This is a genomic window from Pantoea sp. X-Soil-OKNW-713 (assembly GCF_059730685.1).
This window is the reverse complement of sequence record NZ_AP035999.1, coordinates 1-56289: the sequence shown is the minus strand read 5'-3', so window position 1 is coordinate 56289 and position 56289 is coordinate 1. Positions and strand designations below refer to the sequence as shown.

Genomic DNA, 56289 nt, shown 5'->3' with positions numbered 1-56289 from the left:
GCGGCAGTTTCCGCATCAACGATTCCTTGATAATTTTTCTGACGAAAGTGAAGCTGGAATGCCCGAATCAGATTGCGGTAGCCACTTTCTGTCCCTGTCACCGCTGTGTCATAGCCATATTTACTCAGTTTAGCAATGATGTCTGCTTTGGCCGGAAGCGCACTCAAGAACTGCGTCTGGTAACGTAATTGCGTCGCATCATCGTACCATGCGCCAATACCGGCATCATAAAGCGCTTTCCACGGGAATGCGGCCCCCGGATCGCTTTTTCTCCCGGGTGAAATGTCGCTATGTCCAATAATATGGGTAGGGACTATATCGGGATAACGCAGGAGGATATTCGCGGCAAGTTGCTTAATCGCTTCGGTCTGAACCGGATTATAAGGTGGGAATATCTGTACGCCATTATTATCCTGCGCTAAATTAACAATCTCAATGCCTATTGAGGTATCATTTAAATTACTGCGCCCTGCCCATGTACTGATTCCGGCATGCCATGCACGTTCATTTTCATCGACCAGATTAAAAATACGCATATCCTTAAAGCCCGCAGCAATATAGCTTTTATCCAGGGGATCAGGGACGAGATAATGCGCACTGACGGAAGAACCGGTCAGGGCGTTGATTGACGCTTTAAAATCAATGGCTGTGTAATGAAAAACCAGGAAGCGAACCCGCCGGTTAAACCCTTTGACCGAGCGATAACTATTATAATCAATCTGGTACATAAACAATGCCTCTCTTGGCGATGAAATCCACGTTTAGCCTGATAAGATCGACGACTTATCGCACTTTGCTGGCCTTGCCGCCAGGCTCTGTACCGGACTTAGAAAGAATCTCAAATTCCTCTCCCTGCATGTGCATGACTTCACCTGAGGAGAAGGTTAATAACACCCTGACCTTCCCCTTAAAATAAGTCTTGTTCTCCTCGGTGTTGCTTTCCTGATGTTCAGCAGAGATGTCTATTTTTGTCGCTACAGGCACATCAAAAGAGGCTACTGACTTTCCATGACTCATGACATATATCGTCGCTGGCAACGTATTCGCCAGTGTTGACTGGCTAAATAAAACCAAAGCCATGATTATTGATTTTTTATAAATCTTCATCACATTATCCCTCACGTAAAGAAAACGCCTCTAAGGTATTATCTTTTATCATCCGTTTCAGGATTTAAATGTAAATTCACGATTAAATACAATAAACTTACGATCTCAGGCAGGATTTATTTGATATTTTCCTGAAAAAAAGAATTTCATGACTTTTTTTGCAAAAAAAAAACCGCCTGATAAGGCGGCCTTGTTGGTACTGCGTTTTATTATTTGTACAATTCTGCGGTCATATGAACGCGGTTATTGGTGTTGGCTTCAGTAATTTTGTACTGATCACCATGCTGTGCTGCCTGAGCGGCGATTTGCGCTTCAGCACCGTCCAGGGTATCGGCGGTGACAGAAACGCTCTGCGCGAAGCTGGCAAATGACATCATAGAAAAAGCGGCGACAGCGGCGATTGACATGGCTTTGATAGTTTTCATGGTCTTATTCCTTCATTTGTTTGTGTGGAAGGCTGTATGCCTTCGATGGAGGTAATAATAACCATAGTTATCGTTTCAATATTGATAATTAGTGCGGTTATCGTGATCATGCTAATTATCATAATGCACGCACATTAACGCGCCGCTGAGTGGTTCGGGCACCACTGCTACATCTACCTGGAACACACGCTTGAGGATCCCTGGCTGGAGTACCTGCGCCGGCGTTCCCTGGGTGACCAGCGCACCTTGTGCTAACAGCACCAACTGGTCGCAATAGCGGCTGGCCTGATTGAGGTCATGCAGCACCGTAACCACCGTTTTGCCCTGTGCCTTTAATTCTCCCATCAGTTTCATCAGTTCGATCTGATGATTGATATCCAGCCAGGTGGTTGGCTCATCCAACAGCACAATTGGCGTATCCTGCGCTAACAACATCGCCAGGAACACCCGCTGGCGTTGTCCACCGGATAAATCGCTGGCCCGCTGCGGCGCCAGATGATCCACCCCCATCCGTTCCATCGCGACCTGCACCTGCACCCTATCCTGTACCGATAACCGCCCCCATAACGGCAGCCAGGGATGGCGACCATAAGCCACTAACTCGGCTACGCTAACCCCTTCTGGCGTCAGATGCTGTTGTGGCAGCAATGCCAGATGCCGCGCCAGTTGCCGCGCGGAGAAGCGCGCCAGGGGTTGATCCCCAACCAACACCTGTCCCTGGCTGGGGACCAACAGACGCGCCAGCGATTTTAATAATGTCGACTTACCACAGCCATTCGGTCCCAGCAGCGCAGTGACTTGCCCGACGGGAAAGCTGACGCTGACATCCTGCAAAACGCGCTTGCCCACGTAGCCCGCAGTCAGATTCTCAACCCTCAGTTGCATCTATCGTGTCCTGATTAACAGCCAGAAGAACCACGGAGCGCCGATTAATGCGGTGATCACACCGGCTGGCAGCTCCATCGGTGGCGACACAGTGCGCGCCAGCACATCGGCCAGCAGCAACACCAGTGCGCCCAGTAACGCGGAAAACGGCAGCAGGCGGGCATGGCGTCCCCCTACCAGACGGCGCACCAGATGCGGCACCACCAGGCTAATAAAGCTGATCGGTCCACACACCGCGACTGCCAGCGCCGCCAGTGCGACGCCAACCAGCAACACGCCGCGTTGAAAAGGGTGTAACGACACGCCAAGGGTCGCCGCACGCTCATCCCCCAGCGCCAGCAGGTCGAGATCGCGGCAGAACGCCAGACTCATCAGCAGCAACACCGGCAACGGTAACGCCAGCAGCACCATCTGCCAGTCGCGCCCCCACAGGCTGCCGGTCAGCCACAGTAGCGCGGTGTTGACATCCTGTGGCCGTGATAACAACAGATAATCGGTGACGCTGGCAAAGCAGGCGGCAAGCGCCACCCCCACCACCGCCAGCCGCAGCGGCGAGGCAGTGCCGGTCAGCCAGTGCAGCATGACCAGCGCAGCGCAGCCACCGGCAAACGCTATCAGCGGCAGCCACACCAGCGGTAAGGCGGGTAACAACAGCAGCGCCAGTAAAGACGCGAGACTGGCGGCATGATTGACGCCAAGAATATCCGGCGAGGCCAGTGGATTACGGATGATGCCCTGGACCAGCACGCCGGAAACCGCCAGCGCCGCCCCCACCAGCAACGCCAGTACCACCCGAGGCAGACGGTACTCCATCACCACGAAATGCGCCTCGCTGCTCACTTGCCAGGCGCCCCACAGCGTTGACCAGGCGAATGACTGCACGCCGAGCTTCAGGCTGACCACCGCGCTGATCGTCAACAACAGCGGCAACAGATAGCGTGTCGACATCAGCGTTGCCTCCTTGCCAGCCAGACAAAACCGGGCGCACCGACCAGCGCCAGCACCACTCCGGCGGGGAGTTCACCGGGCCATGCCATCCCGCGCGCCACGATATCTGCCGACAGCAGCAGCGTGGCCCCCAGCACCATTGCCATCGGTAGCATGACGCGCAGATCGTGCCCGATCCACGCGCGCGCCAGATGTGGCACCAGCAAGCCAATAAACCCCAGCGGTCCGGCCACGCTGACGCAAGCACCGACCAACAGCAGCAGCGCGATACTCAACCCACCGCGTACCACGCCAATATTGACGCCGAGGCTGTGCGCCGCGCTGTCACCCATAGCCAGCACGTTGAGCGCACGCGTCTGGGTCAATACCAGCGGGATAATCACCACCATCACCGGTAACAATTGCCACACCTCCTGCCAGCGCGCATGACCAATTCCCCCGGCTAACCAGGTCAGAATGCCGTAGGCATGATCTTCCGCCAGCAGCAACACAATGCGGGTCATTGCCATGCAGAAAGCGGATAACGCGATACCGGAGAGGATCAGCCGCTGCCGCTCGCGTGTGCCTGCCGCCAGGGTGACGCACAGCCAGCTAAGTGCGCCGCCGCAGGCAGCCATCAACGCCAGTGGATAGCCCTCCAGCTTCACCGGTGCAAAGGCCGACACCAGCGCGATGGCTAACGCCGCGCCGCTGTTGATCCCTAACACCGACGGCGAGGCCAGCGGATTATGGGTCAGCGCCTGCAACAATCCCCCGGCCAGTGCCAGCGCCGCACCTAACAGCACCGCCACCAGCGCACGCGGCAAGCGCAGATTGAATACCAACGCCTCACCGATGCTGCCAGGCTGCCCCGGCCACAACGCATGCAGTGCCGACTGCGGTGCAATCGGCACGGACGAGAAGCTGGTCAGACTAAACCAGAAGGCGCAGAGCAGCAGCGCCAGGCTCAGGATCCAACGGGTCATGGCGCAAATAAGGTGACAGTGTCACGCGCAATTTTTTCCGCGGCGAACAAGCCACGCATCCGCGCCCAAATGTTGCTGTCGACGGCACGCACATGATGCTGCTGCGCCGCGCTCAACATCCCCCACAGCGGATCGGCTTCCCAGCGCTTCACAATACTTTCCTGGCGATAGTGCGCCACCAGCAGCCAGTCCGGGTTCTGGGCCAGCAGGTTTTCGAGACCCATCGGCGTCATCGCCGCGCCATTAATCGGATCCGGTACCGTCAGCCCCAGCGCAACCAGCACCCCGCCGGTGTAGCTGTCGCGCGAATGCAGCGTGAACTGATTTTCCCGCGACGTGCCGAACAGCACCCGCGCCCCCTGTGGTAACAGTTTGGCTGCCTCAGCGATACGTTGCCGGTGCAACGCCAGGCGTTTTTCCATCTCGGCTTTTTTACCCACCACCTCGCCAATGATGGCGGCGGATTGCAGATTTTCTGCGTATGTTTCATTGCGCGACTGAAGCAACAACACCGGGGCGATACGCTGCAACGCGCCATAGATTGTGGTATGACGGCTGCTGTCGGCGATAATCAGATCCGGGTGCAGGCTGCTGATGGCCTCCAGGCTGGGCTGCCCGCGCAGCCCGACCGATTGCCAGGGTTGGAGGTGCTCACGCACCTCCGGCAGCAAACGTTGTGGATCGTTATCATCGGCAATCCCCACCGGACTGATATTCACCGCCGCCAACGCATCCGCAAACGACAGTTCCAGCACCACAATCCGTTGCGGTGTCTGGTTGAGGGTAAAGGTACCGTGCTGATCCTGCACCGTCACCGCGCTGGCCTGTCCCATCAACGCCAGCAGCAATAAAAGAACGCGCATGGAGACGTCTCCCGTCAGAATTTCAGTGAACCTTGCAGATAGAAGGTGCGAGGCTGACCGGCATAAATGCCTTTGTTGTTGTCGTCATAGGAACGGGTGAAATATGCCTGATCAAACAGGTTCTTCACCCCGACCGCGAGGTTAAGGTTGGCAAGGCTGGGACCGAAAGCATAATTGGCGCGCGCGCCCCACAGCATAAAGCCAGGGATGCGACCAGTGCTGCCATCGGCGCTTTCCTGCACGGTGTTGGCGTTATCGGCAAACTGGCTCGACTGGAATTCGCTATTGAGGTTGAAGGTCCAGTTACCTGGTTGGTAATCCACGCCGAAGGTGCCTTTCTGACGCGGAGAGAACGGCACCTGGTTGCCATAGGTGTCGCCTTTTTCGCGGATCTCGGCATTGACGTACGCGTAGCTGGCGTAAACCGACACGTCTTCCAGCGCGGGCGTCAATTCACCGAGGTTGTAACGTACCTGGCTTTCCAGACCGGTATGACGCGTCTTACCGCGCGCGGTAACGGTGTCGTTGGTCTGATTGGAGTCATACTGGTTGTTGAAGTTAATCAGGAACAGGCCAACTTCTGCCGTCAACGCACCATCGTCATAACGGGTGCCCACTTCCCAGGTACGGGCTTTTTCCGGCTCGACGCTGCCACTTTCCACCGCTTTACCGATCTGGCTGTACTGAACGGTGCCGAAAGATCCTTCGGTGTTGGCATACAGGTTCCAGCTGTCGGTGAGGTGGTACAACACGTTCAGCGCAGGCAGCGGCGCGTTGTAACTCACGTCCTGACGTGTACCTTTGATCGCGTTGCGCTGGAAGGATTCAATATGTTCAAAACGCATTCCCGGCGTGATGGTCCAGTTACCGACATCGATACGGTCATCCAGATACCAGGCATGAGCCTCGGTGCCGGAACGGGTATCGCGATCGTAAGGGCTGGCGGTGGACGGCAGCTCGCCGCTGGCGGTGGGCACGTAGTAACGCATCTCATGGCCAGATTCGCTGACATAACGGTAGCCCACACCCACTTCGTGCGCCGTTGGACCCAGGTTAAAGCTCTGACTATAGCGTGGTTCGATGCCGCGCACCCAATACTCACGCGGTGACAACGTCACGCGAGCTCCCTGTTCCAGATAGCCGCTGCGCAGCGTATGGGTGTAGAAGCCGAGGATATTGAATTTATGCTGCGCATCGGGCTGGAACTGATAGCCGAGGCTGGCGAGCTGACGACGGCCCCAGAAGCGATCGACCGGACGGGTGGATTGCCAGCGGTCGGCGTCGTAAGCGGCGCGGCTCAGGCCGCCCGGCATATCTGCCTCACCGTCGTAATATTGCAGCAGGCTGGTGAAGGTGTGCACATCGTTAGGTTTGTACTGACTTTTCAGCATCACATCATCAATGCGGGTGGCGCTGTGTTCCCGCCAGTCGCTGCCGCGCGTCCCGGAGTAGAGAATCGCGCTACCAAACCCGTTATCGGCGGTGCCTCCGACCAGCAGGTTATGCGTCTCTTTCGGGTTGTTTTGTGACGAGGTCGGGCTAAGCTGTCCTTCCACACCGGCTTCGATACCAAAATCCGCCGGGATTGCCCGCGTCACAAAGTTGACCACGCCACCAACGCTCTGCGGTCCGTAACGCACCGCACCGCCGCCGCGCACCACATCCACTGCATCCATATTGCCGAGCGAAACCGGTGCCAGCGACAGTTGCGGCTGACCATAAGGCGCAAACGGCACCGGGATACCATCCATCAGCACCGTTGAACGACTGGCAAGACGCGGGTTCAGACCGCGAATACCGAAATTCAGCGCCAGGTCATGGCTGCCGGTGCCGTTGTTTTCCGGTGCATTGACACCGGGAATGCGGTTGAGCACCTCGCGCATGGTGGTGGCACCGTTTTTAGCGAACTCTGCGCGACGGATAACATCACGCGCGCCCGGATGTTCAAACACGTCGCTTTCGCGTGCTTCACCCAGCCAGTCACCCACCACCGTCAGGCTCTGTTCATGGGGACGTTGCTTTACCGTCCACAGGTTACCGCCCAACGGACTGGCTTCGAGCTGTGAATCTGCCAGCAGGGCCGTCAGGCCATCCTGCACCGAATAGTCGCCCTGCAAGCCCGCGCTGTGCTTGTCGCGTGTCAGGGTGGCATCCAGCGACAGCGTAATACCCGCCGCAGAGGCGAACTGGTTTAATGCGTTGTCCAACGGGCCGGCAGCAATGTTGAACGGATGGGTGGCCGGTGTGGCCGCCATCACCATTCCCGAGGTGAAAAGTAATGCAGGAAGCAGGTGCAAAGCAGGACGAGAAACAGTCATAACCTCTCCAAAATTTATGATTTTTTGTGGTCTTCAGAGATAAGTCGTATGACGCAGGCAAAAGGGACAATGACGGGACAAAAAAAATTTATCGCCGCGTGACCAGCACCCAATAACGGGTGATGCGATGCAGGACAACAGGCAGGGTTTGCTCCAGCGCCAGTAACGCCTGGTCGCTGTTCAGCAACGGAAAAGTACCGGTGACGCGTAACTGCGCTGCATCCGCATCGCAACGCAGCATGCCCTGACGGTAACGCGCCAGTTGGTCGATCACTTCCCCCAAAGGACGATCGCTCACGCTGAGCCAGCCGTTAATCCACGCCGGGGCACGTTCGACGTCGTGGGTCAGTGCACCGAAGCGATCGGCGGTGAAGTGCAGACTTTGCCCCTGCTGTACGGTGAGGGATTGTGTTGCATCATGGTTGAGGCGCACCGCCACCGCATGTTGTGAAACGCGCAGCAGCGTGCTGTCGGGCTGTTGCTGCACGCTGAAGGCCGTACCCAGCGCCGTCATCTGCCCCTGACGGGTATACACCCGCAGCGGGCGCTGTGCTGCATCCTTGCCCGTGGTGATGGCCAGGGTGCCCTCAATCAGATCGATCCGCCGTTCCAGGGCTGAAAAACTGACATTTACTGCTGAGGCGGTGTCGAGCGTCAGCAGGCTGCCATCGTCCAGCGGGTAGTGACGGATCTCACCGCGAGCGGTGCGATAATCCGCACGTAATCCGGCGGCATACTCGCTGCGCCACAACGGCCATCCGGCACCCACGCCGACCGCCAGCAGCAACCCCTTCAGCACATGACGCCGCGTTATCTGCGAATCACGCAGCGCTTTGCTGGCCACCTCGCCCGGCATGCCCTGCATTTGCTGACGCAGATTTTCCACCTGTTGCCACGCCCATTGGTTATCCTGATTCGCATCCACCCAGCGCTGCCATTTCAGTTCCTGCTGAGGACTGACGCGTTCACCGCTGAGCACGGCGTACCAGTGCGATGCGCTGCGCAGCGCCTCCCGTTGCGAGCTGGAGAGCGGAGCCGTCACGTCACAACCCCTGCTCGAGACGAAACAGCAGGCAATGCTCGGTGGCTTTCGCCATATATTTCTTCACCGAACTGACGGATACGGCAAGCTGCACGGCAATATCGGCATAGGTGAGGTTATCCAACTGGGACAGCAGAAATGCCTGTCGCGCCTTGTAACCCAGTCCATCCAGCATTCGATCCAGTAATTGCAGGGTTTCCAGTTGGCTTTGTTGTACTTCCGGTGAGGGGGCGACCGCTTCAGGGAGCTGGCTGAGTAATTCCAGATACGCGGTTTCCAGCGCGTTACGGCGGAAGCGATCCACCATCACACGTTTGGCGAGCGTACAGAGAAACGATTTGGCATCACGAATATCAGACAGATGATGCCCGGACATCACCCGTAGAAACGTATCCTGAGCGACATCATCCGCATCAAAAGCCGAACGCAACTTGCCCGTCAGCCAGTGCTTCAGCCAGCGGTGATTGGTGGCGTAGAACAGCGCGAGAGAAGGCGCAGCGGGCGATTCAGCAGCAGGCAACATGATGTCAAAGTATGTCAAAAGGTGAAAAGTGTAATGATACTAGCTGCGAATGGTTCTCATTACAACTATGGATGATTTTACCGGACTGCGACGTGAGGTTGCCAGGCCTGGTAGCAGCGCGGTTTAAGCTGCGACAAAAGAGCGCGATAAATCGCGCCGCTACCAGGGTTATTTGAAATACAGCGGTGACCTGACCCGAGGGTTAGAAAAGTTATTGTTATAGATCTTTTCAGCCCGTTGTGTGGCAGCGTCATCACAATACTTATCCTTTGGCCCCCCATTATCACAGCGGAAGAATTTTTCATTATGAAATGCGTCCATATATTGCTGTGCTATGGGCGAGACTTCACAATCCATACCTCCTGATTTTGGAATTTCATCATTGGCGAAGATAAGTGCTCTGTTGGTTTCAAAATTAGTGTCTTTGTGTCCCGCCACAAGAGCCTCGAGGTTTTCATAGGCGTCACGCGTATTATCTGCGAGATATTTAACCTTGATAAACTTGTTACAATCGTCAGTGAGATGATCAATCCCTTCATAAACATCCCATATTTTTCTTTGTTGATCCTCCAGTTTTCCTATATCGCTATCGACATTATTTCCGTGCATACGAAGGATTTTTACGGAAATAACTGAGTACGTCGCATTATGCTTCTCAACAATTTCAATGAAACTTTCGGTATCCATTTTCTCACTTTTCAGATTGGCAATATCATTGCTGATATTCCCCCCCAGGCACTCGGAAGAAACCCCCGTTAATACCGGTTTCCCTGTAACAATTTTCATTTCTTTGATTTCATTATTAATATTATTACACTCATCTTGCCCCCTGGTACGTGCATGATGGATAAGGTGTTTGGCTTTACGATTAAAGTAAGCGATGTCATCCGAGCAATCCTTGATAGCCTGCGCTGCGGCACGTTTTGTTGCATAAGAGCTGCAATCATTAGAGACAGCAAACAGGCTGATCCCACGTTTGTTTCGCTGCGGCGTGATGCCAGACGTCTGCCCGACAGGTGAAGCGCCAGCCACCACCGCAACCGTTTGAACCACAAGCAAGCCCAAAAAAACATCCTTCAGCGTAAGGGATTTACCGTTCCACTGCGGCGCGCGTAAATTAACACCCTGGTGATTTTCGTCCCGAATTTTCACAACATAATCCTGACTTTTTGGCACCTCCATATTATTAGTGAATTTCTTAATTTTTTGTGGTAAATGCGTTTTATTCTTATTATTTACCTTATTGTGGAAGAGGCCGGTGGTTTGAATAAATGAAGCATTGAAATTTAAATTTGGCATAGTTAAATAATCGCATCGTTGTTATCGCTGCTGGCATGGTGTTTTTAATTATGAAAAAAATGCTGAACTCTTGTTAAGATTGAATGTTTTTATTTGTATTGTTAAAGTTGTGAAAAATAAAGTAAGAATTTCTCGAGCACGCAAGTAATAACCTTAAAAACAACCCCTTATTAATAAATTAAGCCCAGGCATTAATACTTGCCATGATGATATTTATTTACTTTGCGTTATATCAACAAAATGAACTATCCGCCTGTAAAAATCAGCGCGATAAATCGCACCGCTACGGCAATCTACGGGGTGCCCCAATAGACATGCGATCGATCAGCTCCGCACTGAACGTGGGTAAGGGTTCCAGCATCTCGCCACGAATTTCCGCGATCAACCGGCGCGCGGCTTCGCGCCCCATTTCGTATACCGGCTGTGCCACCACGGTGAGTGGCGGGGAGATAATTTCGCTCCAGGGGAAGTTGTCATACATAACAAACGACAGGTGCTCCGGGATGCGCAAGCCACGCCGTGTCAGCTCGCGCAGCAGCGACATCGCCACCACGCTATCGGAGGCGATCAGTGCGGTGGGTGGACGTGGGCGTTGCCACAGGCGCGCTACGATCTGCTGGATCTGTTCGTCACTCCCGGCATTCACCTGCACCATGCCGGGATCGAAGGGATGTCCGGCAGTCGCAAACGCGCGCATCATGCCATCAACGCGCTGTGCTACCGGGGTCAAACCAAAGTCGCTGAGTTGCTGAAAATCGTGCTCAAGCGTCATGCTGGTGACATACACCACCTCACGGTGTCCCGCCGCAATCAATTGATGAGTGGCCTGTTGCGCAACGGCGGTAAAATCGCAGCATATCGCCTCAACATCCATACCAATAACCGCGCGATCAAATAATTTCAACGCCCGCCCTTCCGCCTGTACCTGCATCAGATGGCCGTTTTTCTCCCGTTCTGAGCAGCACGGTGTGACGATGATGCCATCCACCTGTTTTTCCAGCATCACCCGGACCGCATCCTGTTCCGCCTGCCATTTTTCATCGCTGTTACTTAACAGCAACTGATAACCGGCCTGACGGGTCACATCCGCCATACCACGCAGCGCCACACCAAAGTGCGGGTTTTCAATATCCCCGACGATCACCCCGATAGTGTTGGAACGTCCGGTGTTCATGCTGCGCGCCAGCTCATTGGGGCGATAACCCAGGGCGGCAGCCGCATGGTTAACCCGAATCTGAACCTCTTCGCTCACCGCACCATAGCCACCCAGCGCCCGTGCCGCCTGCGCTTTGGAAACGTTGGCCTCCCGCGCGACATCTGCCACGGTTGGCGCTTTAGAACGCACTTTTTGCTTGGTCATAATTAATTCGAATCACAGGTTGAGGTCAGGATCATTGACGCTGAAAAACGGGTGTGCTTAAACTCATTGTAACTCCTTGAGACCGGTCTCACAATCACTGTGTCTCGCGGAGTCACCTGCGTTGAGACCGCTCTCAAAAACATTACAGCTTACCGGCTCAACAGTCTCTGATGTTTAACCTGCAAAAACGGACGAGCTATGAAATCGCATAAATCCCTGCACGCGCTGTTCGGCGCGGCCATCGCCTTGTGTTCGCTTTCCTTTACCACCGTTGCTGTAAGTCAGGACAATCCTTACGGCCTGCTCTCTCCCGGCCATCTGCGCGTCGCCAGTGTTGGCGACTCCAAACCCTATACCTTCACCGACGCCAGCGGCCAGTTCACCGGCTTTGATGTGGAGTTTTTCAAAAATGTCGCCCACCGCATGGGTATCGATCAGGTGGATTTTGTCGGTCAGGATTTCTCCGCCATTCTGCCTGCGGTGGCGAATGGCCAGTTTGATGCTGGCGTCGCCGCCATCGGGATCACCCCGGCGCGCGAAAAAACCGTCGATTTCTCCACCGGCTATCTCGCCGGTTATTTGACGGTGCTGACGCGCAGTGACAGCGGGGTTAAGGATGTCGCCAGCCTGCCGAAACATCGCCTTGGCGTGATTCAGGGGACCTTGCAGGAAAGCTATGCGGTGCAGCACTTCACCCAGACGGACATCGTCCGTTTTCCGGATAACAACACCGCCGTTTCGGCGCTGAATAATGGCACGCTGGATGCGGTGTTCCTTGATTATGAAGCGGCGAAAAGTTATGCCGAGCGCTTCAAACTGGTCTCCGCCGCCGATATCCCCTCGTTCAATGCGCCTGCGGGCGTCGCCATCGCCAAAGACAAACCCGCATTCAAAGCGGCGCTGGACAAAGCCATCAAAGCCGCCATGCAGGATGGCACCTGGAAACAGCTGTATCAGAAGTGGTTTCCCGGCTCGCCCATGCCAAAACAGTATCTGCCTGACGGCCAGTAGATCACACTTTCAACCGGTGATGGGCTTGCTCATCACCCGCCATGAAGGGAGACGCCGATGGACGTCCTGACAATTCTTTCCCGTACCTTCTTTGATATTCCGTCGATGATGGAGGTGTTGCCGCAGTTGCTGGCGACCGGCCTGGTCAACACCCTGATTATCTCGCTGGCGGCCACCCTGCTCGGCACATTGCTGGGACTGTTGCTGGCGCTGCTGGGGATCTCCCCGTCACGCTGGGTGCGCCTGCCCGCACGGATGTATACCGACCTGTTTCGCGGCCTGCCGTCGATTCTCACCATTTTGCTGATCGGTCAGGGATTAGCGCGCTTCAGTTATCAACTGTTTGGCCCGTCGCCCTACCCGCTGGGTATTTTCGCCCTCAGCCTGATTGCCAGCGCCTATATGGGGGAGATCTTCCGGGCCGGGATTCAGAGCGTAGAACGCTGCCAGATGGAAGCCTGTCGTGCACTCGGCATGAGTTATAGCCGGGCGATGCGGCTGGTGGTGATCCCACAGGGGATCCGCCGTGTGCTGCCCGCCATCGTTAACCAGTTTATCGCCATCATTAAAGATTCCTCGCTGGTGTATCTGCTCGGGTTGATGACCAACCAGCGCGAACTGTTTCGTGTCGGCCAGGACGCTGCGGTGCTGACCGGCAACCTGTCGCCGCTGATGCTGGCTGGGTTGTTCTATCTGATCATCACCGTACCGCTGACGCATATGGTGAACTACGTCGATGTGCGTTATCGCACCGGACGCCGTCGCCGCAGCGCGCCACAAAGCGGTCTGAAGGAAGTGGAGGAAGTGCAGAAACCCACGAATAACGCGCTGTTCAGCAGCCTGGGAGGCAATCATGACTGAGGCAAGCTGGAAAGGTGCCAGCCTGGAGCTGCGTAATTTGTCACTGGCTTATGGTCCGATTGAGGTGTTGCGTCGGGTATCCCTGACAGTGGCTCCCGGCACCACCACCTGCATCCTCGGGCCGTCCGGTTCTGGTAAATCCACCCTGCTGCGCGGCATCAACCGACTGCACGAGCCACAATCCGGCGATGTGTTGCTGGCCGGACGCTCGGTGTTGCGTGACAAACCCGATGCCCTGCGCCTGCGGATTGGCATGGTGTTTCAACATTTCAACCTGTTTCCCGATCATAGCGCGCTGGAAAACGTGGCGCTGGCCCCGTGGAAAGTGAAAGGTTTGCCAAAATCCCAGGCGATGGCCATCGCCCGCCAGCGCCTGGACGAAGTGGGACTGGGCCAGCGTGCCGATCATCATCCGCGCGATCTGTCTGGCGGTCAGCAACAGCGTGTGGCGATCGCCAGAGCGCTGGCGATGGACCCGGAAGTGATGCTGTTTGATGAAGCTACGTCGGCACTGGATCCCGAGCTGGTGAAAGGTGTGTTGACCCTGATGGCGGATTTGTGTCGGCGCGGCATGACGATGGTGGTGGTGACGCATGAGATGGGGTTTGCGCGCAAAGTCGCCGATCAGGTGGTGTTTATGGACGAAGGCGAGATTATCGAGGCGGGCAGCCCGGCAGCGCTGTTTGATAACCCGCAGTCGCCGCGTCTGCAACGTTTTCTTTCTGAAGTGCTGTGAACAAGGAATCCAACATGGCGGTAAAAAAAGTGGTGGTAATGGGTGGCGGCGTGCTGGGCGTGTCCAGTGCACTGCAACTGGCGCAACGCGGCATCGCGGTGACGCTGGTGACTGAGGCAGCGTTATGTTCCGGCGCATCGGGGCGTTCGTTGTCGTGGCTCAACTCGGCAGGCGAACGATCAACGGCCTATCATGCGCTGCGTATGGCGGGTATCGACCGCTACCGCACGCTGTTTGCCCAAGATCCGATGCGCGACTGGTTGCGCTTTGATGGCGCGGTGTTCTGGACCACGGGAGATGGCACGGCTCTACGGGCGCGACATGCGTATGAAAAAGCGCACGGCTATGACTCACATCTTGTTAGCTGTGAAGATCTGCGACAAATCAAACCCGATGCATTTAGCGGAGAAGCGATTATTAATCCGGGCGAGGGTTGGGTCAGTTTACCCGACCTGATGACTTATCTGGCGGATAAGCTCCGGGGACTGGGTGGCGAGATTATCGAGGGAGCCGGACCGGCTCAGGTGGTTACCCGCGAAGGCCGTGCCTGCGGTGTGCGTTGGCAAGGGGGTGAGTTAGCGGCGGATGCAGTGCTGGTGGCCTGCGGTCCCGCCACGCCTGATGTGGTGGCCCCGCTGGGTGTACAGATCCCCAATGGTTCGCCACTCTCGATGTTGGTGATCACCCAACCTGCGGGGCAAAAATTAACCGCAGTGTTGAACACGCCGCGCGTGGCGGTACGTCCTGATCCCGGCAACCGGCTGGCACTGGATCATGACTGGTATGAACACGACATCCAGCCGCTTGCCAACGGTGGATTTACTATCGATGAAAAGGTGGTGCAGCAACTGGTGGGTGAAGCGAAAAAACTCCTGCCAGACGGCGCGGATTTGCAGGCGCAAAGCTGGAAGATCGGTTACAAACCGATTCCTGGCGACGGTGAACCGGTGCTGGGCGAGTTGCAAAAGGTGCCGGGTTGTTTTGTCGCCTTTACCCATTCCGGGGCGACACTGGCGTTGATCGTCGGGGAGCTGCTGGCGGAAGAGATCGTGAGCGGCGAACAGCACCCGATGCTGGCGGAGTTCCGACCGGAACGTTTTGGCTGATTGATGGTGCCATGCGCCACTACCCGTTGGCAGCGCGGCGTGGCGCGTCCTGTTATCCTTCCCGGTCAAGCAAGAATTGCCGGGCAAAATCTTTACTACGCTGCAAGGCATCAGCCGCTGGGGTGTGGATCATCTCTCCCAGGACATAATCAAAGGTGTCCATGTAAGGTACGCTTTTCAGCATCACGGTGGTCGATTGGGTTGTGGGATCAGCGAACCAGCAGAATTGCGTCTTCATATCAGGGGCTGATGTTTGAACAGGCAATGAAAGGGATGTTTCAGGAAGTTGAACCAAAGAGGGATTTGTCTCGTATTCAGATGCAGGATCGGCATTAACCTTTGGTTCGTGATGAGGCTCATCCTCTTTCAAAATGGCAGTGTGGCGATCATAAAGCGCCAATTTTATTCCTGATTGCGTGGCATACAGAGAAATCAGGCTACATGTCAGATCGTGGCGAGCATCACGCAAAAGGAGTTTTTGTAACTGTTCAACGGTCATTTCTGACGGGGGACCACTGTTTTTCAGGCGGAAATCGAAATCAACAGATTTCATGCTTTTATCGCTGAATAACGCCTTATTTTTCTCGTACCACTGTTGCGTATTTTTAGGGATAACTGTGTTGGCAATCATATGACTAAGCTCAATATCTGTCCACGTCATAATTATTTTCAGCTTTCTAAATGCAAATCTTAATTTCTCTTTGGAAAGATGCAATGCCGTAAATTGTGGATTCAACTGTATCAACACCAGCTTAGTCAAATCACAATTTATTAAGTTATATGTTTTCAGGAGAGAACTTATGCCTGCTACTTGCTTGTCATTTGCAGGAGCCCACGTTTTCATCTCTTGCTGCAGCCTTCGGCATAACGCACTGCGCACAGTCGATTCCGACACGCCATTTGTTACTATTTCTTTCAGGATTCCTGTCATTTTGCTTGTCATTAACACTTCTAATCCATTGAAACTGAAAGGGGATAAAAGTTCAATGACTATATCTTCCAGTTTCAATCTCTCGCCCAGGAGAATTCTCCTTTCAATATTTTTCCACTGATCAGGAACAATTTCATTAATTTCCTTGAGCAGGCTATCAGTTATCATTTTATACTGATTCCTGTAGTTGTCTGTTTTTATCCAATTGTCATTATTGCTTTTTGGTTTAATGTTGAATTTATTGTTGCTTTTAATAGTTTCATGGGTATTTTTACTCCTCCTTATGCGTCTGGTGTCATTATGTTTAGTCTGAGTGTTAAGATTATTGAGAAGATGAATACTGCCGCTTTCATAGTTAACTTCCATATCAATTTCCTTTCATTTCATGTCGGTACAATTCCTTCACGTTAATTTTAAGATGAAATCTTCACCTTTGGTAACTTTATTTCTTCCGTCGCAAATGCCACTCGGTCGGATAACATTTGTATTAAGCTTAAAATGTGAACTGTCTCGCATTAAATATCTGGAGGAAAGGATGGATGACTTATCTCGTCGTCACTTTATCGGCGCGTTGTCCGGCCTTGCGTTGAGTGCGCCTGTGCTGTTCAACCGCTATGCCAGCGCTGCGCCTGCGGCAGATAACGTCAAACTGCTGCGTTTAGAACGCAACAACTGGGTGCCAAATAACCCCCATCTGCCGGTTATTTTTTATCAAGGCGTGTTACCCCCTGCGCCTGCAATGACGGCCCCAACCGAAAGTTTGTTTGAGAACAACGACTGGCCGCCGCAGTGGGTCGCGTCCATTTTCAGCTTTCATCATTATCACAGCACCGCCCATGAAGTGCTGGGCTGCGTCAGCGGTCATGCGAAAGTGATGTTGGGAGGACCAGGAGGTGAAGTTATCACGATGACGGCAGGTGATGTCGCCCTGCTCCCCGCCGGCACCGGACATTATAACCAGGGCAGCAGCGAGGATTTTCAGGTGGTGGGTGCCTATCCGCCCCATCAACAATGGGATATCTGCCGCACGGCACCGACCTCAGAGATGTTGCAACGTATCAGCCAGTTACCGTTCCCGGAGATCGATCCGGTTAGTGGACGTCATGGTCCCCTGACACAGAGTTGGCAACGGGGGTAATATCCATATCGTCACGGGTGTTGAAAAAAATCACCACAGGATTTTACAATCATTGTACGGGACTATCCCGTACATATTTTTCAATAACAGGTACATAATCATACTTGCTATCGATAAACGCCTGATTCTTTGCTACCCGGCAACAGCGTTACATTCGCTTATTGAACAGTCCCCACCGCTTATAACTTAACCCCGCGATAAATCGCGTCGCTACGACAGATGTACCGATAACCGGTGCCGACGCAGCCAGATCAGTTTATAAGCCGCAGGGATGATAAACAGCGACAACAGCGGCGCGGTGATCATGCCGCCGATCATTGGCGCAGCGATACGGCTCATCACCTCCGATCCCGCCCCACTCCCCCACAGAATCGGCAGCAGGCCCGCAATGATCACCGCAACCGTCATCGCTTTTGGTCGTACACGCAGCACCGCCCCCTGATACAACGCCTGACCCAGCCCTTGCTGCGTGAAGGTGGTCGGGTGAGCCAGCGCAGGATCCGCCTCGATGGCGTGACGCAGATACATCAACATCACCACACCAAATTCCGCTGCCACCCCAGCCAGCGCAATAAACCCGGTGCCAGTCGCCACCGACAGATGGAATCCCTGCCACCAGAGAAACCAAATGCCGCCCACCAGCGCGAAAGGCAGGCTCATCAGGATCAGCAGAGCTTCATCAACGCGGCGAAATGCCAGATACAGCAGGATAAAGATAATCATCACCGTCATCGGCACCATCAGTTTCAGCTTCTTGTTGGCATGTTCCAGTAACTCAAACTGACCGGAGAAGGTGACGCTGGTGCCTGGCTTCAGCGTGACCTGCCCGGCAATCGCAGTTTTCAGATCCTCCACCACGGAGACCATGTCACGGCCACGAGCATCGATGTAGATCCAACTGGCGGGTCGGGCATTCTCGGTTTTCAACATGGTGGGGCCAGTAACCACCCGGACATCCGCCACATCGCCCAGGGTGATTTGTTGTTTCATCGGGGTAAGGATCGGTAACTGCCGTAGCGCTGCCGGGCTATCGCGGTAACCTTGCGGGTAGCGCATGTTAATCGGATAACGCGCCACGCCTTCCACCGTTTCACCCATCGTGGTGCCACCAATCGCCGAAGAGACAAATAACTGTACATCGCCCACCGTCATGCCATAGCGTGCCGCTTTTTCCCGATTGATATCCACATCAATGTAACGCCCGCCTTGCAGACGTTCCGCCAGGGCTGACACCACGCCGGGCACGGTTTTTGCCACCGCTTCAATACGCTGCGCGCTGTCATCGATATCCGCAAGCGACGTGCCGGATACCTTGATGCCTATCGGGCTTTTAATCCCGGTGGAGAGCATATCGATGCGATTGCGAATCGGCGGCACCCACAGGTTTGCCAGGCCTGGCAGGCGCACCCTGGCGTCCAGTTCATCAATAATTTTGTCGAGGGTCATGCCTGGCCGCCACTCGCTTTCCGGTTTCAGTTGAATCGTGGTTTCCACCATCTCCAGCGGTGCCGCATCGGTGGCGGTTTCCGCTTTACCGGTTTTGCCAAAAACCGAGGCCACTTCGGGTACGGTTTTGATCAGTTTATCGGTAGTCTGCAACAACGCCGCCGCCTGTCCCGGTGACACGCCCGGCAAGGTCGAAGGCATATAGAGCAGATCCCCTTCGTTAATTTTTGGCAGGAATTCACCCCCTACCTGACTTAGCGGCCACCACACGGTCAGGATTGACAACGCGGCCGCCGCTAACGTCAGCTTCGGCCAGTGCAGCACCTTCAGCAGCAGCGGGTGATACATTTTGATCAATACCCGGTTAAGCGGGTTGCGGGTTTCCGCCGGTATTTTGCCTCTGATCCACAGCCCCATCAGAATCGGGATGACGATAATCGCCAGCGCCGCCGCTCCAGCCATCGCATAGGTTTTGGTAAATGCCAGCGGGCCAAACAGCCGCCCTTCCTGGCCTTCAAGGGTGAAAATCGGGATAAACGACAAGGTAATAATCAGCAGGCTGATAAACAACGCCGGTCCAACTTCGACGGAGGCATCGGTGATCACCTTCCAGCGACTTGCGCTGTCGATGGGCGTGTCCGGGTGCTGATGTTGCCACTCTTCAAGCCGTTTATGGGCATTTTCAATCATCACAATCGCCGCATCCACCATCGCCCCCACCGCAATAGCGATACCGCCCAGCGACATGATGTTGGCATTCAACCCCTGGAAATGCATCACGATAAAGGCGATACACAACCCGAGCGGCAACGAGATAATCGCCACCAGCGCCGAGCGCACATGCCACAGGAACAACGCGCACACCAGCGCCACCACCAGAAACTCCTCCAGCAACTTGTGGCTGAGGTTATCGATGGCACGATCGATCAGCTGGCTGCGGTCATAGGTGGTCACCACCTCAACCCCGGCGGGCAGGCTGTGTTTCAGGGTGGCGAGCTTTTCGCGCGCTGCACCAATCACCTCGCGCGCGTTTTTGCCGGAGCGCAGGATAATCACTCCGCCAGCCACTTCGCCTTCACCGTTAAGTTCAGCGATACCTCGCCGCATTTCCGGTCCAGTCTGTACCCGCGCCACCTCACCCAGCGTAACCGGCACCCCGTTGGCGGTGGTTTTCAATACGATATGATTGAAGTCGTCCAGGGTTTTCAGGTAGCCACTGGCCCGCACCATATATTCCGCTTCGGCGATTTCCACCGAGGAACCGCCCGCTTCCTGATTGGAGGCTTCAATCGCCGATTTAACTTCCGCCAGGCTGATACCGTATTGCACCAGTTGCACCGGGTTGACCTGGATCTGGTACTGCTTCACCACCCCGCCCACCGAGGCAACCTCCGCAACATCCGGAATGGTTTTCAGTTCGTATTTCAGGAACCAATCCTGCAAGGAACGCAACTCGGCCAGATCGTGCTTACCGCTGTGATCCACCAGCGCATACTCATAAATCCAGCCGACACCAGTGGCGTCCGGGCCGATCTCGGAACTGACGCCAGCCGGTAATTTTCCCTGCACCTGGTTCAGGTACTCCAGCACCCGGGATCGCGCCCAGTAGAGGTCGGTACCGTCAGCAAAAATCACATAAACATACGAGTCGCCAAACTGTGAAAAACCGCGCACCGTTTTCGCGCCCGGCACGGACAGCATGGTGGTGGTGAGCGGATAAGTGACCTGGTTTTCCACAATCTGCGGTGCCTGGCCGGGATAGCTGGTTTTGATAATCACCTGCACATCAGAGAGATCGGGCAAGGCATCAACCGGGGTGTTGATAATAGTCCAGCCGCCCCAGAGGCTGAGAAACACCACCCCCATCATCACCAGAAAGCGGTTGGCGACCGAACGTCGGATAATCCATTCAATCATGGTCGTGCTCCGCCTGACGCATCCGCGCCAGCGCTCCGCTGATATTGGCTTCCGAGTCAATCAGGAAGAGTCCGTTGGTCACGATGGATTCCCCTTCCTGCAACCCGTCAGCAATGCCGGTCTGTTGCGATGTGGCCTGCAACACGCGAACGGCTTTCGGCACAAAGCGCCCCGCGTGGTCTACGGTGATCACGCGCTGTTCATCACCGGTATCGATCACCGCCTGGGACGGGATCAGCAGCATCTCGTCGCTTTGGCTTTGCAGTTGCAAAAACGCGTTCATGCCAGGTTTCAGCAATTCATCACGGTTATCCACTTGCAGGCGCACCTGAAGCGTGCGCGTGGTCTGATCAACACTCGGCAAAAGGGTCCATTTTTCGATCCTGAACGGGTGGTTTGGATAGGCCGGCACCGACACGGCAAACCGGGAACGATCGTTCAGCAATCCGGCGACCGCTTCCGGCACCGCCGCGCTGATCCATACCGGGTCCATGCCCTGAATCTGTGCGACCACCTTGTCTTTCGAAATGTTCATGCCGCTGCGCAGATCAAAGGCGGTAATCACGCCATCAATCGGCGCTTTGATGGTGAAACGGGTCTGAATGCTGCGCGAGGTGCGTAAACGCTGGATATCTTCTTCCGGCATTCCCGCCAGACGCAAACGCTCCAGAATTCCTTTCACCTGGGTTGTCGACCCGCCGCTACTGGACAGCAACAAATATTCGCTCTGCGCCGTGACCCATTCAGGAATAGTAATATCGATCAGCGGCGTGCCTTTTGGCACCTTATCGCCAAGGGTGAGCGGATACACCTTCTCCACAAACCCATCGGCGCGCGCCTGAACAATCACAAACTGGTAATCGTTAAAACTGACGTTGGCCGGGAGGGTGCGGCTATATTGCAGGCGACCTTTGCTGACTTGTACCGTCTTCATGCCAAGGTTCTGCACCTGCACCGGATCAATACGGATACCGTTGCTGTTTGCCGCGTCGCCCTCATCGGCGTATTTCGGCACCAGGTCCATATCCATAAAGGGAGACTTACCCGGCTTGTCGAATTTCGTATCGGGTTTCATCGGGTCATACCAGAATAAAACTTTGCGCTCTGCTGCGTGGGACGCTGCTTTTTCGCTGGTCATAAAATAAGGGAAAGTCACTGCCGCGATCAGACCGCCCATGACCAGGCTGCCGAGAGCCACAGCAGCATATTTGAATGTTAGCGATGCCATGATGTGATTGTTCCGTTGTCCGTAGCGGTTTGATATTTAAACCCCGCGCGATAAATCGCGCCGCTACGGGAGGTGTTATCCAATATTGATGCTCTGCAACAGCGAGATATTCCCCTGCTGAATAAACGAGAAGCTGACCGGACTACCCACCTTTAAGGCATTGATGCTGTCGTCCTGAGTGATAAAGGTAAAGCGCATGGTCATGGCAGGCCAGCCGAGTGCCGGGATCTCTTCATGAGCGATGGTGATTTTTTTATTCGCCAGATCAATCTGTTTGACCACGCCGCTGGCGTTAATGACCTGCTGCGCTATGGCGGCATGCTGCTCGCTCGCCTGCACACCGGGCAGCAACATTAACGGGAAAAAACTGAATAAAGCAACGTTAATAAACTTACGCATAATATTGACTCCTGATGATATGAATTAAAAAGTTATTCTGTCCAGCCGCCGCCCAGGGCGTTAAACAGGTTGATTTCATTTACCTGGCGGGAATATTGCAAATCCAGCAGGGTTTGTCGGGTGGAAAATAACGAACGTTGTGCATCCAGCACCTCGATATAACTCACTGCTCCGCTGGAATATAATCCACGCGCCCGTTGCAAAGTTATTTCCAGCGAGGACAAGTAGCGCTGCTGCGCCGCCATTTGTTTTTCGAGGCTGTCGCGCAATGCTAGGGCATCGGCCACTTGCTTAAACGCGGTTTGAATTTTTTGCTGGTAATTCACCACCGCTTGTTGCTGACGCACATCCGCAACGGCCAGGTTGGCCTGATTACGTCCGGCGTTAAAAATCGGCACCTCAATTTTCGGGATAAAATTCCACATCTCACTGCCAGCGGAGAACAGATTGGTCAAATCCGTACTGCTGGTGGAAAGCTCGCTGGTAAGGCTAATCGACGGGTAAAATGCCGCTCTGGCCGCGCCGATATTGGCATTAGCCGCCATCAACTGGTGTTCAGCTTCCATCAGATCCGGGCGCTGGCGCAGGATCTCGGAGGAAAGATGCGCAGGAAGCGTTACCGGATGAAGTTCGGTTGTGCCGGGCGGCATGGCTGGCAGGTTTTGTCCACTGCCCAACACCCGTTGCAACGCCGTCTTCGCCTGCGCCAGTTGTCCTTCACGCGCAGCCATCTCCGCCCTGGTGCTTTCAATCAAACCACGCGCCTGCTCCACTGCCAGGACACTGCTACTCCCGGTCATCAGCTGTTGTTCAACTAACGCGTAAGATTGCTGATAATTTTGCAGCGTCTCGCGCGCGATATTCAGTTGTTCGTCAGCCAGTTGCAGGCTGAAATAATTCTGAGCAACGGTGGCTACCAGCAGGATATGGACCGCACGCTGCGCTTCCTGGCTGGCAAGGAAGTTTTGCCGATCGGCTTCGCTGAGGTTTTTCAGCTTACCGAACAAATCCAGCTCAAAACTCAGGTCAATCCCGGCCTGATATTGCCTTTCCGTGACGCCGTCACCTTTTATGCCTCCGCTGTAACCCGCCTGTGATGCGCCATTCAGCTGCGGGTAGCGATCGGCATCGGTGATCCGATATTGCGCACGCGCCTCCTGCACTTTTAAGGTCGCCATGCGCAGATCGCGGTTATTGCGCAGAGCTTCATCAATCAAACGCTGGATCTGCGGGTCAGCAAAAAAGGTGCGCCAACCGCTATCCTGATAACCACGGTTCTGTGGCACCAGACTGTTGCCTGACAGCGAAAATTGTTGCGGGATCGGCAGTTCAGGTGCCTGATACTCCGGTGCCAGCGAGACACAGCCCGCCAGTAACAAGGTCGCGGCCACAACGGTCAGTTTTAATTTGTCCATGATGTTCTCATCCGCCGCGCCGCGACGAATACCTGCAAGATATAATGGCGGCCACTGTAACCGGGTGACTCTGTTGGCAGGGTGACAGGTGAATGACAAAGCTGTCATTTTCAGATGAAGTCGTTGATATCGCCCTTTGGCCGCTTAGAATGACATTCGATGAGTCGGGAGCGCGGTGAGAAGATGAAAATACTGATTGTCGAAGACGAAGTGAAAACCGGGGAATATCTCAGCAAGGGGCTGACCGAGGCAGGTTTTGTGGTGGATCGCAGCGACAACGGCCTCACCGGTTATCATTTGGCGATGACTGCCGATTACGACCTGATCGTACTGGATATTATGCTGCCGGACGTGAACGGCTGGGATATTGTGCGCATGCTGCGTGCCGCCAATAAAGGCATGCCGATTCTGTTGCTGACCGCGCTCGGTACCATTGAGCATCGGGTGAAGGGGCTGGAGTTGGGGGCTGATGATTATCTGGTGAAACCTTTTGCCTTCGCCGAATTACTGGCACGGGTCAGAACCCTGCTGCGGCGCGGCGCTAACATCATTCCTGAAAGCCAGTTCCAGGTGGCCGACCTCACGCTGGATCTGGTTTCCCGTAAGGTATACCGGGGCAGTAACCGCATCACCCTCACCAGCAAGGAGTTCACATTGCTGGAGTTTTTTATTCGCCATCGTGGCGAAGTGCTGCCGCGCTCGCTGATTGCCTCGCAGGTATGGGATATGAATTTTGACAGCGATACCAATGCTATCGATGTCGCGGTTAAGCGGCTGCGGGCGAAGATCGATAACGATTTTACCCCGAAACTGATCCAGACCGTGCGCGGTGTTGGCTATGTCCTTGAGGTGCCCGATGAGGATTAACCGCTTGCGCCGCCCGCTGTCGCTTGAGTTTCGACTGACCTTTTTTATCAGCCTCACCACCATCATCGCCTTTGCCGCCTCGGCCTGGATCATGCTGCATTCGGTGCAGCATCATTTCGCCGAACAGGACGACAACAATCTGCGCCAAATCAGCACGACCCTGTCCACCATCCTCAATAATCCGGACGAATCGGAACAACAGAAAGTCGAGAAAATCAGCATCATTCTGAACAGCTATCGCTATATTTCGGTGTTGTTGCTCACCGCGGAAAATCAGGTTCTGTTCCGCTCGCCAGATGGCCCGGAGTTGATGCCGGTGGTGCACGATCCCGCATTTCGTCAAAAGCTGACGTCCGGCGAGGTTTTTCTCTGGTCGGATGGCATGGCTGCACACCCGATGCGCAGCGCCAGCTATCGGATTATCGCTTCATCGATTGCGCCGGGTAATGACCGGTTGTTGATTGCGCTGTCGATCGATTTTCATCTGCACTATCTCGATGCGCTGAAACATAACTTGCTGATTATCGCTTCGCTTATCAGCCTGCTGATTATCTTTATTGTGCTGTTTGCGGTGCATCGCGGTTATCAGCCACTGCGTAATGTCAGCGGGCGGATTAAGAACATCACCTCAAAAAATCTCGATGTCCGGCTGGAACCGAAAAGCGTGCCGATTGAGCTGGAGCAGCTGGTGATCTCCTTCAACCATATGATCGCGCGTATTGAAGATGTGTTCACGCGTCAGGCCAATTTCTCCGCCGATATCGCCCATGAAATCAGAACCCCGATCACCAATTTAGTCACCCAGACGGAGATTGCGTTAAGTCAGCCACGCAGCGTGAAGGAGCTGGAGGATGTGCTTTACTCCAGCCTTGAGGAGTACAACCGCATGGCAAAAATGGTCAGCGACATGCTGTTTCTCGCTCAGGCAGATAATAATCAGCTGATGCCAGAACGTATCGCCCTGGATCTGCGTAGCGAAGTCATACGGGTGTTTGAGTTTTTTGAAGCCTGGGCAGAAGAACGCGAGGTGCGCTTAACGCTGGAAGGGGGAAGCGCCGTGGTGGAGGGTGATCCGTTGATGCTGCGCCGGGTGATCAATAATCTGCTTTCCAACGCCATTCGCCATACGCCTGCCGGTCAAGCCGTTACCGTCCAGCTCCAGCCGCGCGGGAATCAGGTGGAGATGGTGGTTGCCAACCCTGGCGTTCCGATTGCGCCAGAGCATTTGCCACGACTTTTTGACCGTTTCTACCGCGTTGATCCGTCACGCCAACGAAAAGGCGAAGGCAGCGGTATCGGTCTGGCGATTGTAAAATCGATTGTCACCGCCCATCAGGGGGAGATCAGCGTGGTGTCCGATGCCGTTACCACCCGATTTACTTTGCTGCTGCCGGGAATTAACGTTAAAAATGCGCCGTCGCGGCTTTAATAATTCATCCCTGACAAATCACAAGTTCCTAATAAAGAAACACGATTCTTCTGGCAAAACAACCCATTCTGATCCGACCGCACATTTTGTATGTCTGTCACAAAAAATAAATAAATAATTCCCTTAATACCTGAGCAAATGTTGTCATTGTTACCAGGTTGGCTTTAGAGTCGCTTCATCACTTGCCGTTCAATGCACAGAAAAAGTTATAAGTACCGTGCAATCTGCTTTATTCTAAGCCAGAGTTGTGCTGTACTTCTCTGCACAGAAATGTAAGGGTCAGATGTTCTACCTATAATTGCGCAGTACAAAATCAAACAAAGCTTAATTTATTCGTTCAATGACACAGAATTTTTGGGAGAAGTCCATGAGTGATTCACTTAAGGCGTTTAATAATATTCGTACCCTGCGTGCTCAGGCGCGTGAAGTCCATCTGGCAGAACTGGAAGAGATGCTGGAGAAGTTAACTATTGTGGTTGCCGAGCGTCGTGAAGAGAGCCACGCAGAAGAAACAGCGGTGCGTGCGAAGGCAGAAAAGCTGGCTAAATACCGTGAATTATTGCTGGGCGATGGTATCGATCCCACCGAATTATTAGGTGCATTGCAGGCCGCCGGTAAACAGCGTACCAAGCGCGCTCCGCGTCCGACGAAGTATAAATATACCGATGAAGACGGGCAGGAAAAAAACTGGACCGGTCAGGGCCGCACACCTGCGGTGATTAAAGCGGCGATTGCCAGCGGTAAATCGCTTAATGATTTCTTAATCTAATCCAGCATTGTTTGTAGCGACGCAATTTATCGCGCAAGGTGTTTGAGCAAAAATGCGCGCGATAAATCGCGCCGCTACGGAATGTGCCAAAAGTTATTCGGATTATTACCGGCTTTACTCGCGAGGATGCGCATTGTAATGTTTGGGTTAAAACATAATAATAGTCGGTGACTTTCTATGCATGCTTTGCTGACATCGCTAAGATTCCCCTCACCTTTTGACCAGGTTAAATCATTTAGCCCATTTCAAGCCGATATCATTAAAACCATTGCCCTGATGGCGATGCTGGCTGATCACATCAATACCATTTTATTAAATAGTCACAACACCCTTCTTACGGCTCTTGGTCATAGCGCTTTTCCTTTATTTACCCTTATCTGGGCCGCCAACCTGCCCGATGATGCTGCACGGCTGCGTCAGCGCGCCAAACGGCTCTGGATGTGGGCGATCGCCACCCAACCGCTGTTCTGGCTGGCTTTTATGATGAAAGGTCAGTCATGGCTGGCACTTAACATCCTGTTCGCCTATGCCGGTTGTACGCAATTGCTGAGCTGGTTTGCACGATGGGGTATCAATGGGGCAATGGCAGGGCTGGCGGTGCTTCTGCTGCTGGCATGGCCGTTGACACCTGCCAGCTATGGCATTCCCGGCATCGTATTTTGTTTGCTGTGTATGGCCGCCAGATGCATCAGTGCTGTCGCGGAAAGTCGCTTGTTTCTGCTGCTGGTGTGCGCGGCGTTGACATGGCTGAGTTTGCCCGGTCACGGCTTTCAAGACACCCTGGTTTACGATTTACTGCCAGGGCTGGTGCTACCACTGCTGATTATTGCCGCAGTCGCTGCGCTGCCGCATATCTCGGTAGCTCGCCTCTGGCCCCGGCGTTTTTTCTATCATGCCTATGCCGGACATCTCACCCTGCTTGGCGTGCTGGCGGTAATGCCGGTACGCCTTTAGCGGCTGATTTCACCGCCATATCCGGTTACCTTCAGCACATCTCCGATCATTTCCACCACGGCAAATGGCGCGGCCTCTGCGCCATCCAACAGCCCTTGCAGGGTAAAAAATTCAGTATCGCCGATACGCGCATAGCCGCCGCGATGATCATGTCCCGCAAAACAGGCACGTACCCGGTAACGGCAAAATAGCGCCGCCAATTGGGGACCATTCCACAGGATATGCGTGGTATGCGGTGCCAGCGGGTAGTGACCAAATACGATCACCCGCTCATCGCTCGCCTGCGCCTGCTGCAACTGCTGTTCTATCCATTGCCACTGCTGGCTGCCTACCGCGCCATTCCACGGTTGTGCCTGCGGCTGATGGTTTGTCACCAGTTCTGCCAGCATTGCTTCAGCCTGCTGACGTTCGGCACCGCAGCAATACAGACTGATATCGTTACCGTCATACACCACAAAACGCCAGCCTGGCAGGCGGAAGCTGTAATAACTTTTTGGCAGCGGAACATCGGCCAGATGGTCAACCAGGCTCAGGGCATCATGGTTACCCATCACCACCGCATGCGGGTGTTGCAGGCACTGATAAACCGGCAGCAGCGCGGCATAATCTTCCCAGTGACGATCAACCAGATCCCCAAGCGTCACGACAAAATCCAGCGGCTGCTGGTTCAGTTGCCCGATGATCGGCGGTAACTTGTGTAATGCATGGCGGTAGTAGCGGTTTTTCTCATGATCAGCTTCGATGTCGGCGTACTGTGGGTCCGCCAGCAGGCCAAAGCGCAAGACCGGATTGAGTAAACCAGGGCGTAAAGTCGGCAATTGATAAAACTGACTGACATCGCCCAATAAGCTGCGCTGCTGTGCGGTTAACAGCTGAACAAATGACATGAAGATCGCTCCTTAACGAATACCGGCACGCATAAATGACTGAATAAATTGACGCTGGAACAGGAAAAACAACAGCAACAGCGGCAAGGTGGTCATCAGGGTGGCGGCACCAATTAATGCCCACTGCACCCCCTGCTCCGGGGCGGAAAACAGTTGCAGCCCTACCGTTAATGGTCGTACCTGCACGGAATCGGTAATCACCAGCGGCCAGAGAAAATCATTCCAGTGAAAACTGATCGACACCAGCGCAAAAGCCACGTAAATCGGTTTCGCCAGCGGTATATAAATTTTGCGCAGGATATAAAAACGGCTGGCCCCTTCGATAATTGCCGCCTCTTCCAGCACCAGCGGAATACTTTTGAATGCCTGACGCAGCAGGAATATCGCAAAGGCCGAAGCAAAATAGGGCAGCGCAATGCCAGTCAGGCTATCGCGTAATCCAAGCGCGCCAATCGTTTTGTAATTATTCAGGATCAGCACATCGGGGCTGATCATTAATTGCAGCAGGATCAGCGCAAACAATACGCCGGAATATTTCATGCGAAAGCGCACTAACGCGTAAGCCGCCATAGTGGCTAAAACCAACTGCACGACCACGATCATCACGACCAGCAAGCTGGTGTTAATAAAATAGCGCCCGAACGGCGCGGCATGCCAGGCGTTGACGAAGTTTTGTAACGTCAGCGGCGCGAACAGCGAAAAACTGCCCTGCTCCGCCGCCGGATGGATCGCCACCCACAATGCCACCAGAATGGGTAGAAACCACAGCAGCGCCGCCAGCCAAATCACCAGGTTGAGCAATCTCATTGATAATGCGCTCGCTTATCCAGCAGGTTAAATTTAATCAGGGCAATGCTGGCAAGGATAACCAGCAATACCACCGTCATCGCGGCAGCAGCGGGCATATCCCAGTAGCTGAATGCGGTGCGATAAATATAGAACAGCAACAGACTGCTACTGTTATCCGGACCACCATTGGTCATGGCAATCACCTGATCAACGATACGGAAAGCGTTCATCGACGCATTGATCAGCACAAAGAGCGTGGTGGGCATCAGTAGCGGCCACTGCACGCGCCGGAAGAAATAACTGCGCGATGCGCCTTCTATGGTGGCCGCTTCACTCAGACGTGGATCGATTTGCTGCAACGCCGCGAGGTAGAAAATCATAAAAAATCCCGCCTCACGCCACACCGACACCGCCATCAGACAATACAGGGCACTTCCCGGCTCCCCCAGCCAGTTGACGGCGGGTAACGAAAACAGCGCCAACAGTTTGTTCAGCAAGCCGAGTTGCGGCGTGTAGAAAAACAGCCACAGATTGGCGATGGCGATCATTGGCAACAGCGACGGAATAAAGAAGGCTGCACGAACCAGCGCGTTACCCCACAGATGGCGGTTGACCGCCAGCGCCATCATCAATGACAGCGCTACCGCCAGCGGAATAGTGATCAGCGCATACAGCAGGTTATTCCACAGCGAACGAATAAATACATCGTCATCCAGCAGTGCCAGGTAGTTATCCAGCCCGACAAAGCGGGCCGGATGACCATTGCGTGCGGCACTGAACACGCTCTCCCACAGCGTCGCCAGCGCCGGATAATGGGTAAACAGCAGCAAAAAGCCCAGCGCCGGTAATATCAGTAAGTAGCCATACAGTTGAAGTGACCAGAACCGGGGGCGGCTGACCGCCACTGTTGGGAGGAGCGTGCTCATTATTGATACGCTTTTAACAGACGGTCGGCCTGTTTCTGCGCTGATTCCAGCGCCTCAGCCGGTGTTTTTGTCTGCGTCACCGCCGCCTCGATCGCGTGGTTCAGCGCTTCCTGGATCTGCACGCTGTTATAGGTCGAGAGTTCCGGTTGCGCGTACTTTAGCTGTTCACGAGCGACCAGCGCCTGCGGCACATCCTTAACATAATCTTTCATCACGCTGGTATCCCAGGCGGCGGGCGACGTGGCAACGTAGCCGGTGGCGATACTCCAGCGAGCCGCTTGTTCCGGTGCAGACACCCAGCGAATAAATTCCATCGCGGCTTTTTGCTGTTCCGGTGAGGCATTTTTAAACACGTAGAGGTTGCCGCCCCCTGTCGGACTGCCACGCTGGGTTTTCTCCGGCAACATTGCCACACCGAACGGAAACTTCGCGTTTTCACGCACCACAGTCAGGTTGCCGGTGGTGGTGACCATCATCGCGGTTTTGCCGCTGATAAAATCCTGTGGCGTGGTGCCCCAGGCGATGGCGCCTTGCGGTGATACGTTTTCTTTCTGTCCGAGATCGGTCAGCCATTGCAACGTGGCAATATTGCCGGGGGTATTGAAATGCACTGCCGTGCCCTTACCGTTATCCAGACGACCGCCGTTAGTGGCAGACAACCCCTGGAAGTTCCAGTAGCCGTTGGGCGTTGACGGGATCTCAATCCCCCACTGGCTGACGCCGTTGTTATCTTTGATCACCAGCTTCTTGCCGAAATCGACTACCTGCTGCCAGGTGGCTGGCGGCGTATTGGCGTCCAGTCCGGCTTTTGCAAACGCTTGTTTATTCCAGTACATCACCACCGTGGAGCGCTGGAACGGGATCCCCCAGACTTTACCGTCGATACGACGCAGAAAGGCTGGATAGAATCCGTCGATCCATTGCTTTCCTTCGGCATCATTCGCCAGATCGCTGGCAGCAACGATAGCGCCAGCATCAATCAACGAATACGCCTCAATATCGCCAATCACCGCCATCTGCGGCGCATTGCCGCCGCGAAAAGCGGTGAGCGCTTTGGTGACGGTGGTGGCGTAATCCCCGGTATAAACCGGCTGAATGCTGACTTCCGGGTGCACTTTTTCAAAGTCGGCCACCAGGGCATCTACGGTGTGGCTTACCTTTCCCCCCACCGCAATCGGATAGTACATCTGCAATGTAACCGGTTCGGCGGCCAGTGCTGCCGAGGATGCGCAAAGTAATAAAGCTGAAGCGAGGCGTATGTGACGAAGTGCAGACATGATTTTTCCCTGATCGAAAGATGAAGGTTAAACAGCGTATTTTTTTTCGCATGAAAAGCGCGTTTGCTCAGCCAGCCAACAGCGCTTTCCGCTGTGACTGGCAAACAAATATTGTTGCGAGGGCGACCATTGCAGCCCGACCAGACTGCCTTCCTCAAAGCGTTGCATGCCAGGCACCTTGATGGTGAGCGCGTCTGCGACGTTCGCCAGTGCACACACCAGCAGGGTGTCGGCACCCATATATTCGTAGCTGATGACGTGGGCGGTCAGTTGTGCGCTATTCGGCTCGACCAGGGTGATATCTTCCGCTCGTAATCCCAGGCTCAACGCGGATTCATCAGGATCGATCACGATCGGTGCCACCATGCGGCTGAGATAGTGCGCACTGCCCCGACAATGCAGCGGCAGAATATTCATCGGCGGGGCACCAATAAATTGTGCAGCGAAAATGCTGGCAGGATTGTTGTAGAGGTCGTCTGGCGTGGCGTGCTGCTCGATGCGGCCGTCATTAAGCAAAATGATGCTGTCGGCCATGCTCATGGCTTCGGTCTGGTCGTGGGTAACGTATAACATGGTCAGACCGAGTTTCTTCTGCAAGGCACGGATCTCACGCCGCATACTCTGGCGTAGTTTCGCGTCCAGATTCGACAGCGGTTCGTCCATCAGACACAGACGGTGTCTGGCGATCACCGCCCTGCCAACCGCCACACGCTGCTGCTGACCGCCAGAGAGTTGAGAGGGTTGGCGATCCAACAGTTTCTCCAACTCCATCAGCTTGCTGACTTCAGCCAGACGCGCGGCAAACGTCTGTTTATCCTCGCCACGCGCTTTCAGACCAAACAACAGGTTTTCGCGTACGCTGAGGTGAGGAAACAGGGCATAAGACTGGAACACCATCGAGAGTTGGCGCTGTGACGGCGGCAGATGACTCATCGCGTTGTCGCGACAGTAAATTTCACCCTGGTCGGCGTTTTCCAGCCCGGCAATGGTGCGCAGTAAGGTTGATTTACCGCAGCCGGACGGTCCCAGCAGTGCGACAAAAGTCCCTTCTTCAGCGGCAAAACTGATGTCATTCAGGGCAACTTTATCGCCCCAGGCTTTGGTGATGTGTTGAAGAGAAAGGTAGCTCATGCGCCCTCTGGCCCGGAATCAGAATGGCGGTAACTTAGCTGGGGAGAGTGAAGGAATTATTTAAGTTGAGTGACGTTTGGATGATGCCAGGGTGATCCGGGTGTCGCATTAACACAAATTTATTGTCCGAACGATGACCCGCACTGTCATAAAATTTGACCCATATAAATTTCGTATAACATTATTCTGAAAAAGTTGTTTCAGATGATTATTCCATACCATAATTTTCAATGAGTTGTATCATCTTGTAACGAAACGTAATAAGCACTCTTCCGAAAAAGATACAAAATAATTACACTTTTTCGGACCGGTAAGAGATGCTGCCTTCCCCGATCACACAGAGATAATAACAATGAAAAACACCTACTACATCAGCATCTCCAAAACCAATGATAATCATATCCTGCATAACGCCACCTGCCGAATTTATGCTGAAAATAAAGAGGATATGATTCTGATTGGTCGTTACGAGCAACTTGTGATTGCACTGGGCGTTTCTCGCAATAACTTCAGAAAAGTTACACCGTGCCCGCAATGCGTCCTGAAACGTCGGTTGTATAACTTTTCACGACCACGGCAGGAACCTGTCCCGGTGCGCCATTTCCCGGATTAATTACCGGGCATGGCTGACAATCGTAGCGGTGCGATTTATCGCGTGATGATGCTAAAACGCGCGATAAATCGCGCCGCTACATGCCAGAGCTTACCTCAATTGCCCCGCGTTTCCCGCCGCCAGGCATAGCTACAGGCGATAATTGCCAGCATTAACACCGACGCTTTGACCAGCCATTCGGCGGTTATCACGCGCCTGAGCATACTGAAATAACCTTCTGCATAAAGCGGCACATGGGCGATTTTCAATGCAAAAATATAGAGGATACCCAGGACGACTAGCTTACCGATAAACCAGCCAACCGCCGGGACAAGCAGCCAGAGTTTGCGGTTGGCAATACGATTCCTCAGGCAAACGAAGCACAGCAGCGGTATCATTGCCGGGATTATCTGGATGCTGTTCACCGCAATCAGTTGCACCCACGGCACGCCGAATTGTTGACGCATCTGCCACGACATGGCGATATCAACAGGTAACGTGCAATACAGCAGCAAAAAACAGACAACGCTCCATACCAGGGCAGCCCTTAACGCATTATTCATCCTGATTCCCTCACGAGATATGTTGCGTTTATCGAACAATGCATAACAGTAAAGTTATTTACCGCCATGAAATCTGATATTTTTCTGAGAGTTACCAGGAATTTTCTTTGAGCAATTAGGTTTTTGCTACGCGGTGATCAGCCTGATTATTACAACACCCGTGACCTCCCCCACATTCTGCGGCCGTGTTCTGTGGTGCGAGCGTAAAATGATGCGACGTCATGCGTCTACCCAGACGACGCATCACCATCAGGATGACACCATTCAGTGCGATCACGCTGACCACGCAAAGCGAACTGAAGCCTGGATGTGCAGCAAAACTCACGCTTTGATAAAACAGGGTAGCCAGCGACCAAGCAATGTTTAATCCCCAGAAGAAGGAGAACAGCATCCAGTTGCGCCCTGCTTCACGGGCAATCGCCCCCATTACTGAGACGCAAGGCACGTAAAGCAGCACAAAGATCAGATAGCTGTAGGCAGCGAATCCATTACCAAACTTCGCACTCATCGCGCCCATCTGCCCGGCATCCATCACACCATCGCCTTTACTGGCCTCGATGGGGTTTGACAAGGCGCTTAAACTGAACGCCGCCGTCAGGCCATCGCGGGTTTGTGTCAGTGCGTCTTTGATTTCACTTAGCAGATTAAATTCGCGCGGGTCGAATTTCCCACTCTGAATATCTTCCCCGGTATAGAGGCTGTTCAGCGTCCCTACCACCACTTCTTTTGCCATGATGCCAGTGACCAACCCAACCGTGGCCTGCCAGTTATCTTGCGTGACGCCAATGGGTAGTAAGACTGGGGTAATCACTTTGCTGGCAGCAGCCAACGCCGAGTCATTGATGTTATCGACCGTTCGGCCAGTTAATGAAAAACTACTCAACACGCCAATCAACATGCTGACCAGGATAATGACCCTGCCCGCCCTTACGATAAACATTTTCAGCCGCTGCCAGGTTTGCAAGAGCAGGCTTTTAAGATGGGGTCGGTGGTAAACCGGCAGTTCCATAATAAACGGCGAAGCCTCACCCCGTAGCAACGTGTGCTTTAACACCAGGCCGGTGCCAATCGCTACCAGCATACCCAGTACATACAACGAGAAGACCAGGCTGGCACTGTGCGTATCAAAAAAGGCAGCAGCAAATACGGCAAAAATTGCCAGACGCGCGCCACACGACATAAAGGGGGCAATCAAGACCGTAATCAAACGTTCACGCGTGGTATCCAGGGTACGAGCGCCCATGACGGCGGGTACATTACAGCCAAAACCGACAATCAACGGCACAAAGGATTTGCCGGGTAGCCCCAGCGATTGCATCAGACGGTCCATCACAAAGGCGGCGCGCGCCATATAGCCGGAATCCTCCAGGAACGACAGGAAAAGATACATCAGACCAATTTGTGGGATGATCGGCAGCACCGTGTTGATCCCGGCTCCAATGCCCTGAGCCAGAAAGGTTGTCAACCAGTCCGGGAAATGCCAGCTGTAACCCAGCCATTGCGCACCATGAATAAACAACGCCACCGAACCGGCATCAAAGATAGGTTGTAGCGCAGCGCCAATATTGATCGACAACACAAACATCAAATACATCACGGCGAGAAACAACGGAATGCCCGCCCAGCGGTGAAGAAGGATATTGTCGAGTCGCTCGGTAAAACGACTCGGGGTACTGTGCTGAATATTGCTGACGGCGGCGCATAGTCCGTTTATAGCACGGTAGCGTGCATCGGCGATTGACATTGCGGGATCATCGCCTGCCTGTCGGGTGAGGTCAGCGAGGTGTGGCACCACCGCCGGACAAAGAGACTGGCTATTGATATCTCCCTCCAGCAACTGCAATGCCAGCCAGAATTGTTTTTCTGCTGGAATATCAGACGGCATCCTGGCACATAAGCGCGAGATAACCGCATCGATCGCCACCGGATAAATGACCTGCCTGACAGGCTGATGAGCACGTTCGCTGTCAATCACCGCCTTCAGTTGGGCTATGCCTGCACCACGCGTCGAGGTGAGCGAAACCACCGGACAACCCAGTCGCTGTGATAGTGAGGCAATATCGATATCAATATGCTGGCTGGCGGCAATATCCTGCATATTCAGCGCAATAATGCAGGGCACACCCAGTTCCAGCAGTTGAAAAGTGAGAAACAGATTGCTTTCGAGGTTGGATGCATCAACGACGTTAATCACCAGGTCAGCATCATCATTAAACAGGTACCGGCAGGCGATGCTTTCATCAATCGAGCTGTCGGCAGAGAGGGTGGTCAGCGAACGCGTTCCCGGCAGGTCAATCAGACGGACATCCGCCTGCGCGGTGAAAAACTGCCCCTCTTTGCGTTCCACCGTGACACCTGCCCAGTTTCCCACACGTTGGCGTGCGCCGGTCAGCTGGTTAAATAAAGTTGTTTTGCCGGTGTTGGGATTGCCGATCAGTCCGATGGTGAGTTGTTTCATGACACCACTTCCTCAAGCAACAGCGAGGCCAGGTCACTGTGTCGTACCGCCAGGCTAACGCGACGGGTGCGAATTTGCACCGGATCCCCCAGCGGAGCGATACGGATAACCTCAATCAGCGATCCAGGTAACATCCCCATGGTTAACAACTTCTGCCGCCAGTGCGGGTTTATCGCGGGTTGGTAACCCGCAATGCGCCAGGTGGTTTGCGTTTTTATCTGCATATCATCAGCCAGTCCGGTAATCAGGAACGGCGATTATATAAATGATAAGCATTCCACTTTTTTGATCTGAGACGTGATCAGAGTGGGGAGCAGGGTTTTAATTTCAATAAATGTTAACGGCGAGCGTATTTGTGCGGATTTTCAGGTTTTCATCAGTCTATTGCCAGGCCGACGAGCTCACCAGGCGTCTGGCGGGATCTGCTATAAAGGCAAAAGGATGTTGTAATTATTATCAGAAACAGCCTCACCAACGCGTTGGTAAAACTAAGAATGGGTCACGCAGTAGCGCCTTAAATAACGCTGCTGCGGAAATAATGCCGCTAATGTTTTCTGCTATGTGCCCCCAAGCCGGAATAATTGACAAAAGACCTGCCGCTGTCTTTGCAAATTATATCCACTTTTTTGTGTGTTTCTTTGTGCATGGGGAGTTCGGTTTCAGAATAAAAAAACGCAGGGCACCCCTCAATATCGCAACGATATATTGGTGCCAGATTATGAGATTGCAGGTGCTGATAATAGGTGGCAAAGCTATCAAAAACTCGACTGCATAAGGGGTTCATACACTTGAAATTATTCATTCCATGATTTGCCACAAGGAATGTAAGGAATACATGGCGTTGTTGAATAAATCGAACTTTTGCTGAGTTTCAGGATCAGATCACGCATTCTCCTGACTACGCAGGCAGTACCGTCGCAAAGCAGAAGTTCAAAATCACCAGCTGGTCCACCTACAACAAAGCCCTCATTAACCGTGGCACCCTCACTTTCCGGCTGGACGATGAGGTGATTCAGGCCTGGTATGAGTCAGCAACGCCTTCATCCGGGGGAAGACCTCCGCGCTATTCTGACCTCGCCATCACCACTGTGCTGGCGATTAAACGCGTATTCCGGCTCAATCTGCGGGCTGCACAGGGTTTTAATGATTCCATTCTTCCCTGATGGGCGTTCCGTTGCGTTGTCCGGACTACACCAGTGTCAGCAAACGTGCTAAGTCGGTCAATGTCAGTTTTAAAACACCCACCCGGGGTGAAATCGCTCATCTGGTTATTGATCCCACCGGACTGAAGGTCTTCGGTGAAGGTGAGTGGAAAGTCAAAAAACACGGTAAAGAGCGCCATCGTATCTGGCGAAAGTTGCATCTTGCTTTGATGGTGAAACACATGAAATCATCTGCGCAAACTAACGGTATCAGCAATACGGTTCCACAAAACGATACTGAACGAGTTTTATCAGGTAACGTTCCGTAAAAAGTTATACGGTGATCTTGATACATTGCAGTCGGATCTTGATGAGTGGGTTGCTCACTAAAACAATGAGCGAACTCATCAGGGGAAAATGAGCTTTGGGCGGACGCCAATGGAAACATTACTTGATGGAAAATGCATCTGGTCAGAGAAGAATTTAAACCAGATGTAATCTAACAGATACCTGTATAAATAACCGGTAACTGTCAGATCAGGTCTGAGCTAATACAAATAACGTGATGATGTTGTAGCATTTTTAACGTGACACAGAATTCTGAACACTCTCTTATGTCTCTCTATTTAATCTCCTCATGGTCGTGGTAAATCTCTGATAACACGAGCAGGAGTATTTTCCGGCTCATTAGAATCATAACGAGGCACTGACTCCATCTCCGCAGCATTGTTGCGGTACTTCTCACGGAACCACGACTCGGTAACGTCAATTCGATCCTGCTGGGCTTTATTGCCAACGTTGAACCGATGGACTGCATTATTGGCATTCAGTACCGCGCCGCTGTCCAGCAGGCGGGTCACCGATTTTTGCTCACCATTGATGACTGCATTCTCGCCCGAACGACGTGCGGTTACTGCCGCTGCAAGCCACCACGTTTCCTGATCGGCTTCGCTTTGTGGATACACCTCCACCCTGTCACCATAATCAGCAACCTCAGTCTTTCCATTACGCTGGTATTCAACGCATCCGTTTTTACTGAGCATGACATCATGTGTCGGATTACGAAGAAGCGGAGCATCATCACCCGGCCCAAAATAAACCACTGCGTCAGGAGATTTATTCTGAGTGTCACGTTCCTTAGCATTACGTTTCTCACGGTAAGCCCAGCCACGCATCTGACTCAGTGCAGCAACGTCACCTTTCACCGCTTCACGTTCAACCCATGACTTCCAGCTCAGCGGACGGCTTTCTCCCGTATCTTTAAGAGTCTGACGCTCCTCGCGAAGCTTCAGGCGCAGTTCGGCCATCGCCTTCATCTTTTCAAACTCGGCAACGCGGTACATCAGTTTGCGCATCAGCGGGTCCCTGACGGTGTCACGGACGTGGGCTTTGGCGACCACACAGTGGGACGCAATCTGACGGAACCGCTCACCTTCGCGCAGGTCAGGCTTCTCCCAGCCGGTGCGATAAGCGTCATAACGGGCACGCAGAATGTCACGCGCTATCGCGCGGGCTTCGCGACGTTCACGACGCGCTTCCTGGTCACGAACGTGAAGCTGAGGCATGTAACAGTTCTGCATGTCCAGCATGCCGTCTTCAGGACGGTCAGGGTTATAAACCGGAGGGGCTGGCTGATACTTTCCGTGCTGACTGACCATCGAGACCAGACTGATGTCCGGATGAACGTCAGAAGCTTTCACGCTGACGCCTTCCGGGTTCATCAGATCGTATACGGCAAGCCCACCGCTCTGCTCGCGCAGTCCCAGACCGCGGGTATAGAGAATATTATGCAGACGGTCCCAGCTCATGTTGTCCTGCGCAATCACGTCAGAAAGTAACTGCCGGGTTTCCCGTACCGCATAGCCGTGCAGGCTTTCTTTGTCTGAGAAGATTTCACGCTTAGCAGCACCGCGCGGAGCAGAAGGCATATCGCGACGGGTACGGTGAAGGTCACCGTACTCATCCATATGCCAGCTGCCGTTATCCACTTTGAAATCGAACTCACGTTCCAGCACGCGGCAGCACTTCTGTAATTCATCGGCGTCGTTCCACATGTTCTGCGCGCGGAACGTGGTAGGGTGTACGCGGTTAGCCGATACGTGGCAGTGGATATTATCCGTGTCACGGTGAATGGCAGCCACGTACTGGTGTTCTTCCATGCCCAGCTGTTTGAGGCTGTAACGCACGGAGCGGAATACCGCATCGGGTGACGGGTCCTCATCGCCCTGCCAGGAAAAAATAAAGTGATACACCGCGTCTTTGCAGTGGCGGTTCTGCGAGGCGGTCATATCCATTTCTGATGCGGCAGTTTCCAGAGACCAACAGTTGGTTTCACACAGCACTTCACCCGAGAGCACGCGTTGAATGCCCTCGGGTGAAATGCTGACGATTTCGGTGGCAGGTGCTGCGCGCTTACGCCCGACGTAATCAACCAGCTGGCCAAATCCCGGCGTGGAGACATATTCGGTACCGGTGCTGATCGCTTCATGCGTCACGGCTTCACCCGGTTTGTTTTCCTCGCGCGTGCTCACGTAATTGACCAGCTTCCTGAAGCTGGTCTTCTTATCGCGACGCTTTGGCGGGATGATAACGTTCATCAGTCTTTCATGTCCTCGACAGGAACAGGGGTCATATCCAGCGCGTTTATGGCGTGCTTGATGCTGGTCAGCACCTCGGAAAACTGGAGGCTCAGTTCGGTCGTCATATTCGACTGCATCTGGGTATACAGGTGTTTCTGCAGGCCGCCAAGACGCAGTAGTTCGTTCATCATGCGAATGTCAGTGCGCACGGTAATGCGGCGGTTAAGTGCCGTGCGGCGCAGGTACTCAGAGGTCGTCAGCCCGGCCGCGACTGCCTTCTTTTTAATGGCATCAGCCTCAGCTTCCGTACAGCGAAGCTGAATAAGAGTGTTCTTCTGACGCTTCTCACTTTTCGACATAACTCAACCTTGGCACATTACCCGGGTCTCGGGGCGGAGCCCTGAGCAGGTCGTTTTGGCGTTAGCGTCTGCGTGCAGGCGGTAATGACAAAACATTTCCTGTCCCGTCTTTTAATCAACTGTTCGTATTTTGCCACTTAGCTGGTCAGAAGTAAACCGGCGTCATGTGAGGGTGAAGGGGGTGGAAATGGTGGTAAAAATCCAGAAAAATCGGGGCTTTACCAATGCGAAGGAAGAAATGAGATGGCAGCACGTAATGTTTTTCACACAGGAGCAGCTGGATGAGGCTCGCAGGAGGCTGGAAAATCTGCCGGATTTGACCCCACAGCGCATCACAAGAGAGGCCGCACTGGAAAATCTGAAAGATACCATTCTGGTTCTGGCGAAAGAGAAAGGTTACACGGTAGCGGATATCAAATCAGCACTGGACGCAATGGATTTTCGTTTTCAGTGATAAAGCTATTTCTGCGGTGATAAACGGAGTAAGTGGAAGAAAAAGCGTCAGGCTCGTAAGTCTGAACCAGCACAGGATAAAATCAAACCGCAGGACAGTCAGACGGCATTATGAAAATCTCCGGCAGGAAAAACATTAACCTGCCGGAAATTTTCAACCCGTTGAGAACGGATAAAATCACTCCATTAAACAGGCTTCAGCGCCCTGAGTGAATCAACTATGCCTGACACCTTCATTCAGATTTTCCATTCATAACCGAAGGATCGTGAAACCCGTATTGTCGCAAACGGATAGCGATCTCGGAGGTAAATTTTACGTCCATCCGGCTCATCTGTGGGTTCATCAATGACGGTGAGTGACAGAAATTCTTTACCCTGAATGCCGCCAGACCCGCTGAAAACACCGCAGCAATAAAGGTAGTCAGCAAGGTCATTGAACTGCTCCGGTGTAAGCGACTTATCTGTATTTTCTGAATTGCCTTTAAGCTGATTAAGCGCATCAAAAATGGCACACTCGGTGATATTGTAAATCTTCAAATGTTCCTCATCAGTCAACGGACGCCCGAGTCTGAAGGAAACAGAATCTGTCACCAGTTCGGTGAATCCATCATGCGAGTCAGTCATCGCTTCTGTAATATCTTTGATGGTCATTTTCATTTCGTTCAGTCCCACTGTGTATCTTCGTCGGATTCCGCATCGAAGTGCATCCTGGCGGTATTCAGTGCACCTTCAAAAGAGACAGGACCGCTGTCCGGCCAGCAGTGCGCGCACAGGTGCATCAGGTCGGTCAGAAGATCAGTGACGGCAGTGTCAGCCGGTTCGCAGCTGTTTCCGATGCCCGTCATATCCGCGAAATGTAACAGCACTGATGCCGCAAGATTGATACGGCGTGCGTTGTCTGTCTCCGTTTCGACAGCCGATGCCCGTGCCGACAGGGCCTCTAAATCCAGGATGGTGAACGTTTTTTCAGAAAGCGATGCGGTCAGAGTGGTGCTGGTTTCAGAATGCATAATCATTTCCTCTGCGGTGGTCTGGCACAAGGGGGGTTTCCGGACAAATGACGTATCGGGGCCGGTCATACACTGGCCCCGATACGCATCAGGCGCAGATGGTTCGGTTATAAATCACCTTAAAATCGGTGTACTCCGGGCCATCCCGCAGCGGTTCCAGCCGCACCACGTTCTCCGCAACGCCGTTCATGGTCAGCACGCGCTCGATATCCGCGTGCCAGTCTTCATCCCCGCTCAGCGGAAACCAGAGGTTACTGTTAGCGCCGCTCAGTAGCGGGTCGCAACAGACGTGTACGCCGCGTCCGTGGCGGGTGTTATTGCTGGCTGTCACAATCAGTTCGCCGCGCACCTGACGCGTAAATGATGCGCGCACCAGTTGCGTTACAACGTCGTCCCAGCACCATTCCCTGTCATCCGGGACGGAAGCTCGACGCAGCGAAGGGACTTGCAGCCTGCGCGCGCCATACTTTGCGCAAGCTCCATTACAGAAGGCTCACCGCAGCTGGCGTCTGCGCCAGTGATCCAGTTGCCGTGATGAAAAAAGGCTTCGTCGCCGTTGTCCAGGCGTATAAAGGTGTATTCACCCAGCACGCGGAGAATGTCGTTCTGCGATACTGGTGAAAGAGAAAAAGGTAAATTCAGCGGAGTTGCGATGCTCATGCCTGCACCTCCAGCTGGTGACGTACAGCGCGCATAAAGTGCGTAAACTGGTTAAAGGTCATTTTTGGTACGCGCACACCACGTCCGCTGTTGAAAGCTTTTACAAATGCCGTTGCCTGTGCGAGGATTTGCGGGTCAAAAATCATATTACTCTCCTGAGTGTCTGGTCTTTGATGAGGCAGCCAGCTCCAACTGGCCGCCGTAATGAAGCAGGGGCTACCCTGCTTTTTTTACGCCTGTACGTTGCTGACCTGCTCCAGCTCAGCGGTCAGCCACTGGCTGGCTTTTAATAACGCCGCTTCACCCTGAAGCCCGAAATGCGCCAGAGCGATGCGCCCGGCTTCTTCCCAGACTTGCGACTCATCAGCCGGAAGCATCACCTGATTTACCGGCACCCGCTGCGCTACCGCCACGGCTAAGTTGTTCAGGATTTGGGTCATAAATTCACGACGCTGGCTGAGCGCCATCGTGACGTCATTCAGATCCGTCAGCGCCGTCAGTTGGTCATTAAGTGGCTGACGCACGCCATAGCTGTTGATGTACCTGCGCAGCCAGTAGCCCGCATCATGTTCAAAATCAAACGAGCGCCAGATAAGAGCGCCTGACGGCTCACGCACGACCAGGCGAAAGTGACTGCCCTGATCGTCTTCAATAAAGACGTTGCTGAAAGCAGCCGTGACGTGAGTAGCCTGCTCGCGCGAAAATGCGCCGTCTCCCAGTGCCGCTACGCAGCGCATTTCGGTTGTGGTGCCCGAAAAGCCCTTCTCTGACGCTGGTTTCTTCTTTCCGGTCTGGCCTTTCGCGGCAAAGGGCAAAGGAGCAACGACGAAGTGAGGGCATAAAGGGGCGACGACAAAAAGTTTTTGCGACCCCTGGCGAAAAGTTTTTGGCGGCGTGCATTTCACCCCTTTCTGCCTGAACCGGCGGTGCTACGACCAGCCCTCCGCGCAAGGGCTGGCCGGAAAGCAGAGGAGCGTCAGAAGGGACGTTTCAGACCGCCACGCGGGCTGGCCTTAAAGGCCCGGTGGGGGTTTGCCGGGACGGTGAAAGCGACGGCGAAGCCGGCAGCGGCCCTTGAACCTGGACATCAGCCCGAAACCGCTCGCGGACGAAACCCGCAGGGGTTCGGTGGCGCTTGGCGGCTATGCCGCTTAGCGACATAGGGCTCGACGACCCGGCTTGCCGGGGAGCCGGAGGGGGCCGTGCGACAGGAAGTCGTTTAACATATTGTTTTACATTAATAAAACCAGCTATTCCATTAGCTGTAGCCTACCGGAACAGGCGTTGCTGGCAACGGCGGGGTCTGAAGCTTCCGGGACAACGAGATCGAGCGTTAGCCCGGGGAGGCCCCCGTGAGGGAGCCTCCCTTGCTGCAAGCATCATGCGGCTGGATTGCCAGGCTGGTCAGAAGGGTTAACACATGTGAACTGTTGATGAACGCCGTTATCGGCAACAGGCCAAAGATGCTGAAAGGCCTGAACCAAAAGGGTATGAGATCTGGTTGCTCCACAGGGCCACCCGGAGCACATGGACACAAAGATCTCCGGTGAATAGACAGAACCCACCCTGACCTTTTGTATGTTAAACGGAACCTGGTAAACCCGTATCGCTGCCTGATGGCAGGTGAACCGTAAGGGACATTGTTGGCGGTGCGGGCAGAGGAGGACGGAAAAAGCGAATGCCTGATGGTAATCATCAGGATACGGAGCGGATCATACTTCGACGCGAAAGCGGGCAGACTTCCGTCTGGTCTTTAACTGCATGAAATATTGTAAAACTTTCAACAGGATATTTGTGAGATGAATACACACACCAGTGTGTCCACGATACCCCGCCCGGCAGGCTGGCACGCCATTGACTGGCGAGCCTGCCATGCCCGGGTGCGAAAGCTACAGCTACGGATTGCAGAGGCAACCCGACAGCAACAATGGCGGCGTGTCAGGGAACTGCAGCGCATTCTCACGCGTTCCTTCTCCGGCAAAGCCGTTGCTGTCAGGCGTGTGACTGAAAACACCGGGAAAAGGACGCCGGCGTGGATGGCAAAACATGGAACACCCCCGGATGAAAAATGGAAAGGAATGTGCAACCTGAGTCTGAGAGGTTACAGACCACTGCCGCTCAGGCGCATATACATCCCAAAATCGAATGGCAAAAAGCGTCCGCTGGGCATCCCGACAATAAGGGACAGAGCCATGCAGGCACTGTGGCTGCTGGCACTGGAGCCTGTGGCAGAAACAACGGCTGATAATAACAGCTATGGCTTCAGGCCCATGCGCAGTACTCACGATGCCATCGAGTCAATATTTCACCGGATGAGCCAGAAAGTATCGCCAGCATGGGTTCTTGAAGGCGATATCAAAGGGTGTTTTGACAACATCAGCCATGACTGGCTGCTGTCCAACATACCAATGGACAAGCGGATCCTCAGAAAATGGCTGAAAGCCGGATATATGGAAAAAGGCGTCTTCTTTCGCACCGAAAGCGGCACTCCGCAGGGAGGCATTATCTCTCCCCTCCTCGCCAATATGGCACTCGACGGACTGGAGGGAGAACTGATGCGTACATTCAGGAAGAGCAGACATTACGGGGCAAAACATCAGGTGAACTATGTGCGCTATGCCGACGACTTCATCTGCTCCGGGATCTCCCGCGAGTTACTGGAGAATGAGGTTAAACCCCTGATAGCGGAGTTCATGGAACAACGGGGACTTACGCTGTCTGAGGAAAAACAGCGATAACGCACATAGAAGAAGGCTTCGACTTTCTGGGTCAGAACGTCAGAAAATACGGCGGCAAGATGTAATCAAGCCTGCTAAAAAGAATCTGAAAAACTTTCTGAGCGTAGTCAGAAGAATAATTAGAGGGAATCCGACGCTTCCGGCATGGAAACTGATTAACCTGCTCAACCCCGTGATCCGTGGATGGGCGACCTATCATCACCATGTCGTGGCCAAAGATATCTTTAATTACGTCGATACCCAAATCTGGCGGGCAATATGGCGGTGGTGTAAACGGCGGCATACACGTAAAGGCCGGCGTTGGGTTGCAGATAAGTATTTCACATTTGGAGACAGGCGCTGGCTGTTCAGCGCCGCTACCCCGGAAGGAAAAATACTCTATCTCACCCGGGCGATGGATACGCCCATTAAACGCCATATCAAGATCAGAGGTGACGCGCCCCCTTATTCGCCCGGTATGGAAATCTACTTCGAGCGGCGTCTGGATCTGATCTGGACCGGAAAACTGAAGAAGATGAAAACCGTGGCGGCATTGTGGAAACGTCAGGGTAAATGCTGCCCGCGTTGCAGACAGCTCATCACCAACCAGACAGGTTGGAATATACACCACCGGGTCAGGAAGGTGATGGGCGGCAGCGACGATATGTCTAATCTTGAACTGCTACATCCCAACTGTCACCGTCAGTTACACAACAGGGAGGCCGGTGCCCATAACGGGCATTTATAAAGGCTTGAGCGGTATGCGGGGAAACTTGCACGTACCGTTCTCAGGGGGCGGTGGCGAAGTAATGCGCTGCTGCTACCCGACACGCTGTTGCTGTTGCTGTTGCTGTTAAAACGTAGTTTTATGCGGCGGGCAGTCGAAACTGACAGGAAAACCTCAGAAGCGGGACCCGATTTGGATATTGTGGCTATACGCATCCGGGTGGAGGGAACCGGTGCGCCAGCACCGGCTTTCCCGGTCCGCAGGGCGGCGGTGTTGCCGTTTCGGGCTGGCAGATAGCGCAATGTAAAACCGCGCCTCTCAGCGCGGGTCGATCAAATCCACGACCATCGACAGTATCTCGTCCATGATGTGTGGGGCCACCTTAGTGCTGTAGGTGGCCTTACGTGCAGCCAGGTCGAGCGAACGCAACTGATAGCACAGCGCAACGCCCGTCACCTTACCGGATTCGGTGCTGTCTCCGTCTAACCAGACCGTCACGGACTGCGAACGCGCGGCACCACCACCACTCGTTATCGGTACACAGACCGCCGTACCGAGCGCCGCAACAAGCTCCCTGGGGGAAATCACCAGGTAATAGTGTGGCCCTTTAAACTCCTTTCCTTCAACCGGATCGCCGTTAACATGCCAGATTTCACCTTTCTGCGGGATTCTGCGCGAAACCATCAGATAAACTCCCTTCCCTGTGGTCTCTCATTCGCGCCGTCGCTGATTTCGTCGTTTAACTGGCGGATTTCATCCTGGTCAATGCCTGCCAGTAGCTGCGCCACTGTCTTACGCCCACGGGCAACGCGACCTGACGGGCGAATACTTACAGCATCCCCTTCAGCGGTAACGTCCAGCAGTGTGCCAACGCTCCAGCCTGCTCTGGCTGCAATGTCGCTTGGGATGGTCAGCACAACCGCCCCGCCCTGTTGCCTCAGTTTTGTTACTGCCATATGCCCTCCGGCGTGTGTAACTTTGTCACACTTATAATAGCATTAAGTGAAACAAAGTCACACTTTATCGGTCCTTTAATCTCCTTTTTTTCGTTCCGACATATCGTGTAGGCATACTCTGCGTTGTTATTTATCACCGGCCGGGCAAAGGATGTTCCGGGCCGTCAGCTTGTTCGTAAGCGTACAGCGAGAACCGTATTGACAGGATTACCCGGAGATTATGCCCCGGGCAGGGTGACGCGCCACGGCAGTAACTCACCAACGCGGTTGACCGGCCAGTCGGCTATCACCGACAGCACATGGCGAAGATAACATTCAGGATCGATGCCGTTTAACCGGCAGCTTCCGATTAACCCGTACAACTGCGCGCCACGATCGCCGCCGTGGTCTGACCCGAAGAACAGGTAATTTTTCCGCCCCAGGCTCACCGTCCGTAGCGCGTTTTCCGCGATATTGTTGTCAGCCTCCGACCAGCCGTCGCTCGCGTAGTATTTCAGCGCATCCCACTGATTGAGCGCGTAAGCGAACGCCTTCGACAGTTCCGAGTGTCGTGACAGCGTTTTTCTGCTTCTCCCGCAGCCATCCTTCCAGCGCAGTCAGCAGCGGCACCGTTTTTTTCCTGCCGCACGGCCAGACGCTCCGATGCGCTTTTGCCCCGGATACCGGCTTCAACAGCGTACAGTTCCCCGATACGCCGCAGCGCTTCAGTCGTGGTGTCAGATGGCGTCCGGACGTGAACGTCGTGGATTTTACGCCGCGCGTGCGCCCAGCACGCCGCTTCCTTTATATGGCCTTCGCGGTACAACTCGTTGAACCCGGCGTACGCGTCCGCCTGCAGCACACCGCTGAACCCCGCAAGGTGCGACTGCGGGTGCATCCCTTTGCGGTCCGGCGAGTACGCGAACCACACCGCCGGCGCCATCGCCGAGCCTGCGTTGCGGCCATCACGCACGTAGGTCCACAGCCGGCCCGTTTTCGTTTTGCCATTGCCCGGCAGCAGCACCGGGACCGGCGTATCATCGGCGTGCAGCTTGCCGTCCGTCAGCACGTAGCGCTGCAGGGCTTCATCCAGCGGTGACAGCAGCTGGCAGCACGCGTCTACCCAGCCGGACAGCAGCGAACGGCTGAGCGTTACGCCCTGACGCTCGTATATCTCCGACTGCCGGTTCAGCGGCGTGTGCTCCGCATACTTTGACGTCAGCACCCGCGCCAGCAGACCCGGCCCGGCGATGCCGCGCTCGATGGGGCGCGACGGCGCGGGTGCCTGTATGATGCGGTCGCATTTTTTACAGGCGTGTTTTTCCCGCACCGTGCGGATAACACGGAACGCGCTGCGCATCAGGTCCAGCTGCTCTGCAACGTCTTCACCCAGGTATGACAGCACGCCGTCGCAGTCCGGACAGCAGGGTCCCGACGGAGTGAGACGTTTTTCATCGCGCGGCAGGGATTCAGGGAACGGTTTGCGCGTGCGGGTCTGCCGCAACGGTCGTGGTACCGGCGGGTCGTCCACGCGACCGGTGCGCTCGTCGCTGTCTTTCTGCATTGCGGTGAGCCGGGCTTCTATCTGCGCGATGCGCTTCGCCACCTTTTCAGAGCGGCTGCCAAAGTTCATGCGGCGCAGCTTATCCAGTTGCGCCTGCAGGTAGTCAACTTCGCGCTCGCGCTCATCCAGCCTTGCCTGCAGGAGGCGGTTCAGCGCCTCCTATTCAGCCAGGCGCTGTTTGAGAAGGGCGATGTCGTCGGGAAGAGATTCATTCATGGCGGGCATGCTACCAGGTTGCCCGCGAGGTGACCAGGATTACAGCAGCGTGAGGGGCGACAGCAGGCGCTTTGGCTGCCGCCAGTCGATGCCTTCCAGCAGCATGGCCAGTTGAGCGGGTGTGAGGAACACTTTGCCGTCGCGGGCCGACGGCCAGGCGAAGCGACCACGCTCCAGCCTTTTGGTCAGCAGGCACAGACCGTCACCGGTGGACCAGAGCAGTTTGACCTGGCTCCCGCTGCGCCCACGGAAGATAAAGACGTGACCGGACATCGGGTCATCTCTGAGGGTGGTCTGGATCTTTGCGCCCAGGCCGTTAAAGCCGTTGCGCATGTCAGTGATGCCCGCAACCAGCCAGATTTTTGTGCCGGATGGCAGGTTTATCACGGACGTCCTCCGCGCATGATGGCCGCCAGCATCGCGCTGAGTTGCTCCGGAGTGGGGTTATGGAGCGATATTTCCCCGCCCGGGAGCCGGATAATGCAGTCTGCGGTGGTGTCAGGCAGCGGTACCTGAGCGGGTAAAGGATGCACTATCTGAACCGGTACCAGCGCGGGCAATGCTGGCGTTTTTATTTTACGCCCCCGGGGCTTAGCGACGCGCCCTCATTTTTCCAGAGGCGCATCCATTTAAAGAGGAGGTTGTCGTTAACATTATGCTGTCGCGCCAGGGCGGCAACGCTGCCGTTTTCCTCAAGGGTTTTAAGCGCCATGTGAACCAGCCGCAGCTTAAATTCGGGCGTGTAGCGCTGGCGTGTCAGAGATTTAGAATCAGTCATCAGGTGTCCACCTAACCGGAATAAGTGGACGCTTAAATTACAGGAAGAGGCGAAATTAACCAGACGGTGCTGGCTGCACGCTTACGTTGCTGTTGCTGTTGCTGTTGCTGTTGCTGTTAACAGGATTTTTTCGGCGGCGGGAACAGGCAAAGGATCTGAGAAAAACCTTTGCTGATTCAGGGAAACGCATGCCGGACATAAGCGGCCTGGGATGGCCGGTGCGGCAGCACCGGCTGTTACCGGCCCGCAGGGCGGCGGTGTTGGCTTCCGGGGCATGAATAGAGCACAAAGAAAAACCGCGCCGGTCAGCGCGGTGTGGGGGTATCCGCTGGATTCGCCTCAGAGCTGTGCGAGAGTCTGCAACGTTTCCGGGTTCTGCTGCACCATACGGATCAGCAGAACGGCCTGAGCGTTAGGCTTAGCCCGGCCCTGCTCCCAGTTCTGATAGGTGGTTTCACCCGTGTGGAGATAATGCGCAAAAACAGCCTGTGACAGGTTTAGTTTTTCGCGCACGTCGCGCAGCTCCTGCGGCGCAATGGTAGCGGGCTCCCGCTTACTGACCTTATAGGTCTTGAGCGTGATTTTTCCGTCCTGATGATCTTTAAGCTCCTGCATACCCGTCATCAGTTCACTGAAAATGTCGCGTTCAGTCATATCTCAGCCCCTTTTTAATCACGTTCAGCGCCTCCGCCAGGGCATCGCGCTGCTGTTTTGTCAGATCGTCACGCTGATCTTTATCGTAGATGGTAAACAGGATGAACTGACCTTGTTCATTGGTCCAGTAGTAGATAACTCTGATCCCGCCTCTTGCACCCTTGTTGCGCAGCTCATCCTTGAAGCGAACTTTACGAAGACCGCCCGTATCAGGGATTACATCCCCCCTTTTTAGGGTCATCCAGTAACATGTTCTGAAATACCCTGAACTGATCGTCGTTCAGATACTCAGCCAGTATTTCTCAAAGCTGGAAAGCTCGATAAATATTGCCTGCATGGTTTCTCCCTGTCCTAACTCAGGGACATAATATCCCCATATTGGGGATATTTCAATATTCATCCGTCAGCAATTGAGGATAAGATTGTACCGTCAGTTTGTTCGGCACCAGCCAGCGGTTCATCGCTTTCTGCGCGCTGTCCATGTACAGCGCGCAGGTGGGTTTCCCCCGCCACTTCACAGGCGACATCTCCGGCGTACAGCTGAAGGGTTGCCGGCTTGCCGAGGCGCCGAAGGGGGCCCATGCTGTTGCTGTTGAAATGTATTTTTATACGGTGGGAGCCTCACGAAGGTGGAAGATGATTCAGATACACGCATGATGGACATACACGGCCTGCCGGGAAAGGACGGTGCACCAGCACCGACTTTTCCCTGCCCGCAGGGCGGCGGTGTTGCATTTTGCGGAACGAGCTGGGGGCACATGAAAAACCGCGCCATTCAGCGCGGTGTGTGCAGGTTTGTGCCAGAGTGCGTTACTTTACGGCGCGGTGAGGAGCAGAACCGACATTCATACCCGGATGCAGATGAACACCGGAAACATCGGTGGTTTCACGCGCCTTATGCAGGTCGCAGGCAGCCTGCATGGATAACCACAGGCGCGCCGCAATCCCCAGCCCCGCCTCCAGCCGTACTGCCATTTCCGGGCTGACAGACGCCTTTCCGCTAGCGACCTTACTCAGCGCCGAAGCTGACACGCCCAGCTCTTTCGCCAGCACACGCAGGCCGATGTTATTATCTTCAATGTACTCGGTGATCAGACCGCCCGGATGCGGGGGATTGAACATGGCCATCAGTGTTAGTCCTCCAGGTTGAGAATATAGGCATCACCGTCCGTGAATTCGAAGGTGATACGCCAGTTAGCCCTGACCGTGATGGAAAACAGGTTTTTCCTGTCTCCCTTCAGGGGGTGAAAACCAAAGCCCGGATAGTTTCTGAATTCATCCGTGGAAAGCGCCTCATCGATGGCCAGCAGGCGGAGCCGGACGCGTTCAGCGCCCTTCGTCTGTACGCCGCTTATATCACCTTTTTCAAACAGCTTCTGTAATCCTTTGTGCTTCCAGCCTTTAATCACTTTTCGGCTCCGCGTTTCCCATTGAGAAACAGTATATCATATGTTTCTCATCACGAAACAGCGATGAGAAAATTATTCTCAGTCTCGGTCTGACGGTGTCTGGGTCGTCAGCTTGTTGGGCACCACCCAGCGATTCATTTCTTTTTGAGCGCTGTCCAAGTGCATCGATCGCAAATGAATTTCCCCGGCTACCTCACAGGCGGTATCTCCGGCATACAGTTGAAGTGTTTCCAGGCCGTCCAGCGACGGAAAGCATCGTGCCCAAGCGGCGATCATATTTTTCATATCGTTTTCCGGTACTCTGTCACACCAGGCGGCAAACCAGCTGCGTAATTGCACCTGACTTGACTACCCATTTGCATTTTACTTGGCGACCGTTTGCAGATTACTTGACCATTGCCAACAAAAATTGGCGTATAGCTCACGTCTCATGACGAAGCCCGATCTGAACGGCAGCAGTGTGCCAGGAGCGGAAGTTGGAGTGCCAGAGACTCTAAAAGTTGATGGTTCTCTTTGCAGGGATGCTTACACTTGACTGGTGGAGGAAGTCTCCCATGGATTCGGCTCTGCATGCATATCAGTCCGACATGGCGCAATTCTGTATCCCGTGACGTCTCGAGACAGTTACGAAGCCGTTAAGTCCTGCATCTCGTCATAGATTATGTTGAGCTTCCTTCTACTCATTACAGTTTATATCCCTGTGCGATGTCCCAAAGCCGTGCGAATAGTCACCCTCATAGGCGCGACGTTACCAAAACCCTTTCATGACGCTTTCCTAATAACGGAAACATCATAATTTATTGTTATATTTAATTAGTGACGCTGTCACAATGTGTTTCTGACTCTTATTTTGTTTACCCTCTGACACTTCCCTCAGGCCGTTATAACGCCTTTATCCTGGCGTTTACTGCAAAGATCCCGTTCGCTCTCTATAGCTTATATAAGCTATAGAGAGCAGGCTTATACGGCAGCACTGCATAAGCTAGAGTGAGTTGAGATAAGCTGTAGTGAGTACAATACTTAGTTATCACGCCACCCCACAAATGCTAGTAATCACTAACATATTATAAATCATGTGGTTATATGTTAGTGGTTACCAGGGCGGTAGCACAATATAAGCTATAGCAAGTTGGCTACTCCTCTCATTCTATATATAAGCTATAGGGAGTAATATATCTGTTCTGTCAACGTCGAGATAAGCTGTAGTGAGTAATTCTGGCCCATGAGGATAGTCAACATAAGCTGTAGTGAGTAAAAAATGTGATGCCCTACCCTTTTGGCAGGCACCGGACAGGCATTCTGCTCACTATAGTTTATTTCATAAGCTATAGTGAGCAGAATACATAAACTATAGGGAGTAACAGCCACTGATCAAACATGAGAAGATGATGATAAAAAATAATAAATCAGGATATTAACCGGATAAGATAAACTGTAGGGAGTGTAGTGGGAGGTAACATAAACTGCAGTGAGTAACCTACTCACTGCAGTTTATCGGCTTATTTGCCTTTGAAGAGTTTTTCGAGATCGGCCATAGAAATGCCTAACTTACTCAGAAGGTTGAGCTTTTCCTGAAGCTCCGCATCAACAGGTTCACCTGGTGTGACAGGCACTGGTGGTTGTGCGTTTTCAGCACTCTCGTTCCTGGGCGCTTTCAGCTTTGGCCGACGATAATGCACATTAAAATAGACGCTACGCCCCCGTTGCACCTCGGAGTAATCAAGATATCCAATCTCCTTAAGTTGCTCCATAGCACGCCGTACCGTCTGGTTTTGCGAAAACACCGGTGACTTCAGGTTCAGCCTGTCACGCAAGCGAGCCAGTGAGATCGGTGCCGGATTCTTTGGCAGGCTTTCGATATAGGTGTACAGCGCCTGAGCAGACTCACGTCGCTTCAGCGCATTAATCGCTTTAAGCTGCAAAAGCACCTTACGATCAAACTCATACAGCTCAAACAGTTTGGGATCCGCTTGTAAAATCACGATATCTTTTTTGGTATCGTAATAGGCTGACTGAACCAAATGCGTGATGTATTCCTTACCATCTTCCCCCATATTGCTGGTAAAGGAGATCGTTGTCGCTGCGATACGCTTCAGAGACGGACTGATGCGCTCTCTGAGTTTTTTTGAAGAACGGCTGGAGGGGATTCCGCAGAGTTTGGCAAATTCAACGAAGGGAAGCTGCACCTTGTCACCGATGACTTTATGCTTGGCAAAAGAGTGAATGATCCCGACCCAGGTCTTGAAATCATTGTCCATATCCAGGCGCGGACCGACTATCTCGACTTTATCAAATCCCTCTGCTTTAGCCAGCGAAAGTCGGGTCAATTCTTCCGTTGCATCAGTGGTAGAAAAGGTTTTATTTTTACTGTTTTTCAATGACTTAAGCGTGGGGACAAATACACCGAGCCTCATCAATGCAACGGGTTGAACGGTATTATTTGCATTCGGCGTTAGCGTGATCACCTCACCTGTAATTTTGTCCGTTTCTTCAAACAGTTTTTTGAGGTCAAGATTTTCGCTGTCCACAGGCTTTCTCACGGTTTTCGATGATGATCGACAAAAGGATCGAGGCATCTGGATTTGTGAATGACAGAACAACAACTCACGCAGGGCGAGCCTAATTGCATGAAGACAGGAAGAAAAAACTATCCACAGCAATATCTGTGTTCAAGGTGTTTGACTCACTATAGCTTATGTCGCTTTCTAACTACAGCTTAGATTTAACAATCTATAGCTTATTATAAGCTGCCTATAGTTTATAATTTACTTTCTATAGCTTATGCAATACCCCTTTCAGGCCAGAACTGGTGCGGGCTGGCGCGATCGGGGATCTATATGGGATCTATATGGGATCTAAAATGGATCTAAATTATTGGGATCTAGACTGTGGATAAGTGGATATCTTGCTGACCGTTCTCAGTAATTCTGAGGCTTATGTGAAAAATGCGAAGTCAAAATCGTTCTGCAATAAGGCACGTTTTCCGGCTTATACAAACCCTGGGTAAATCCTCCCCCTGATAAGCAGCTTTGTTGACTGTTACGGATTAACATTCAGCTTGTCATAAGCAAGCTGAGCACAACATGGTGCCTGTAAGCGTGTGTACGTCACCCTGCGAGCCTTAAAGACCAATTGCGGGAAAAATCCTCTTTCTTCTTTCTGGTGAAGCCGTGTGGGGTTCTACAGCGTGGTTTCCTTACACCTGGAATATAAATTTATCGACCTGATGATCATGACGGATTTCTTGCGAAGTGAAATGGATCGACAGCACTGAACAACTGATCCTGAACTGACAAAATCACTTAAAGGAGAAGAACGAGTTATAACGTCATAAGTTAGTTATTATGTTGTTAAGATGATAACTAACTTTCTTGATAACATTGCTTACTGAAGTTTCGCTCTGCTGATCAACACAGAGATCTCTTCATCAGAGAAACGCTCCAGACCTAGAATCGCAGCACGTACAATATCCGAACGATTAACCCTCGTCCCTCCGGCAAGAATTTCATTACGTATACGGTTATCAATCTCGCTAAGATTTTCGTCAGTGAAAGAGATGCTGACAGGTTTTGCTTTAGCTTTCTTCACAGGCTCTGCTTCAACTGCATTTATGTCTGGAGCGGTATTGGGTGACAACGCTGCTGTGCCACCATTGATAAAGTCGTTTTCTCTGTCTTTCATCACACTGGATCTGTTTCTCATAGAATGACCTCCTGGATCAGTCTTTCGACTTCATCTTTCGCTTTTCTGTTTTCTGTTTCATAGATGGTCATGGATTCAGCCCAGGCATCTCGGTGCGCTTTACGATCACAAATGCGGGTATCGGCCAGTTTCATTTGAGGGAAATCTTCCAGTACTTGAGCAGCTTCGTTGCCTTCATTTACGAACATGTTGGTAGGTGTCATGTTAAGCACCAGATATCCTTTAACATCCTCATTGAAATCTTTTGCGGCTGTGAACACCGAGCAGGTATGTGGCACGACATCGAGGTCCATCTGAGAAGGACGCAGCGGTGAGATAAAGACATCGGCGGCCATCAGGCCACTGCGCATCTCTGCACTGTCTCGTCCGGCGCAGTCAGCAATGATGAAGTCATAGGATTTTGCGTGCTCTTTCAGCATCGCTTTAATATTGCCAGAAGCACCAGTGACGGGAATATGTGGCAGCGATTCCGGGCGATTGTTGTACCAGGTCAACACAGATTTTTGGTCATCGGCATCAACTATCAATACCCTGTAGCCACGGGAAAGTAAGCCAGCCGCAATCGAAACAGCCAGCGTACTTTTGCCAACCCCACCCTTCTGGCTTCCTAAAACGATAATCATTGATGAGCTCCATTGAAGACGACAAACACAGGAATAACTATGCCTGATTATCTTAACAAGATAACTAAATAACAACAAGGCAAGAGATTATCTTGTTATAATAGTAAGGTTGTTCAATATAACCACATGACAATATAGGATTGTTAAGATAATATCATGTTATGATAATGCAGCATTAGGCTCACATTGTTATTAT

General features: G+C 53.4%; 57 protein-coding genes and 6 pseudogenes (1 of these 63 only partly in view). 14 read left to right on the top strand and 49 right to left on the bottom strand.

Annotated features, from left to right (window positions below):
* The 12 genes from AC6I8R_RS26355 to AC6I8R_RS26300 form a co-directional block, all read right to left on the bottom strand.
* On the bottom strand, positions 1-728 hold the 5' portion of the coding sequence (locus AC6I8R_RS26355) for an N-acetylmuramoyl-L-alanine amidase (RefSeq protein WP_497833346.1). The gene continues 37 nt to the left of window position 1, outside the view; the window shows 728 of its 765 coding nt (coding positions 1-728); it begins with the start codon at positions 726-728; the stop codon falls past the left edge of the window.
* Positions 729-783: 55 nt separating this feature from the next.
* Positions 784-1107: a hypothetical protein gene (locus tag AC6I8R_RS26350; RefSeq protein ID WP_497833345.1), complete on the bottom strand. Its 324-nt coding sequence runs from the start codon at positions 1105-1107 to the stop codon at positions 784-786.
* Between the two features lie 209 nt (positions 1108-1316).
* The gene (locus AC6I8R_RS26345) at positions 1317-1532 is read right to left on the bottom strand and encodes a YdgH/BhsA/McbA-like domain containing protein (protein ID WP_208726847.1); all 216 of its coding nucleotides are present in this window, start codon (positions 1530-1532) and stop codon (positions 1317-1319) included.
* A 111-nt stretch (positions 1533-1643) separates the two neighbouring features.
* On the bottom strand, positions 1644-2417 hold the full coding sequence (fecE, locus tag AC6I8R_RS26340; protein WP_497833344.1) for a Fe(3+) dicitrate ABC transporter ATP-binding protein FecE: 774 nt from the start codon (positions 2415-2417) through the stop codon (positions 1644-1646).
* A complete protein-coding gene (fecD, locus tag AC6I8R_RS26335; protein WP_497833343.1) occupies positions 2418-3365 on the bottom strand; it encodes a Fe(3+) dicitrate ABC transporter permease subunit FecD in 948 nt (315 codons plus the stop codon).
* Positions 3365-4330, bottom strand: coding sequence for an iron-dicitrate ABC transporter permease FecC (fecC, locus tag AC6I8R_RS26330; protein ID WP_497833342.1), 966 nt, complete (start codon positions 4328-4330; stop codon positions 3365-3367). The genes fecD and fecC overlap by 1 nt, the downstream gene beginning before the upstream one ends.
* Positions 4327-5193, bottom strand: coding sequence for a Fe(3+) dicitrate ABC transporter substrate-binding protein (locus tag AC6I8R_RS26325; protein ID WP_497833341.1), 867 nt, complete (start codon positions 5191-5193; stop codon positions 4327-4329). Before AC6I8R_RS26325 ends, fecC begins: the two co-directional genes overlap by 4 nt.
* A gap of 14 nt (positions 5194-5207) precedes the next feature.
* A complete protein-coding gene (gene fecA / locus AC6I8R_RS26320; protein WP_497833340.1) occupies positions 5208-7511 on the bottom strand; it encodes a TonB-dependent Fe(3+) dicitrate receptor FecA in 2304 nt (767 codons plus the stop codon).
* A gap of 88 nt (positions 7512-7599) precedes the next feature.
* Entirely contained in the window at positions 7600-8553 is a 954-nt protein-coding gene (gene fecR / locus AC6I8R_RS26315) for a ferric citrate uptake sigma factor regulator FecR (RefSeq protein ID WP_497833339.1), read from the bottom strand.
* 1 nt (position 8554) lies between these two features.
* Positions 8555-9076, bottom strand: a complete 522-nt coding sequence (gene fecI, locus AC6I8R_RS26310; protein ID WP_021185439.1) for a ferric citrate uptake sigma factor FecI — start codon at positions 9074-9076, stop codon at positions 8555-8557.
* Between the two features lie 168 nt (positions 9077-9244).
* On the bottom strand, positions 9245-10375 hold the full coding sequence (locus AC6I8R_RS26305) for a hypothetical protein (protein WP_497833338.1): 1131 nt from the start codon (positions 10373-10375) through the stop codon (positions 9245-9247).
* Between the two features lie 283 nt (positions 10376-10658).
* On the bottom strand, positions 10659-11735 hold the full coding sequence (locus AC6I8R_RS26300) for a LacI family DNA-binding transcriptional regulator (RefSeq protein WP_497833337.1): 1077 nt from the start codon (positions 11733-11735) through the stop codon (positions 10659-10661).
* A gap of 198 nt (positions 11736-11933) precedes the next feature.
* Here AC6I8R_RS26300 and AC6I8R_RS26295 point away from each other — a divergent pair, with 198 nt between their 5' ends.
* Genes AC6I8R_RS26295 through AC6I8R_RS26280 form a run of 4 tightly spaced genes read left to right on the top strand, consistent with a single transcriptional unit; the run spans position 11934 to position 15449 of the window.
* Positions 11934-12746: an ABC transporter substrate-binding protein gene (locus AC6I8R_RS26295; RefSeq protein WP_497833336.1), complete on the top strand. Its 813-nt coding sequence runs from the start codon at positions 11934-11936 to the stop codon at positions 12744-12746.
* 57 nt (positions 12747-12803) lie between these two features.
* Complete coding sequence (locus AC6I8R_RS26290; RefSeq protein WP_497833335.1) at positions 12804-13607, top strand: amino acid ABC transporter permease; 804 nt, start codon at positions 12804-12806, stop codon at positions 13605-13607.
* Positions 13600-14343, top strand: a complete 744-nt coding sequence (locus AC6I8R_RS26285; protein ID WP_497833334.1) for an amino acid ABC transporter ATP-binding protein — start codon at positions 13600-13602, stop codon at positions 14341-14343. Before AC6I8R_RS26290 ends, AC6I8R_RS26285 begins: the two co-directional genes overlap by 8 nt.
* 14 nt (positions 14344-14357) lie before the next feature.
* Positions 14358-15449 carry an NAD(P)/FAD-dependent oxidoreductase gene (locus AC6I8R_RS26280; protein WP_497833333.1) on the top strand — a complete coding sequence of 364 codons (1092 nt, stop codon included), beginning with the start codon at positions 14358-14360 and terminating at the stop codon, positions 15447-15449.
* Positions 15450-15501: 52 nt separating this feature from the next.
* On the opposite strand, the gene AC6I8R_RS26275 is transcribed toward AC6I8R_RS26280, so the two are convergent.
* Positions 15502-16746 carry a hypothetical protein gene (locus AC6I8R_RS26275; RefSeq protein ID WP_497833332.1) on the bottom strand — a complete coding sequence of 415 codons (1245 nt, stop codon included), beginning with the start codon at positions 16744-16746 and terminating at the stop codon, positions 15502-15504.
* Between the two features lie 169 nt (positions 16747-16915).
* Here AC6I8R_RS26275 and AC6I8R_RS26270 point away from each other — a divergent pair, with 169 nt between their 5' ends.
* The gene (locus tag AC6I8R_RS26270; protein WP_497833331.1) at positions 16916-17518 is read left to right on the top strand and encodes a cupin domain-containing protein; all 603 of its coding nucleotides are present in this window, start codon (positions 16916-16918) and stop codon (positions 17516-17518) included.
* A gap of 210 nt (positions 17519-17728) precedes the next feature.
* Here AC6I8R_RS26270 and AC6I8R_RS26265 read toward each other — a convergent pair whose 3' ends face one another.
* From AC6I8R_RS26265 to AC6I8R_RS26250, 4 genes are all read right to left on the bottom strand, one after another.
* Positions 17729-20881, bottom strand: a complete 3153-nt coding sequence (locus AC6I8R_RS26265) for a CusA/CzcA family heavy metal efflux RND transporter (RefSeq protein WP_497833330.1) — start codon at positions 20879-20881, stop codon at positions 17729-17731.
* On the bottom strand, positions 20874-22109 hold the full coding sequence (locus tag AC6I8R_RS26260) for an efflux RND transporter periplasmic adaptor subunit (RefSeq protein WP_497833329.1): 1236 nt from the start codon (positions 22107-22109) through the stop codon (positions 20874-20876). Before AC6I8R_RS26260 ends, AC6I8R_RS26265 begins: the two co-directional genes overlap by 8 nt.
* Positions 22110-22184: 75 nt before the next feature.
* Complete coding sequence (locus AC6I8R_RS26255; protein WP_235056606.1) at positions 22185-22463, bottom strand: copper-binding protein; 279 nt, start codon at positions 22461-22463, stop codon at positions 22185-22187.
* Positions 22464-22540: 77 nt separating this feature from the next.
* The gene (locus AC6I8R_RS26250; protein ID WP_497833328.1) at positions 22541-23923 is read right to left on the bottom strand and encodes a Cu(I)/Ag(I) efflux RND transporter outer membrane protein; all 1383 of its coding nucleotides are present in this window, start codon (positions 23921-23923) and stop codon (positions 22541-22543) included.
* 183 nt (positions 23924-24106) lie between these two features.
* Here AC6I8R_RS26250 and AC6I8R_RS26245 point away from each other — a divergent pair, with 183 nt between their 5' ends.
* The 4 genes from AC6I8R_RS26245 to AC6I8R_RS26230 all read left to right on the top strand — a co-directional run bounded on the left by AC6I8R_RS26245 (position 24107) and on the right by AC6I8R_RS26230 (position 27942).
* Positions 24107-24790 carry a copper/silver response regulator transcription factor gene (locus AC6I8R_RS26245; RefSeq protein ID WP_021185311.1) on the top strand — a complete coding sequence of 228 codons (684 nt, stop codon included), beginning with the start codon at positions 24107-24109 and terminating at the stop codon, positions 24788-24790.
* Positions 24780-26219: a Cu(+)/Ag(+) sensor histidine kinase gene (locus AC6I8R_RS26240; protein WP_497833327.1), complete on the top strand. Its 1440-nt coding sequence runs from the start codon at positions 24780-24782 to the stop codon at positions 26217-26219. Before AC6I8R_RS26245 ends, AC6I8R_RS26240 begins: the two co-directional genes overlap by 11 nt.
* A 367-nt stretch (positions 26220-26586) precedes the next feature.
* A complete protein-coding gene (locus AC6I8R_RS26235; RefSeq protein WP_497833326.1) occupies positions 26587-26988 on the top strand; it encodes an H-NS family histone-like protein in 402 nt (133 codons plus the stop codon).
* A 177-nt stretch (positions 26989-27165) separates the two neighbouring features.
* Positions 27166-27942 carry a TraX family protein gene (locus tag AC6I8R_RS26230; RefSeq protein WP_497833325.1) on the top strand — a complete coding sequence of 259 codons (777 nt, stop codon included), beginning with the start codon at positions 27166-27168 and terminating at the stop codon, positions 27940-27942.
* Here the strand turns inward: AC6I8R_RS26230 and AC6I8R_RS26225 are convergent.
* Genes AC6I8R_RS26225 through AC6I8R_RS26205 form a run of 5 tightly spaced genes read right to left on the bottom strand, consistent with a single transcriptional unit; the run spans position 27939 to position 32952 of the window.
* Entirely contained in the window at positions 27939-28829 is an 891-nt protein-coding gene (locus tag AC6I8R_RS26225) for a metallophosphoesterase (protein WP_497833324.1), read from the bottom strand. The genes AC6I8R_RS26230 and AC6I8R_RS26225 overlap by 4 nt on opposite strands.
* Before the next feature lie 12 nt (positions 28830-28841).
* Positions 28842-29636, bottom strand: coding sequence for a carbohydrate ABC transporter permease (locus AC6I8R_RS26220; protein WP_497833323.1), 795 nt, complete (start codon positions 29634-29636; stop codon positions 28842-28844).
* Positions 29633-30544, bottom strand: coding sequence for a carbohydrate ABC transporter permease (locus AC6I8R_RS26215; RefSeq protein ID WP_497833322.1), 912 nt, complete (start codon positions 30542-30544; stop codon positions 29633-29635). Before AC6I8R_RS26215 ends, AC6I8R_RS26220 begins: the two co-directional genes overlap by 4 nt.
* A complete protein-coding gene (locus AC6I8R_RS26210; RefSeq protein WP_208726649.1) occupies positions 30544-31821 on the bottom strand; it encodes an ABC transporter substrate-binding protein in 1278 nt (425 codons plus the stop codon). Before AC6I8R_RS26210 ends, AC6I8R_RS26215 begins: the two co-directional genes overlap by 1 nt.
* A 27-nt stretch (positions 31822-31848) precedes the next feature.
* Positions 31849-32952: an ABC transporter ATP-binding protein gene (locus AC6I8R_RS26205; protein ID WP_497833321.1), complete on the bottom strand. Its 1104-nt coding sequence runs from the start codon at positions 32950-32952 to the stop codon at positions 31849-31851.
* A 352-nt stretch (positions 32953-33304) separates the two neighbouring features.
* On the opposite strand from AC6I8R_RS26205, the gene AC6I8R_RS26200 reads away from it, so the two are divergent.
* Positions 33305-33565: a hypothetical protein gene (locus AC6I8R_RS26200; protein WP_021185320.1), complete on the top strand. Its 261-nt coding sequence runs from the start codon at positions 33305-33307 to the stop codon at positions 33563-33565.
* Positions 33566-33660: 95 nt separating this feature from the next.
* On the opposite strand, the gene AC6I8R_RS26195 is transcribed toward AC6I8R_RS26200, so the two are convergent.
* The 3 genes from AC6I8R_RS26195 to feoA all read right to left on the bottom strand — a co-directional run bounded on the left by AC6I8R_RS26195 (position 33661) and on the right by feoA (position 36789).
* Positions 33661-34107, bottom strand: a complete 447-nt coding sequence (locus tag AC6I8R_RS26195; protein ID WP_497833320.1) for a hypothetical protein — start codon at positions 34105-34107, stop codon at positions 33661-33663.
* 115 nt (positions 34108-34222) lie between these two features.
* On the bottom strand, positions 34223-36565 hold the full coding sequence (gene feoB, locus AC6I8R_RS26190) for a Fe(2+) transporter permease subunit FeoB (protein WP_497833319.1): 2343 nt from the start codon (positions 36563-36565) through the stop codon (positions 34223-34225).
* On the bottom strand, positions 36562-36789 hold the full coding sequence (gene feoA / locus AC6I8R_RS26185) for a ferrous iron transporter A (protein WP_497833318.1): 228 nt from the start codon (positions 36787-36789) through the stop codon (positions 36562-36564). Before feoA ends, feoB begins: the two co-directional genes overlap by 4 nt.
* A 657-nt stretch (positions 36790-37446) precedes the next feature.
* Between feoA and AC6I8R_RS26180 the strand changes: the two are divergent.
* Positions 37447-37969 (top strand): annotated as a pseudogene (locus AC6I8R_RS26180) (IS5 family transposase); the annotation flags it as partial.
* Positions 37965-38205: pseudogene (locus AC6I8R_RS26175) on the top strand (integrase core domain-containing protein); the annotation flags it as partial. The pseudogenes AC6I8R_RS26180 and AC6I8R_RS26175, both read left to right, overlap by 5 nt.
* A 137-nt stretch (positions 38206-38342) precedes the next feature.
* On the opposite strand, the gene traI reads toward AC6I8R_RS26175, so the two are convergent.
* Positions 38343-40304: a TraI/MobA(P) family conjugative relaxase gene (gene traI / locus AC6I8R_RS26170; protein WP_497833317.1), complete on the bottom strand. Its 1962-nt coding sequence runs from the start codon at positions 40302-40304 to the stop codon at positions 38343-38345.
* Positions 40304-40645 (bottom strand): plasmid mobilization protein MobA, encoded by a 342-nt coding sequence (gene mobA, locus AC6I8R_RS26165; RefSeq protein WP_497833316.1) that lies wholly within the window; start codon positions 40643-40645, stop codon positions 40304-40306. The genes traI and mobA overlap by 1 nt, the downstream gene beginning before the upstream one ends.
* Positions 40646-40901: 256 nt before the next feature.
* On the opposite strand from mobA, the gene AC6I8R_RS26160 reads away from it, so the two are divergent.
* Entirely contained in the window at positions 40902-41099 is a 198-nt protein-coding gene (locus AC6I8R_RS26160) for a molybdopterin-guanine dinucleotide biosynthesis protein MobC (RefSeq protein ID WP_497833315.1), read from the top strand.
* A 236-nt stretch (positions 41100-41335) separates the two neighbouring features.
* Here AC6I8R_RS26160 and AC6I8R_RS26155 read toward each other — a convergent pair whose 3' ends face one another.
* The 6 genes and pseudogenes from AC6I8R_RS26155 to AC6I8R_RS26130 form a co-directional block, all read right to left on the bottom strand.
* A complete protein-coding gene (locus AC6I8R_RS26155) occupies positions 41336-41749 on the bottom strand; it encodes a hypothetical protein (protein WP_497833314.1) in 414 nt (137 codons plus the stop codon).
* An 11-nt stretch (positions 41750-41760) separates the two neighbouring features.
* Positions 41761-42108 carry a hypothetical protein gene (locus tag AC6I8R_RS26150; protein ID WP_497833313.1) on the bottom strand — a complete coding sequence of 116 codons (348 nt, stop codon included), beginning with the start codon at positions 42106-42108 and terminating at the stop codon, positions 41761-41763.
* Between the two features lie 88 nt (positions 42109-42196).
* Positions 42197-42481: a hypothetical protein gene (locus tag AC6I8R_RS26145; protein ID WP_497833312.1), complete on the bottom strand. Its 285-nt coding sequence runs from the start codon at positions 42479-42481 to the stop codon at positions 42197-42199.
* Between the two features lie 8 nt (positions 42482-42489).
* Positions 42490-42768 (bottom strand): hypothetical protein, encoded by a 279-nt coding sequence (locus AC6I8R_RS26140; RefSeq protein WP_497833311.1) that lies wholly within the window; start codon positions 42766-42768, stop codon positions 42490-42492.
* Positions 42765-42914, bottom strand: coding sequence for a hypothetical protein (locus tag AC6I8R_RS26135; protein ID WP_021185332.1), 150 nt, complete (start codon positions 42912-42914; stop codon positions 42765-42767). Before AC6I8R_RS26135 ends, AC6I8R_RS26140 begins: the two co-directional genes overlap by 4 nt.
* A 372-nt stretch (positions 42915-43286) precedes the next feature.
* A pseudogene (locus AC6I8R_RS26130) lies at positions 43287-43505 on the bottom strand (DUF905 family protein); the annotation flags it as partial.
* A gap of 1062 nt (positions 43506-44567) precedes the next feature.
* On the opposite strand from AC6I8R_RS26130, the pseudogene ltrA reads away from it, so the two are divergent.
* Positions 44568-46233: pseudogene (ltrA, locus tag AC6I8R_RS26125) on the top strand (group II intron reverse transcriptase/maturase).
* A 297-nt stretch (positions 46234-46530) separates the two neighbouring features.
* On the opposite strand, the gene AC6I8R_RS26120 reads toward ltrA, so the two are convergent.
* From AC6I8R_RS26120 to AC6I8R_RS26045, 16 genes and pseudogenes are all read right to left on the bottom strand, one after another.
* On the bottom strand, positions 46531-46896 hold the full coding sequence (locus tag AC6I8R_RS26120) for a type II toxin-antitoxin system PemK/MazF family toxin (protein WP_164483429.1): 366 nt from the start codon (positions 46894-46896) through the stop codon (positions 46531-46533).
* Positions 46896-47168, bottom strand: a complete 273-nt coding sequence (locus AC6I8R_RS26115) for an AbrB/MazE/SpoVT family DNA-binding domain-containing protein (protein ID WP_208726676.1) — start codon at positions 47166-47168, stop codon at positions 46896-46898. The genes AC6I8R_RS26120 and AC6I8R_RS26115 overlap by 1 nt, the downstream gene beginning before the upstream one ends.
* Positions 47169-47386: 218 nt before the next feature.
* Positions 47387-47596, bottom strand: a complete 210-nt coding sequence (locus AC6I8R_RS26110; protein ID WP_497833310.1) for a transposase domain-containing protein — start codon at positions 47594-47596, stop codon at positions 47387-47389.
* Positions 47597-47602: 6 nt separating this feature from the next.
* Positions 47603-47707, bottom strand: a pseudogene (locus AC6I8R_RS26105) (IS66 family transposase); the annotation flags it as partial.
* Complete coding sequence (gene tnpC, locus AC6I8R_RS26100; RefSeq protein ID WP_497833309.1) at positions 47662-48780, bottom strand: IS66 family transposase; 1119 nt, start codon at positions 48778-48780, stop codon at positions 47662-47664. The pseudogene AC6I8R_RS26105 and the gene tnpC, both read right to left, overlap by 46 nt.
* A gap of 186 nt (positions 48781-48966) precedes the next feature.
* Positions 48967-49314: an IS66 family insertion sequence element accessory protein TnpB gene (gene tnpB / locus AC6I8R_RS26095; RefSeq protein ID WP_497833308.1), complete on the bottom strand. Its 348-nt coding sequence runs from the start codon at positions 49312-49314 to the stop codon at positions 48967-48969.
* A gap of 184 nt (positions 49315-49498) precedes the next feature.
* Positions 49499-49705: a transposase gene (locus AC6I8R_RS26090; RefSeq protein WP_497833307.1), complete on the bottom strand. Its 207-nt coding sequence runs from the start codon at positions 49703-49705 to the stop codon at positions 49499-49501.
* Positions 49706-50044: 339 nt separating this feature from the next.
* Positions 50045-50359 (bottom strand): helix-turn-helix domain-containing protein, encoded by a 315-nt coding sequence (locus AC6I8R_RS26085; RefSeq protein WP_497833306.1) that lies wholly within the window; start codon positions 50357-50359, stop codon positions 50045-50047.
* Positions 50352-50696, bottom strand: a pseudogene (locus AC6I8R_RS26080) (toxin). Before AC6I8R_RS26080 ends, AC6I8R_RS26085 begins: the two are co-directional and overlap by 8 nt.
* 52 nt (positions 50697-50748) lie before the next feature.
* Entirely contained in the window at positions 50749-50886 is a 138-nt protein-coding gene (locus AC6I8R_RS26075; protein WP_497833305.1) for a hypothetical protein, read from the bottom strand.
* 283 nt (positions 50887-51169) lie between these two features.
* Entirely contained in the window at positions 51170-51487 is a 318-nt protein-coding gene (locus AC6I8R_RS26070) for a HigA family addiction module antitoxin (RefSeq protein ID WP_497833304.1), read from the bottom strand.
* 5 nt (positions 51488-51492) lie between these two features.
* The gene (locus AC6I8R_RS26065) at positions 51493-51768 is read right to left on the bottom strand and encodes a type II toxin-antitoxin system RelE/ParE family toxin (protein WP_497833303.1); all 276 of its coding nucleotides are present in this window, start codon (positions 51766-51768) and stop codon (positions 51493-51495) included.
* A gap of 78 nt (positions 51769-51846) precedes the next feature.
* A complete protein-coding gene (locus tag AC6I8R_RS26060; RefSeq protein WP_497833302.1) occupies positions 51847-52107 on the bottom strand; it encodes a plasmid SOS inhibition protein A in 261 nt (86 codons plus the stop codon).
* Between the two features lie 1160 nt (positions 52108-53267).
* A complete protein-coding gene (locus AC6I8R_RS26055; protein WP_497833406.1) occupies positions 53268-54266 on the bottom strand; it encodes a RepB family plasmid replication initiator protein in 999 nt (332 codons plus the stop codon).
* Between the two features lie 886 nt (positions 54267-55152).
* Positions 55153-55470, bottom strand: coding sequence for a hypothetical protein (locus AC6I8R_RS26050; RefSeq protein WP_497833301.1), 318 nt, complete (start codon positions 55468-55470; stop codon positions 55153-55155).
* Complete coding sequence (locus tag AC6I8R_RS26045; protein ID WP_021185341.1) at positions 55467-56093, bottom strand: ParA family plasmid-partitioning AAA ATPase; 627 nt, start codon at positions 56091-56093, stop codon at positions 55467-55469. Before AC6I8R_RS26045 ends, AC6I8R_RS26050 begins: the two co-directional genes overlap by 4 nt.
* Between the last annotated feature and the right edge of the window lie 196 nt (positions 56094-56289).

Excerpts from the sequence above, each read along its gene's own strand:
- AC6I8R_RS26275 (WP_497833332.1), bottom strand. The coding sequence starts at position 16,746 with ATGGAAGTTAACTATGAAAGCGGCAGTATTCATCTTCTCAATAATCTT.
- AC6I8R_RS26160 (WP_497833315.1), top strand. The coding sequence starts at position 40,902 with ATGTTTTTCACACAGGAGCAGCTGGATGAGGCTCGCAGGAGGCTGGAA.
- feoB (WP_497833319.1), bottom strand. The coding sequence starts at position 36,565 with ATGAAACAACTCACCATCGGACTGATCGGCAATCCCAACACCGGCAAA.
- AC6I8R_RS26345 (WP_208726847.1), bottom strand. The coding sequence starts at position 1,532 with ATGAAAACTATCAAAGCCATGTCAATCGCCGCTGTCGCCGCTTTTTCT.
- AC6I8R_RS26265 (WP_497833330.1), bottom strand. The coding sequence starts at position 20,881 with ATGATTGAATGGATTATCCGACGTTCGGTCGCCAACCGCTTTCTGGTG.
- AC6I8R_RS26140 (WP_497833311.1), bottom strand. The coding sequence starts at position 42,768 with ATGAGCATCGCAACTCCGCTGAATTTACCTTTTTCTCTTTCACCAGTA.
- AC6I8R_RS26260 (WP_497833329.1), bottom strand. The coding sequence starts at position 22,109 with ATGGCATCGCTAACATTCAAATATGCTGCTGTGGCTCTCGGCAGCCTG.
- AC6I8R_RS26115 (WP_208726676.1), bottom strand. The coding sequence starts at position 47,168 with ATGGCAGTAACAAAACTGAGGCAACAGGGCGGGGCGGTTGTGCTGACC.
- AC6I8R_RS26220 (WP_497833323.1), bottom strand. The coding sequence starts at position 29,636 with ATGAGATTGCTCAACCTGGTGATTTGGCTGGCGGCGCTGCTGTGGTTT.
- AC6I8R_RS26050 (WP_497833301.1), bottom strand. The coding sequence starts at position 55,470 with ATGAGAAACAGATCCAGTGTGATGAAAGACAGAGAAAACGACTTTATC.
- AC6I8R_RS26270 (WP_497833331.1), top strand. The coding sequence starts at position 16,916 with ATGGATGACTTATCTCGTCGTCACTTTATCGGCGCGTTGTCCGGCCTT.
- AC6I8R_RS26350 (WP_497833345.1), bottom strand. The coding sequence starts at position 1,107 with ATGAAGATTTATAAAAAATCAATAATCATGGCTTTGGTTTTATTTAGC.
- AC6I8R_RS26070 (WP_497833304.1), bottom strand. The coding sequence starts at position 51,487 with ATGGCCATGTTCAATCCCCCGCATCCGGGCGGTCTGATCACCGAGTAC.
- AC6I8R_RS26150 (WP_497833313.1), bottom strand. The coding sequence starts at position 42,108 with ATGCATTCTGAAACCAGCACCACTCTGACCGCATCGCTTTCTGAAAAA.
- AC6I8R_RS26225 (WP_497833324.1), bottom strand. The coding sequence starts at position 28,829 with ATGTCATTTGTTCAGCTGTTAACCGCACAGCAGCGCAGCTTATTGGGC.
- AC6I8R_RS26075 (WP_497833305.1), bottom strand. The coding sequence starts at position 50,886 with ATGTCGCCTGTGAAGTGGCGGGGGAAACCCACCTGCGCGCTGTACATG.
- fecC (WP_497833342.1), bottom strand. The coding sequence starts at position 4,330 with ATGACCCGTTGGATCCTGAGCCTGGCGCTGCTGCTCTGCGCCTTCTGG.
- AC6I8R_RS26325 (WP_497833341.1), bottom strand. The coding sequence starts at position 5,193 with ATGCGCGTTCTTTTATTGCTGCTGGCGTTGATGGGACAGGCCAGCGCG.
- fecA (WP_497833340.1), bottom strand. The coding sequence starts at position 7,511 with ATGACTGTTTCTCGTCCTGCTTTGCACCTGCTTCCTGCATTACTTTTC.
- tnpC (WP_497833309.1), bottom strand. The coding sequence starts at position 48,780 with ATGAACTTTGGCAGCCGCTCTGAAAAGGTGGCGAAGCGCATCGCGCAG.
- AC6I8R_RS26285 (WP_497833334.1), top strand. The coding sequence starts at position 13,600 with ATGACTGAGGCAAGCTGGAAAGGTGCCAGCCTGGAGCTGCGTAATTTG.
- AC6I8R_RS26245 (WP_021185311.1), top strand. The coding sequence starts at position 24,107 with ATGAAAATACTGATTGTCGAAGACGAAGTGAAAACCGGGGAATATCTC.
- AC6I8R_RS26200 (WP_021185320.1), top strand. The coding sequence starts at position 33,305 with ATGAAAAACACCTACTACATCAGCATCTCCAAAACCAATGATAATCAT.
- AC6I8R_RS26085 (WP_497833306.1), bottom strand. The coding sequence starts at position 50,359 with ATGACTGAACGCGACATTTTCAGTGAACTGATGACGGGTATGCAGGAG.
- AC6I8R_RS26305 (WP_497833338.1), bottom strand. The coding sequence starts at position 10,375 with ATGCCAAATTTAAATTTCAATGCTTCATTTATTCAAACCACCGGCCTC.
- AC6I8R_RS26235 (WP_497833326.1), top strand. The coding sequence starts at position 26,587 with ATGAGTGATTCACTTAAGGCGTTTAATAATATTCGTACCCTGCGTGCT.
- AC6I8R_RS26280 (WP_497833333.1), top strand. The coding sequence starts at position 14,358 with ATGGCGGTAAAAAAAGTGGTGGTAATGGGTGGCGGCGTGCTGGGCGTG.
- AC6I8R_RS26215 (WP_497833322.1), bottom strand. The coding sequence starts at position 30,544 with ATGAGCACGCTCCTCCCAACAGTGGCGGTCAGCCGCCCCCGGTTCTGG.
- AC6I8R_RS26250 (WP_497833328.1), bottom strand. The coding sequence starts at position 23,923 with ATGGACAAATTAAAACTGACCGTTGTGGCCGCGACCTTGTTACTGGCG.
- traI (WP_497833317.1), bottom strand. The coding sequence starts at position 40,304 with ATGAACGTTATCATCCCGCCAAAGCGTCGCGATAAGAAGACCAGCTTC.
- AC6I8R_RS26255 (WP_235056606.1), bottom strand. The coding sequence starts at position 22,463 with ATGTTGCTGCCCGGTGTGCAGGCGAGCGAGCAGCATGCCGCCATAGCG.
- feoA (WP_497833318.1), bottom strand. The coding sequence starts at position 36,789 with ATGCAGATAAAAACGCAAACCACCTGGCGCATTGCGGGTTACCAACCC.
- AC6I8R_RS26290 (WP_497833335.1), top strand. The coding sequence starts at position 12,804 with ATGGACGTCCTGACAATTCTTTCCCGTACCTTCTTTGATATTCCGTCG.
- AC6I8R_RS26195 (WP_497833320.1), bottom strand. The coding sequence starts at position 34,107 with ATGAATAATGCGTTAAGGGCTGCCCTGGTATGGAGCGTTGTCTGTTTT.
- AC6I8R_RS26205 (WP_497833321.1), bottom strand. The coding sequence starts at position 32,952 with ATGAGCTACCTTTCTCTTCAACACATCACCAAAGCCTGGGGCGATAAA.
- fecE (WP_497833344.1), bottom strand. The coding sequence starts at position 2,417 with ATGCAACTGAGGGTTGAGAATCTGACTGCGGGCTACGTGGGCAAGCGC.
- AC6I8R_RS26090 (WP_497833307.1), bottom strand. The coding sequence starts at position 49,705 with ATGACTGATTCTAAATCTCTGACACGCCAGCGCTACACGCCCGAATTT.
- AC6I8R_RS26135 (WP_021185332.1), bottom strand. The coding sequence starts at position 42,914 with ATGATTTTTGACCCGCAAATCCTCGCACAGGCAACGGCATTTGTAAAA.
- AC6I8R_RS26210 (WP_208726649.1), bottom strand. The coding sequence starts at position 31,821 with ATGTCTGCACTTCGTCACATACGCCTCGCTTCAGCTTTATTACTTTGC.
- mobA (WP_497833316.1), bottom strand. The coding sequence starts at position 40,645 with ATGTCGAAAAGTGAGAAGCGTCAGAAGAACACTCTTATTCAGCTTCGC.
- AC6I8R_RS26120 (WP_164483429.1), bottom strand. The coding sequence starts at position 46,896 with ATGGTTTCGCGCAGAATCCCGCAGAAAGGTGAAATCTGGCATGTTAAC.
- AC6I8R_RS26045 (WP_021185341.1), bottom strand. The coding sequence starts at position 56,093 with ATGATTATCGTTTTAGGAAGCCAGAAGGGTGGGGTTGGCAAAAGTACG.
- AC6I8R_RS26230 (WP_497833325.1), top strand. The coding sequence starts at position 27,166 with ATGCATGCTTTGCTGACATCGCTAAGATTCCCCTCACCTTTTGACCAG.
- fecI (WP_021185439.1), bottom strand. The coding sequence starts at position 9,076 with ATGTTGCCTGCTGCTGAATCGCCCGCTGCGCCTTCTCTCGCGCTGTTC.
- AC6I8R_RS26240 (WP_497833327.1), top strand. The coding sequence starts at position 24,780 with ATGAGGATTAACCGCTTGCGCCGCCCGCTGTCGCTTGAGTTTCGACTG.
- fecD (WP_497833343.1), bottom strand. The coding sequence starts at position 3,365 with ATGTCGACACGCTATCTGTTGCCGCTGTTGTTGACGATCAGCGCGGTG.
- AC6I8R_RS26155 (WP_497833314.1), bottom strand. The coding sequence starts at position 41,749 with ATGACCATCAAAGATATTACAGAAGCGATGACTGACTCGCATGATGGA.
- AC6I8R_RS26295 (WP_497833336.1), top strand. The coding sequence starts at position 11,934 with ATGAAATCGCATAAATCCCTGCACGCGCTGTTCGGCGCGGCCATCGCC.
- AC6I8R_RS26300 (WP_497833337.1), bottom strand. The coding sequence starts at position 11,735 with ATGACCAAGCAAAAAGTGCGTTCTAAAGCGCCAACCGTGGCAGATGTC.